Source organism: Limnoraphis robusta BA-68 BA1 (genome assembly GCF_034932365.1).
Taxonomy (GTDB): Bacteria; Cyanobacteriota; Cyanobacteriia; order Cyanobacteriales; family Microcoleaceae; genus Capilliphycus; species Capilliphycus robustus.
In genome coordinates this window covers 1-57,671 of record NZ_JAYGHR010000082.1, presented here as the reverse complement: position 1 = coordinate 57,671, position 57,671 = coordinate 1, and the positions used below count along the sequence as shown (strand labels likewise).

The following is a 57,671-nucleotide window of genomic DNA, read 5'->3' as shown; positions in this document are numbered from 1 at the left end:
TCAATATGATTTTATGGACGGAGTACGAGAATTGTTGCTGAATTCTACTCCTCAATCAGATTCTCTTACAGTTCTGGATGCCGTTTCTAAATATGTCGCCGCACGACTAGGAAAAACGTTGCAAGAATTTGCTGCTTTGCTAAAAAATCCTCAACAAGCTGATAACCAAGACGAACAAGAACAGATTCAACCTTTTGCAGAAGTAACGGCAAAAGTGTTAAAGCGTTTGGGTGGAGAATATGCTCGTTTTGCAGAAGATCTCGAACGGAAGTCAGAAGCAGGTCTTGTAGAATACGCCTTACTTATCGGAATTGACTTTTATTTCCCGCACCGTTTACCTGATGGGGGATCTTACAAAAATTTGAGAGGGTGTGTGCGGGATATTAACCAAGCTGAATCTTTTCTTCGGCAATTATCCACACCTCCGAAGCAAATTTTTAAACTTACGGCTTCTATTTCCGAAAATCCCGATCAACCCATTGAACCGCCCGAACAATTACCCACTTATGAAAATATTGTCGCAGCCTTCAAACAAATTAGAGACATTGCAGAACCAGGCGATCGCATTTATATTCATGTTTCCGGACATGGGGACCGTGCTAAAACCATTTACCCGGAAATCAAGGGAGAATCTGGAATTGATTCAGGTATCGTTCCGACTGATGTTGTTAGCGCAAACGGACGCTATTTACGAGACTTAGAACTCGCTTCTTTATTGCGGGAAATGGTCGATAAAAAGTTAATGGTAACAGGGGTTTTAGACTGCGTTAATTCAGGTGGTATAATCCATGATGGGATCTTTGGAACAGAAATATTACCGAAAGAAGGTTGTGTATTATTGACCGCTTGCCGTCCAATTGAACAGGCTTATGAAGGAGTTTTTGATGGACAACGGATGGGTGCTTTCACATACTACCTACTGCAAACGTTGGCGAAAACCCCCTTGAAATCGATGAAATACCAAATGTTGCATGATTGCGTCAAAGCGAAAGTTAGCAATCAATTTGAGAAGCAAATCCCGATGTTAAAAGGTGAAGGCGATCGCTTAATCTTTGGATGGAAATACATTCCAACTAAATACACTGCAACTGTGAGTAAAGTTGATTCGGATAAAAAACGAATTCAATTGAATATTGGTGAAGTTCAAGGTTTTATAAAAGGAGCAGAATTTATTCTTTATCCCTTTGGTACAACAACCTTTTCTGAAGAGGAACAGTTAGCTTTAGTACGACTGATTGAAGTAGGGGCAGGTGAATCTTGGGGACAAATTCAAACTATTTTTTCAGAAAAACCTGTTGAAGTAGGTGACTGGGGGATGTTAACTTTAGCTTCGCCCAATTTAGTTCGCAAAGTTTACCTACTTGAAGATGATACTATAACAACCGAAGTTAATCAACAGATCGCTTTACAAAAAATCAAAGATTTAACTTTTAGAAAAACTTGGATCGAGTTTACTGATGAATTTGAGCAAGCAGATTATTTTGTACGAGTCATCATTTTAGATGAAGAAAAAGCCATACAATATCAAGTAAAAATGAATGAGGTAGTTTATGAAATTTGCGATAAAACTCAAACTCCCATCATTCTGCAACCCGTGTTAAGAGTAAATGAACCTCAGTCAGCATCTCGTCTTATTCAACGTCTGATTCATATAACTAAATATCAAATCGTTCAAACACTAGACAATAATAATCCAATGTCTCGTTTGGCGGATAAAATTGCAGTTCGGCTGACAACAGAACTCAACCCGAATCAAAATTTAAACCCGGCCGAAAATCCTGCTGAAGTAACAATCAATCAAGATGAAACCTATTGGCTAGAAATTCAAAATCACAGTAAAACGGCTTTAAATATTGCCGTGTTTAATTTACAACCTAACTGGGCAATTCGTCCGGTATTAAAGGACACAATGGGACTGGAGATTATAACTCTTGATGCCCAACAAAAAGGAACAATTCGCTTACCCTATATTGAAAAGAGTGAAAATTCAAAGAATATCTTTAAAGTGATTGCTTACGTTGGTGATATTAACTTTCGATTGTATGAATTACCGCCTCTCGATCAAGACAAACAAGCAACACAGGATATTCCTATCAATCCCTTAGAAGAATATCCTACAACTGAAGACCAAAGCCCCGAGCAAAAGAGTAGTGGTGATATAAAACGTGAAGTTTTTGCAAGTGATCAATGGACAACTGTTCAATTTACAGTTTTGCATCGTTAGAGGGGTAGAGGCAGATTTTAGCTTGGAAATTCAATTGCTAGCTCAAATAGCAACATCTTCCAGATTCTAAGAATTTTAAGAAGAACTGCTACAGATTTATTCAATGCGATCGCCAACTCAATACTCCTCAATCTTCGAGACTTTTTAAAGTTGTGAGACCATAATATTAACTGAATTTACTTCCAGTTCCTCAGCAAAAAATCATGCTTCGGGGTTGAGAAAATCGGGAAGTCGGGGTCTTGATTCAATACACCCTGCGTAGTTTTCATAAAGTGTTCTGATACCATTTCTAAAAAGTTATGCAACAGTAGCCAGGGCTTCTAAAATGTAATCCCATCCAGTTAAAGATGCTATAATTTCTGGAGAGAAGCCTTCAATTACAGAACGAACTTTATCTTTAAGTTGTTCTAGATCTTGATAAATTTCCCATCTGAGATGCTGTTTAAAATAATGCCATACTCGTTCAATTGGATTCAACTCATGGCTGTAAGGCGGTTGAAAAATAAGTAAAATATTATCAGGTATTTTCAGCTTACTGCCTGCGTGAAAAAGACCATTATCTAGTTGTATAATGTTCTGATAGCTCGGATAGGATTGAGATAAGTGGTCTAAAAATATTTGAAAACAATCTCCATCTAAATGTGAGAACTCCAGGAAGAAACTTTCTCCGCTTTTCGGAGCGATCGCGACCTATATATAATAAGATTTAAAATTCCATTGTACGAAACCTTTAGGTTTGACTCCTAAAGCTGTAATTACTTTACTTTCACGAGTTTTTAAGCAGAGTCTAGTTTCATCTTGACTCGGTTCGCGAGTCATCCGCAAGCACCGCCAATTCATCGGCCGTGAACGGATGAAACCAATATTTTATCCCGTTTTCTGCTGGATTTTTTGTTGTAGACTCCAGCATCGAAAAACATCTTTGGGCAAACCCTATTTAATCCAAACACCAATAGGGCAAAAACCGGACATCGAACGCAGTTGTAGGGATGCCGAATCGTTCATCTATTCCAACACCAAAGGTAGACCGATATTTGGAGGAAAAAACAGCCCGCACTGCGAAACTTGCCCCGAGTATGTTGAACTCCGACCTAGCGATCATCGCCAAACAACTCAATAACTTTGCCTCACAGTTTGACGCTGAATCAGTTGAGCAACGGCAAAAAACTGTTAATGAGATTGAATTCTGACAAGTTCGGACTACTAACAATTACAGTTCGGGGAGGAAACTTATTTCATAGTTTTCAAGAATTTAATATAGAAGACGGACGGGGGGCTTATTTTTCCAACCCCGATAATATTGTTAATATAACGTTTCGTTACATAGTGATAATATTTCCCGCCGACCTACTTAAATCATACAAACTGCACGGTTTCTATCTTATTCGTTATAAAACTTCTATCGACAATTCTCTATATTGACGAAGTAATCAATTTAGGGTGAGAATAGGTTAAGTTCCAAGAAAATTAATTCGGGGGTCGCAACACTTCCCAAACCCGACACATTAAACAAATGAATTGGAGAGGATAACCAATGACACTCTTTACTCACCGAATTCAACAATATGATGCGGAGATTGCCTCGCAAACCGGAAGATTAACGCATTGCAATCCGAGCAGGCTTTCGCTAAGATAAAACGAGAATAATGCGGCAGTGGCCAAACAGCACTAACTCCATAAACGAGCGCGACACTTGGCTTTTAGTTCTCTCCCCAGTTAATCGTGATACCGCACTCAAAATTAAGGAATTGGCGCTCGAAGAATCCTCACCCAGAGCGATTGGCTCCGCCACTGCGCTCCGCGCAATCGCAATAGAACCTCAGCCTCAACTGGAAACCAAAGCGATCGCAACCGCACCCCAACCTCAATCGGAACTCGAAGGAAACACAGCAGAACCCCAACCTCAACCGGATTCCGTTGCGATCGCAATAGAACCTCAGCCTCAATCTAAACCGGAAGCGATCGCAACGGAACCTCAATCGGAATCCTCCAAAGCGATCGCAACCTCACCCCAACCCCAATCGGAACCCAGAGCGATCGCAATAGAACCCCAATCTCAACCGGAACTCGAAGAAAACACAACAGAACCTCAGCCTCAACTCGAACTAGAAGTGATCGCAACCGAATCCGACGCAAACACAGAAGAACTCAGCGATCCATAGTCAGATTCGCGCTCGATGCGAGTCCGTAACCGATGAACCCGCTGCGCGAACCCATTAATCAGTATTGCTCTCGGTGCGGTGACTGGTTAATTATCGGTAGATTTAGGAGACTACCCGACCCTAAAAGTTATCCTGAATCTTCCAAGTCAAATTGAAAAAAGATTCAAGGCTTTTATTTAATACTTTTTTGGGCTTTATATTCAGCAGTCTTTGATATTTGACTCACCGCCGAGTCTTCAGGAGATTCAAGAAACTTACAATCGGGCGATGACAGACTTTCCTGTTTAATAGTTTGTTGAACATACAGAAGTAGGCTTGCTGATGGGGGAGGTTCATGGGTTAATTTGACCTGTTCTGCTGTCCATTAATTTAAAACACAGAGGACAGCGATCGCGTTTCCCATTTTTTAGAGTTTTATAGGTAACGGTACCAGAACCGCTACACATTGGAGATTAGTCAGAATAGAATAAAACCTAGAGTTCCACACATTAAACTTTTGAAAAAAATAATTATGGCAATGCTGCAATAAATAGAGGGTGATGCAGAAACAGCTTGAAAATTATTGAAGCAGATTATCTATGATTTTAATAATGATTCATTAGTCATGCGATCGCTACGGGAAAAGATTGATTCTCTATTCTTCCCCGGAACTGGAAGAACAGGATCATGTAGAAATAGCGGTGGTGAGCGAAGCTGAAGAAACAACGGAACAGAGTGATTAGTTTATCGAAAAAATCAAACGCTACCTAAACAGCAACCCAACATAGATTATAAGGGCGTTTCGTTTTTAAGCATGACGGAACCTAACCCAGAGTCTTAACCATCTTGGCTGTTGCTAGAACTGACAAGAAATAGCTAACGTGATAGCGATCGCTCAATAAAAAGTGATTTGACTTGAACTTTGCTGTCTAGTTTCATCAATCTTCACAACCCCCAAGATTTTCTGTTAATTTGACCTTTCAATTTACTTTTGAAACCGACAGATAAATTGTGTTGAGAATCAACTTGTAAGTTGACTCATCAGTAAATTTACGGAGACGGCGATGCTCTCTGTATTCAGTAAATTTACGGTGATTTTTAAAATTTCATAAAATCCGTAAATATACGGTACTCTTTTCGGAAAATACCTGATTTAATAGAAGCAAGGAATAACTAAAACTTCAGAAAGATTTACCAATAATTATGTTAGAAGACTTAGTTATTTCCTCTAGGTCTTCTAACGTTTTAGGGGTGGTCAGCAACAGGGTTCTACTACAACTCAGCTAAAAGCTGTGCTAACTTTTTATGGGTTTACTTAAAAATTTAATCGGTTTTTCTTCTAGCAAACGTCAACCTGCTTCCGGTTTCCAGTCTCAATCCAAAAAACCTCCATCTCAAGAAACCTTTATCCTAGAATCGATACTGACTCCAAGTGGTTTAGTCGATGGAGGAGATGACAGTCCAGACCCCATTATTATTGAGAGTGAATTACTGGATGAAATAGAAAGCGAACTTGACTCGGAGGTTGAAACCGCATCGGAAGAAGATTTAACCCCCGTCGAAGTTTCCAACCTTGACGAAGTTGATGAAGTTGAAATTCCTTTTATTACCGACCTAGAAGAATTAGACGTTGAAGACAATTCTGAGACTTCCGAGAAAGATTTAGCAGAATCTAATGAAGAAATTACATCCGAAGCCGAATCTTCATCGGAACTTACCGAAAATTCCGACGCTGAAATAACAGAGTCAAGTTTCGACAGCGATTCCGAAATCAATCAAGATTTAGAAGTAGACTCAGAATCTTCATCAGAAGTTGAAGAGAGTTCAACCGAAAATATTACTCAAACGGTATCCTCCTCAGAAAGTTCTTCAAATTCTTCAACTTCAGAAGAATCCGTTGCAACCGCGTCCTCCTCAGAAGAAATGTCTGAAGATTCAACCTTAGAAGAATCTCCAACAGAAGAAATTTCCGACGAGTTAACTTTACACGAAGAATCTGAGACAGAAGATACCGAAACCACTGCTGAAACCTCGGTAGACGAATCAATAGAAGAAACCGAATCATCGACTGATTCTGAAACTGAAGACTCTAACAACACCGATACAGTAAACGAAAACGAAAGCGAAAACGAAACCGATAGCAACGCCGAAATTATCGAAGAAATTGTTAATTCTCCCATTGACTTTAACTTTGACTCCGGTATCTTTACCGTCGGAGAAACCGGGGAAATCGGAATTGATTATTTGTTTGATGGTGGAGGATTTGGTCGGGGTGAACTCGCCATCTTCAGTTTGGAAGGAATGGAGGAATTAGACCTAACTTTAGAAGAGTTTATCAAAGAAGCAGCAAACCGTGCGTTGAGTGATTCTGAACTCGGTCATGTTGTGATTTCCGATGGAAACGAAGGCGCAAAATTTAGCGGAGGATTGGAAGAAACCGATTTTAACCGGGGAGAATATTTAGGGGTAAAAACCTTTAATATGCGTCCGGGGGATAAATTTGCGGTGATGTTGGTTCCCAATGGAAAAGTACAGCAAGTCTTCGATAATCCCAGTGTAGAAGGAACCATTCGACCTTTATTTTCATTGTCAACCGCCAATCCTGAAGATGGTTTTCAACTCGGACAAATTGCGGATGTTACAGGAGATGGAAATACCTTTGTATTTGAAGATTTGCGAGTAGATAATAAAAGTGATCACGATTACAATGATATCATCTTTCAGGTGCGAGGAGCAAGCGGAGAAGCCGTTCATTTAGATGAAGTTATCAATCCGAATAAAGATTGGCGTTCTTCCGATATGGGTCAAGCATTAATTGAATATGCTCAACCTTATATTACACCGGAAGAACCGATTGTTGAAATTGAAAATAATCTATCAGATCTCTTAACTGAGTTTGAAGATTTACTGGATCAGGAAGAATCTGAAACCGAAACTGAAAGCGATGAGGAGGTATCTAATTCTGAAGTTGCAGATACCGAAGTTATTGATGAAACCGTCGAATTTTCTGAGGATGAAGAATCTCAAAATGAATCTACAGAATTAGTAGAATCTACAGAATCCGAGATTGAAGAATCCGAAATTATTGAAATTGAAGAGAACTCAGAAACTTCTGATTCCTCAACAACAGAAGTTATTGAAATTGAAGATAATCTAGAGACTTCTATCGGAGAATCAACCGAACCGGAGTCCGAACAAATTGAAGTAGATGAGAGTTTACAATCGTCTATTATTGAGGAAACTGAAGAATCTGAAGTTGTTGAAATTGAAAATAACTTAGAAACTCCTGTTGTTGAGGAATCATTATCGGAGTTAGAAGAAACCGAAGTTGAGGAAAACTTATCTACTGCTGTTGTAGAGGAAACAGAAAAATCTGAACTTGTTGAAATCGAAGATAGTGGAAATACTCCTATCGTTCAACAAACTGAAGAATCAGAAGTTACCGAAATAGAAAACAATTTAGAGACTTCTATTGTAGAGGAAACTGAAGAATCATTTGTTATCGAAACCGAGGAGAATTCTGAAAGTTCTACTTCCAAAACCGAACTAATAGTTATCGAGGATAGTTCAAAAAATCTAACTGTTGAGGAAACGGATGAGTCGGAAGTTGTTGAAATTGCAGAGAATTCTGAAACTTCTGTTGTAGGGGAAACTGAAGAATTAGAAGTTGTTGAAATTGTAGACAATTCTGAAACCTCTGTTGTTGAGGAGAACTTATCTACTCCTATTGTAGAGGAAGCTGAAGAATCGGTAGTTATCGAAGCTGAGGAAGATTCAGAAAGTTCTACCTCCCAAACTGAACCAACAGTTATCAAGGAGAATTCAGAAAATTCAACTGTTGTAGGGGAAGCTGAAGAATCCGAAGTTGTTGAAATTGTAGACAATTCTGAAACCTCTGTTGTAGAGGAAGTTGAAAACAATTTAGAAATTACCCTCGCCGAAGAATCCGAACAGGAATTAGAAGAAACTGAACTTCAAGAGATTTCAGAAACTTCTTTTGTTCAAGCAATTGAACAGTTAGAAAATGTTGAAATTGAGAAAAATTTAGATAATTCAGGTATTGAGGAAACCGAAGAAACGGAATTAATTGATGTCGATAATAGTTCGGAAAGTTCAGTTTTACCCGTTGATACAACTGAATTTGAAGACGTTGAAAATATTTTATCGGAAGCTCCCCCAACCCCCACAGTTGAATCTCCAACGGTTAATCTGGTTAATCGATTAGAAAAACTGACCTACAATTTACAGAATCAGACCCTTTCGCAAACCCCGGTAAATAGCAATTTAATTCAACAATTAGAACAATTAACCAATCGCTTAATAACCCAAGCCGAAACCAATCCTAACTTTGCTGTCAGTGCCAACACATTACAGTTAATTGAACGACTGGAAACTCAATTAATTACAAAACCCGTTCTTCCCACACCCGTTGAACCCCCTGTACAATTTGAATTTGCTACAGAAAAGCAACCCTTAGTGGGAATAATTGACACGGGTTTTAGCGGGGATAATCCTGATATTGACTATACTCGAATTACCTGGGGAAGCGATAAAGTTGATGGCGATGCTGACCCCACTTTAGCGGCCGGAGAAGGTAACGAACATGGAACTCATGTATTAGGAATTATTGCCGCCCAACAAAATAACGGGATTGGTATTGATGGGATTAATGATAACGCTCTGATTTTGGCGGGACGAGCTATTGGTTCAGGAAAATGGGCTGAATCTTTAGTGGAATTTGTCGATGCGGCTAAAGCATCAGGACAACCGAATGCTGTGGTTAATTTAAGTTTAGATTTAACCCAAATTAATCCCGATGGAAGTGTAACCACTCGTGATGAATTAACTCCGCAAGAACGAGCGGCGATCGCCTATGCTCAAAAACACAATATTATTGTTGTGGTTTCCGCAGGAGATAACCCCGGCACGATGTCAGCTTTGGGTCAATTATCCAAAGAATTTGATAACCTGATTACCGTTGGAGCAGCCGAACGAGTTAATAATGCTGTCGCTGTACCAAAAGCCTACGCCCCTGCGAGTTATTCTGGAAGTGGAGACGCCTTAGATATTGTAGCTGATGGTAATAGTGGCTCAATATCCAGTACAACCGTTGCCACCGCTAAGGTAACGGGTACTATTTCTCAAGTTTGGGCAGCCAATCCCGATCTCAACTATACCCAAGTCATTGATATTATCAAACGTACTGCCACCGATCTCGCCCAACCCAATTGGGACAGTAAGACAGGTGCAGGGTTGCTCAATATCGCTGCGGCTATTACCCTAGCTAAAGCCACTGAACCCCAACTCTACACGGTAAAACCGGGTCAACGCACCATCACCGATAACTTTATTTCTCAAAATCCCACCAATAAACCCCTACCAGGAGATCCCACCCATCCGGCTGCTACTCCTCCCGGAGTCCCTCAAACGGCGGTAGACACAGGCGGAAACAGTGTGGCTGAGGCGGTGCAACTGTTGCCTTCAGGGACTCAGGACATTATCGATCAAGTCAGTCCTATTGATCCCACCGATACCTATCGCCTAGATAGTCGCTATTTACAAGGAACAGAATTTTCCGTATTGTCCGGTGAGTTATCCGTCAGCTATCTCACCCCTTCTGGAGAAGTTTTGGCAACCCAAGTCCTTGGCAAAGGTAGCCATCAGTTGCAATTACCTGCCAATGCAACCGATGAAATCATTCTCAAAATTGACCGACGCAATGAGAGTCCCGCTACCTATATGCTGTATGGGTTTGAAAGTACCGCAACGGAACCCTTTAATATTGGTTTGGAGTTTGATAGTCCCTTGACAACTTCCCAACAACAAATCATGGAAGCAGTAGCTAAAAGCGTTGCATCCTTGATTGGAAAAGGGTTGCCCTCGGCGGTGGTGGATGGAAAGGTGATTGATGACATCAATATCAAGATTTCTACTGCCAATATTGACGGTGCGAGCGGCACCCAAGCGCGGACTAAAATTGATTTCATGCGCTACGGAACTATGTTGCCCGCTCAATCTTTAGTGCAGTTTGATGCAGCGGATATTGCCGAGTTAGAACGTTCTGGGCAGTTGTTCAGTGTGGTGCAGCACGAGTTTTTACACGCTTTGGGCTTTGGGAATCTTTGGGAAGCTAAGGGTTTGGTGGATTATGCGGGTACGCCGCTGGCTCAGTATAACGGTGGCAAGGCGGTTGATGCGTTCAAAGATTTGGGCGGTTTGACTGATGCTATTTCTCTGGAAACTGAGGGTAAAGGTTCGGCTGGTTTCCATTGGAATGAGGCGCTGTTCCAAGATGAGGTGATGACGGCTGATTTAAACTTCAGCGGCAAGGCTGGGAATGGGCCGATTAGCGCTGTCACTATTGCATCTCTGGCTGATTTGGGTTACGAGGTGAATTTGAATGCGGCAACTCCTGATTTTGGGTTGTTTGGCGGAGGGCGGTTTAATGCAGAAGATTTAACGCCTGAGCAGATTGAGGCTTTCCGGCAATTGGCAGAGATTTTTGGCGATGGGAATGAGCCTTCTGAACCTGCTATTTTGCAAGAGGTTGACCCAACTAAAGTAGCGCCGGAGATTTGGGCGCACGCGGAACGGGCACCAAACGGTCAATATTACGATTGGGAGGATTATCTAATTGTTTGGGGTGATACTCTCAGCGAGCTTGCCGAATGGAGAATGGGCAGTGGCTCTGCTAATAATTACTGGTGGATTGCTAACCACAATGGCATTCCCAATCCAGATTATATTCAAGCCGGAAAAGTAATTAAACTTCCAGTTCACCGCCCTAATTACGAGCAACAGCAAGAAGCAGAACGGCAGCGTCGCGAACAAGAATTACGGGAGCGGCAGGAACAAGAAGCACGGGATCGCCAGCAACAAGAAGACCGACTCAGGAACGATCAGGCTGAACAAGAACGACTGCGGCAAGATGAGCAACGCCGTCGGCAAGAAGCAGAAGCCAATCAACGGGCGCTAGAGGAACAGGCTCGGAGACTAGCAGCGGAACAAGAACGCCGCCGTCGGGAACGGGAAGAGTACGAACGGGAGCAGGCGCGGTTGGCGGAACTGCGGCGGCAAGCGGAAATTGCGCGGCAACAAGGTAAGGGAGGATTGGATTGGTATCTTGCCAAGCCTATGCCTGAGTTTGGGCCTGTCGATCCGTTTGAGACATCTTTGACGGGTGAAACTGTTGGAAATTTGGTGCCGGATGATTACTATCGGTTTACTCTGTCTCGCGGTGGTCGGATTACGGCTGAACTGAGAAAGCTTTTGGCTGATGCAGATTTGGTTCTGTACGATGTGCGGAATGAACCTATTGCCTATTCGATGCGGGAGGGAATTACCGATGAGCAAATTATTGCTGATTTGATTCCCGGTACTTATATGCTGCGAGTCAATAGTCCCAAAGGTGTGACGACTGACTACGAGCTAGTTGTTAAGTTCCAGCACAAGCTGTCTCAGATGGAAATTGGGCCTCCTCCGGGTTGGAAAGTTGGTGGTACTTCCAATGGTGGCGGTAGCGGCGGTGGTAATACTTCTCCGGGTGTGGCGTTCGCTGACCCGCGAATTAAACAGATATATAACACTGCTCTGAATCAATTTGAGAGTGCTGAACGAGGAAAAGCTAATGCTCAAATTCGGGATTTAGAAGCTGAGAAACGGCAGTATCAGCAGGAGCTAAACGATCTGCTTGCTCGGATGAATGCTGAGCAACGGAACAAGGTTTATACTGCCCTAGATGGAGTCCGAAATGATGCCTTCCGCTGGCTGGATTCACCGGGTGAAACTAACGTTTTTGATAACTTAGTCAATGGAATTTTCGATCAAATTCCGTCTTGGGTGTACAACGTATGGGGCATTGGAGATGCTCTTCGTATTGCCAAGGATACCGCAAAAGGAGCATTTAATGGTGCGCTGAGTTTGATCAAAGGCAAAGTTAACTCAGCTCGTAATGAAATTAAGAATGCAGTTTCTTGGTTTGTTGAAGCTCTGAAGAATGCCTACAGAACTGGAGGCGAAATCAATAGTGCAATTGAAGGGTTAGCACGGGAATTAAAAGGTAAAATAGACGCTCAAGTCGCAAATATCAATAATGGGATTGATTGGTTAAAGACTGAAGCGATTAAAAACCTTGGCGGTCTTCGCAATGTTGGTATTGGGGGTTGGAATTTCTACGACAATCTAGTTGTTCCCCAAGCCGATAACTTAGCAAACTTGGTTAAGAATGGTGTGGGTGCGATCGCTAATTACTTTAAGGGAACAGTTGATTATGTCAAGCCTCGCGCTCAGAAAACTGTGGCTGATATCGTGTCTGCTCTTTTGGGAGATCAAACAGGTAATCTTTACAACAAGATTAATGGAATTGACCAGCAAATTGCAGCAACTACGAGGGCTGTAGAGGAGAGAATTGTTCAAAAAGCTGTTGAGCTTAAAGTTGATGTTGACAATTGGCTTAACAAACTAGCAAATGACGGCAAGAAGCTTTTAGATACAATTCTCTCTCTGATCAATTCCCCAGGAGGTCAGGTTGGCATAGAAGTTATTAAAGTCGTTCTGGGAATGACTCCTGTTGGGCCAGTTATTGATGCCATAGACACGCTGGCGGCCCTTTGGAAAATTGTCATTGATGGGAAACGGGACCCAGAAACTTATATAGAGTTACTTGGCTCTTTAGCAGGTTGGTTCCCAGGTGTTGGTGATGCTATCAAAGGTGTTGCCAAGATAGCACTTAAGGGGCCGATCGGGGCTCTACTCAAGCAGTTAGGGCCAGAAGTTACCAAACAAATTGCTAAAGTATTCAAGGAAGCCAAGTGGAAAGAAATCCTGCTTGATGTTGTTGAGGGTATTGGTGAAATCTGGGGTAAGTTCGACAGTACAATGGACGAAGCTGCTGGATGGATTCTCGATCTAATGCCTGGAGTCAGACCTGCTTTAGCTGGTGTCGGTGATTTAATCAGAAAGTTCAGTGATGACGCGACCAATGCTGGAGATTCTTTGGATGATATCAGCAAACAGATTGCCAAGAAAATTGATGATACTTCTGAGCAAATTGCGAAAGAAGATAAGAAAGAAGAAGACCCGCCTCTGATGCTTCCTGGGCCTGTCAGGAAGGTTCCACAAGGCTTAACACAAGCACAATATAGCTCCATATCGGCTAAACTTCGGCAGAAAGCAAGTTATCTAAGTGATGATATCCGAATTCATGGAAGTCGTGCTGCTGGTACCGCGACTCCAGACTCAGATATTGATATTGCTGTACGGATGTCACCTGAGCAATACAATCAATTTGTTGAAGAGCGATTTAAGACTCCTAATCCCGGTTCTGCAAACGAAAAAAGCAAGGAGTATGCCTTCACAAAAGGAAAAATTGCTGCTGGGAAAGCAGGTCTTCGACAGTTACGAAATGAACTGGAACAAGAACTAGGCATGAAAGTCGATCTTTCTGTGATTAAAATAGGTGGTAATTTTGATGATGGACCTTGGATTGCTCTTGAATAAAGTCATTCCAATCTTTATCATTAGTTTCTGAAAATGCAAGCTGTCTTAAGTGTTTGACATTCAAAACAGCTTGCAAAAAATCAAGACATAAAAATTTGGAGATCAAACCAAAATGAATACTTGTGAAAGCCTCTATTGCCAGATTTTTCTAAACACTGAGTTGAAGAAAAGTGACATTATAAAGGGATTGGAAAACCTATTAAACACAAAGTCAATCGGAAATGTTATTGCTTTAGAAAGCGTAGAAATTGAGCTAAGAGACAATGAAAGATTTGAGCAAAAATTATGTAAGGAAGCTACCAATCGATTTTTATACTTTCCTTACTATATCGAAGTCGATCCTTTTCCTGAACAAACTCAAGAAAATCAGATTAACTTAGTATCTAAAATCCTTGAATACTCTTGGTCATCTGGATTTGAAGTCGTTGCATCATGTAATTATGAAGAACTGTTGCCCAATTCTGGTGGGTATAAGAAGCAAAAACTTACATAACGCGATTGCCTCTTATTGAAGTTCTTTGTCAGTCGATAGTTATCGAACAATTAGCCAAACAATCCTTAGCACTGATTTCGTAATCAGTTAAGAAACTAAGGCATCAAATACCATCCCTAGTTAAAGAGTGAAATGATGATGACATTATCCCAAAAATCGGCTAAAACTTGGTTGAGCATTCCCGAATATCCTTTAGAAGCTATTCCTTCCTCAGCTTATATTCGTTGCTCCCTGACAACGACTGTTAAAAATATCCTAGAAAAATGCCACAATTCGGTTAGCACAGAAAGTGCAAATAATCAAGAAACTTTACCTGATATTGAACTCTTTTTTAACTCAATTCAAACCAGCAAGCAAGTTTACAAAGCCTCCCTTTCCCGTCAACTAGCCGCCGACTTACCCCCGGACATTGAACAAACCTCCCTCAAAGACGAACCCAAAGACTGGTTTATCAAAACCGCCGACTTTGGCGACGACTGCGATCGCGTTCTCCAACACCGCGACGGCGAATACACCCAACTTCTAGAAGACATCGCCCGCTACCATCAAATATTCCAACAAGGCTATGACAAAATCATCCTCATCCGTCCCACTACTTACACCGGTTACGACATCCAACTCACCGCAGCCATGCAATGCTTGGGCTACACCAAAGAGCAATTTCAATTCATCATCGTTCAACCCCTCAAACTCTACGCCTTCCATAAACCCACCCAGCAAATCCATCCCATCTCTGACCTTCCCCCCAAGGAATTGATCAAAGCTATCGGAATGGATGCCTTACGTTGGCACAGTTTCAGCACTCCTCTGACGAAAGTTGCCCCGATTAATCTGAGTACCGTGGGTCAACTCCAGTCCAACGATACTTTTGCTCTTGTCCAGTTCATCTATCAGCGTTGCTTGACTCTAGTCCGACAGGGTAAAGATGAAGGAATCAATCCAAGTATGAATTGGGACGACCTGAAAAATTTAACTTGGGAATCAACCCATGCTGTCAAATTACTGGACTTAGTAGAAGCTACGCCTCAAATCTTGACAGAAAGTAGTCGCGAACTAGCTCCCCATCTGATTTGTTCTCATCTGGAAAACTTCAGTCAACTCTGTCAACCCTGGCTTGAAGGTTTGAGTTTGACTCCTCAGAATTTTCAACTCCTGTCCACAATTGAACAGACCATGTTGGAGTTATTGAAAATATTGGGCATCCAAAGATAAACGCTGAAAATAAACGTAGGGGCGTATTGCTTAGGCCAAGATTACATATTTTTTTCCCAAAGCTATAAACCCTAAAACCTCCGTATTTTTACGGAAACCGAAAATTATTGAGTTGAAAAAATCGTTAATATTACGGATTGATTAATCCCTAGACTTCCGAATAAAATAAACATAAGGCATCTACTCATCAACCATGAAATCAAACAGCCAAAGGGTTCAGTCCGATGATTCTGACTGGATATTACCTGACTTAACGCCTTATTGGAAATTGACCCAACCGAAAGCCTCTCTCTCGGTTCTACTCAAATCTAAATCTTATTCTATTTCTCATCAATTTACCCCCGAAGAAGGTTTTGTACTGCGGTATTTTACCGGAAACTTTACAATTGCACAGGTTCAAAAAGCTTGTCAAAATCAAATTACTCATCTCCCTGAAGATTTTGTCTTCAATCTTTTACAAAAACTCATTGAACAGCAAATCTTAGCTTGGGAAAATGAGGAAGAATATCCCAATAACTCAACTTTAAAAAAGGAGGTAAATGAAAAAGAATATCCCCCCCAACCCCCCTTAAAAAAGGGGGAGAATGAAGAAAAAATCTTACTCAAACTCAAAGACTGCGTTCACTGGATAGAACATCCTGAAGGATATTGGATACTTCGCAACCCTGAAGATGTTAAATTTCTGCAAGTTGGACAACAAGATAAAACCATTATAGACCAACTCAAATATCAATCCCTTTCTGTTGTCGCTGCGAAATTTTGTGTTTCTCAAACTCACATTAAACTCCTACTGCAAAAACTCACGGTAACTGCAATGTTGGAGGGAACTACACCCCCAAAACCTCCCAAACGCAAGTTCAACCCCATGCAGTTATTATTCTTTCGTATTCCCCTGTTTAACCCCGACAAATGGTTAAGCCAACATATCGATAAACTGCGATGGATATGGACTCAACCTGTTGGGTTTCTACTCACAATATTTATCATAACTTCCGCCACTATTGGCTATTCTCAAAAAAATGAAATTCTCTACACGGGACAACAACTGTTAAGTAATGCGGGGGGTTCCCTATTGGTTCCTTTTGGACTGTTAGCAATGGGAGTTGTTACCCTTCACGAACTTGGACACGCTTTCACCCTCAAACAATATGGCGGTATTGTACCCGAAATTGGGTTGTTAATTATGATGTTCATGCCTGCCGCTTATACTAATACCACAGATAGTTACTGTTTAGTCAAACGCCGTCAACGGGTTTTGGTAATAGCAGCCGGGGTCTTAGTACAGTTTACCATTGCAGCGATCGCATTGTTGTTGTGGAATTGGTCAAACCCCAGCAGTTGGCTACATTTAACCAGTTATCTGTTAATGACAGCAGCTTTATTTACCGTCGCTTTAAACCTCAACCCTTTAGCGCGTTTTGATGGCTATTATCTGGCTTCTGCAATAACCGGAATTAATAACCTTAGAAGTCGCTCTTTCAAATTATACCAAAACTTATTCACCGGAAAAGCCAATCTAGAAAATCAACAGGATACACTCATTTTAGCCTGTTATGCACCCTTGAGTTTAGCTTACATTTACTTTGTTTTTGGCTTTTTATTTTTGAGAATTACCGATTGGTCATTGACCCATATTCCCACCCTCAGTTTAATTTTACTACTGATTTGGGTAATTTACGCTATTTTACCCTCACCCCAATCTTAATTGTTGTTTATTGGTTAAACTTCCATGAATTCTACCCCGAAAAACTCCTCCCAACCCCGTTTAAAAGTTGTTCCCCCAACGGTTCCCGAACAACCCAAACCCCAAGATAAACCCGTTCAACCTCCCGTTGAACAAACCCCACAGCCCTCTACCTTTCCCAGCCAATGGATCACTTGGGGAGTAGTTTTATTAGGACTCGGTGGAATTGGGATGATTCCTGTTAATCATTCAATTAGTGGTTCTACTATAATTACATCAACTGTTGGAGAACGTCAATCTGTTACCATGCCAGAAGCGGGAACATTAACTCTGTATGTTCGTTCTAACCAAACGGTTAAACCGGGAGATCTTTTAGCCACTGTTTCCAGTTCCAGTTTAGAGAATCAAAAAGCAGCAACCGAACAAAAAATCAGTGAAGCAAAAACGGCAGTTAATGGAGCAGAACAGAAGTTAATTATAGCACAAACTCGCTTAGAAGTTTCCCAAACCTTAGAAGGAATTGCTGTGGAACAAAGAAACCGTAAACAGGAGGAAGTCAATCAAGCTAAACTTTCATCAGGAGTTGCAAGAATTCGAGCCATTCAACAGGAACAAGCGGGAATAGAAAGCGAAATTAAAGGAATAGAAAACGAAATTAAAGGACTGGAAAATGAAAAAGCGGGTTTAGAAAATGAAAGGGTAGGAATTGAAAAGAGTATTGAAAGATTGAAACAGCAGTTAGAAATTGCTGAGTTGGCTTTAGAAAAGCGAGAAGGGTTAGTCTTAGATGGAATTATGGGAGCAGCTTCTCAAGATTTAATTAATTGGCAAATTAAAGTTTCCGAATTAACGAACCAAATTGAACAGCAAGAAAATTCTCTGGAAACTCATCAACAGAAAATTGCTCAAAAACAGAATCAAATTTGGAAAACAGAACAGTTAATTAATCAACGTCAACAACAAATCGGTGCAAAAACAGAGGGAGTGAATGAAATAATTGAAGGGTTAGAGAAACAGTTAGAAGAAGCGGTGAGTTTAGTGGAACAAAAAATAGTTGAACGAATATCGACTCAACGGGAAGTAGAAGCGGTGTTAACAGAAATTGCAGATAAAATATATTTATTATCTCAACAGGAAGGGGAGTTGAAGCGTTTGGAAGGACAGGAGGGAAAATTAAGAATTGAATCAACTGTATTGGGAACCATTACAACTCCTGATTTAGATTTAATCCAGAACCGAACTTTAGAAGCTGGAAAAGAAGTTTTAACTATTGTTAATTTATCTCGTTTAACAGGATTGGTGGAAATTCAACAGGAGGAAATTGATTTAATTCATCAAAATTTACCCGTTATTTTTAAACCTCGCCAAGCAACAGTTCATCAATATCAAGCTAAAATTGAGGATATTCAACCTGTGATTCAGTCAGATCCATCTGGACAAAATTCGGTACTGCAAATCAGAATTACGATTGATAATGATGATCAACAATTGCAACCGGGGTTAGAAGGCGTTGCTCATATTAAAACTCCTTCCTTACGAGTTTATCAGAAAGTATCACGGGAATTTCTGAAGTTATTTCCCTGGTGGAAACTGTAAGATTATGTTGTCAAATTATCGGGTATTATTCTCGCCCGACTTGCTTTGCTTGAATCAAGGTAATAATCGGTTTTCATAAAATCGGCGGTAAGTTCAGAGATGAATCTAGAACAACTTTGATTTATTTGCGAGAGGAAAAATCAATGATACACGATACGGATGTACTGAAATTTGAGAATAAAAACTATTCAGACATTGATTTTGCGTAGAATACTTCTCAACTTCCCCATTGAACCGCCATTGTTAATATCTCCTCAAACAAAGGATCGCCAAAACTCATTAACCGTAATGAGGGAGTTTCATCGAATTGTTGAACGTCAAACGTCACCCGATAAAGTTTATTTTTATAAGAAAGGGTTCTTCGGTACTTATTATGCCGAATTATTACCTAGATGCCAAAATAATAAAGCTCTTTTCTTGAAATTATCAAAATTTATAAACCCAAACCCACAACGTTTTAAAACTTTCAATCGATTGTTAATCCCTTCGACAACAGCATTGGTAGTTTTTTGCTCAAAATAACCGATAACTTCGACAAACCATTTTTTGAGAGTGCGGACAAATTTTGGAAAAAATGCCTGAGCCTTGAGCATCCATTCTGTTAGCTTAAGAGTTCCCTCACCTAAATTATTACTCCGGTCAAAGAGCGCTGTAAACTCTTCTTTAAGCTCGTGCATTACTGCCAGCATTGCCGAAGCTTTCTTGAGAGTATCGAGTTTTTCTTTTTGTTCTTCTTTCAAATTCTCTTTTCTTTTTAATAAAATGTACTTACTGCCTTTCAAATTGGTAAATAGTTTTTCCCTTGCTTTGGCTTTCAGAGACTCAGCAATTTTTTTTTTCTCAATTCTTCCTGAATTCAATTCTTGATGTAATAGCTTAGTTACATGAAACCTATCCACAGTGATTACAGCTTGTGGACAAAGCTTTTCTATAATGGTTTTATACATCTTATACATATCCATACTTACTTCTTCTATTTGCTTGAGAATATCTTCTCCCCAAGATGTTAAATATTTTTCCAAGGTTTGAGCTTTTCTTTCTTTAATTAATCCAATTAATTTCCCTGTATCTAAATCAACTAACACTATAATAAACCTGCCTTGTCCCTTGACTAAGGTAATCTCGTCTATGCCTAGCCTCTTCAAAGTCTTCACATTAATTGGGAAAATCTCTTGACTCACTTGATTAATCATTGATTCTACTTCTTCTTCGGTCAAGTTATGCTTCTGAGCTACACTCAGTAAATTACTATTAACAACTTCTTCTGTAACTAATCGGGCGTATCTTTTCGTATACTTTTGTCTTTTCTTGACAAAACTTAATTCTTCGCTGAAGGGTTTTGAACAATATCTACACTTAAATTGCCGTCGATTAACTCTTAAAAAGACTTCGGTTTCTCCCCAGGATAAATCTTTAACTAGATGCCAATGGTTTTGCGGTGCGACCCCCTAAAGGGTTCGTTAGTTGCTTCAAGTCGGGGAACCCGCCCAACGCACTAACTCACCGCGCCACCTGCGGGCGCATGGGAACGCGCACCAAGACGGTGTAGACGATCGCTAACTTTCTGGCAACCTGGACAGCAAGCTATTTTAGAGCTTGCTTCCACCTCTAAAATCAGAGTTTTTTCAATTTCTTTCTTGGATTTGACTATTACTCCGGGCAATTTGAGGATTTTAGTAAGCTCTCGTTTCATACTTACTTATTTGAAAAGTTTGCTAATAGTTTAGCATAACAAGTACCGAAGAACCGATTTTGCTACTGGATTGTACGAACGCTAATAATAAAAAGTTCCATAGTCAGTAAATATCTTACAAAAAACTAGAATATCTCAACATCCTAGTGTGGTACTCGACGTAAATATAAAGTCGGTTTCACAAAGTGCAGCTTTGCAAATCTTTGTAAAATTTTCCCGTGTTTTTGCTCGTATTGATAAGTGATACAAATCGTAACTTTGCCGAAAAGATATTAATTTACGTCTTGTCCCAAAAATTGATAACCACCTTCCAGGAAATCTCTAGATTCCTGGAGATGTTTGAGTAGCAAGCGTGCAATCAACCCCGCGCTAAGGACTGTACCAATTAAACCCTCTGAAAATTGGGAGGCTCAAACCCCTGAAATTTCGGTCGCGCCTGCAACAGCCAGAAAATCCGGTCTTGACTGCGGATCATTTTCATCAATCGACATGAGATTAATTTAACGTTCTGAATAAATCAAATCCCAAGCAGCGACGGTTTTTTCCCCAATTAAACTATTGACAGTTTCTCCACCTTCTAAAATTAATCGAATATCAACATTGCGATTAGGTGAATCCACTAAAGCTTGAGCGAGTTGATCTGTGACGGCAAAGGTATTATTATTACCCTCAAGTTCAAAAACTTGTTCTTCAACTTTAACCCAAAACGTCTTGATCATAGCAGCGGGTTCACATGGCCCTGTAATTAAAACTCGAACAAACTCAGGTGTCCACAAAGTTATCACTTGTCGGGTTCCCTGAGTTCCAAAAACACTAACTTTCCAATAGTTTCGATCAAATACTGCCGGATAACTCCCTTCGTAAGGATCAACCACTTGAACCGCCTCAGACCACGGGACATCATCTGGATCTCGTTCTAATCCAGGAGAGTTGAACTTTGGGAGTTGAGTGGTTTGTTGTTGTGCAACGCTCATATTCTGACTAGAGGGTAAAGCCCAGGCGAGGATGATTCCCATCGTAAGAGCGGATATTCTGTAGACGAAATTCATAATTTAATTACCCAACTTAATAACCTAGAACGGAACTGAACTAAAGTTTATAAAAATAGAGTGGATTGGTTAGAGAGTTATTCCGAGTGAATGGAACATCTAACTTCTCTATCAGTTAAAGATGTCAATTTTACGAGTTTTGAAAAAAATTTTTTGTTGACCTTGCAGCAGTTAGAAAACCATAGACCGCTACAACCCTTAACAGATAAAGATTTCAGCTTCCAAGCGCAGAACAGCAAAGGAAAATGGAGTCCAGGGGAGTTTAACCCCTAACCTTGCGCGTGCAAGGCGGATGCTCTATCCAGCCTGCCATTCAGGTTGAGGTAGAGGGTAAGTGTGATAAAATTGATGCGCGATCGCGGCGCAATTTATACTGTGGATGTGAGGACGTGATTCCGAACTTTGATGAGAATGGAAATCTACCCCCTGGAGTGCATTTTTGTGAGTGGGAGGAGTTTGTAGAGCGATTTGGAACCAATGATCTGAGGTTGCGTTTAATGAGCGGACTGCGAAAGGCAATGGAACAACTTAAAATTGCAGGTTGCCGAACAATTTACCAAAAATTGCCGCACACGCCCCTACCTTCAGGTATGGGGATATAAGGCTCTTTCTAATGCTATAATAACTCTACTGGCAGGGTATTCAACCAGTTGAAAAACCCAGCATCTAATCGATGCAATTAACCTTGAAAACTTAAGGTATGGGGTTCTTGCAAGAAATGCTTTGGCCATATAAAACCTTAAAGCACCAAGTACAGAGAACAAAGCATTTTTTTCTCAAGTACGGTAGGGCATACCGAAACTATCTCTGAAATGGGATGAACGACTGGGGAGACTCACCCCTCTGGAGTAGGTTAGGAAACTAGCTTGCTGTAAGGGTTGTCAATGAATCAGTAATCCAAAGCCGTGAGGCTTGGAGAATCCCCTTTCTTTAGAAATGGGGAGTATGTCAAAACTGACAAGTATCGAGGCGTTCAAACACCTCAAAAACCACCACCCTAGACAAAGAAATACACCACCAAACCACCCACCAAGCAAAGCCAACCGGGAGATGACCTTGAGGCGATCGCAGATCAAAAACGAGGTCATCATAATCTAACCAGTCTCCATCTTTTCGCCAACCCAAACAATCCCCAAAATTAGTTTCAGATGCCAAATCTTGCTGCTTATTGATACTTTCCCAAATGCGCTTTTGTACAGAAAAGCCAAAATGTCCGCGACTGTATTCGAGCCAGAGTTGGTTAATCGTAGAAAGATCAGTACAAGGAAAATCACGAATCGAATAAACGTCAAGATAACCTTCCTGTTCCCGATGAGCAGCGAGTAACATCAATCGAGTTGTTTCCTCATCCGCTTCTCGCCACTGTCGGGCTTCTAAAAGACGAGCAAGAGAGGTGTAATTAATTCCCCGCTCCGAGTTCATCTCTAATAGATTCACGGATTGAATCTGCTGATTTGGGGGAGAAGAAATCAGGATCAAACCCTGATCTGTAGAAGCAGTATTCTGAGTAACTTGAGCCTGTGTTTTTTCTAAGAGTTGTAGCTTTTGCCACATCTTTTTAGCCCAAGCAACTTGCTGGCTTTGTCGCTCAATAAAAGCAGGTGGACAAGCTGTTAAATCCCAACCACACACCGGACAAAATGAAAGAGTTTCCGGTTGATATCCATTTTGACAAACCGGACAAGGATACATCAGATCACAGGGAGTGGGAGCTAGATCAGCGTCACCATCGGGAATCCGAGAAATTTCGTTAGACAACGCCTCGACCTCGCAAAACAGTTGAAGAGTAATCGCTCTTCTATTCTAAATCCCTCGACAGAGCAAACAGTAGTAGTAGGGCAGGTTCTTTACACTCACCAGCGATCAGTTACTCGACTGATCCGGTGTTCCCTGTTCCCTGGTGACTGTTGTATCCATCAGAATCGGCTAATATTCAGGAAACAGAGGGAACAGTTTAACAACTGACCACTAACGAGTGACAAAATAGTTCATCTAAACTTTAGAATTGAAGTGCTTCTCTCTATCGACCTCCTATGCAACCTGCCATCCCACTTGGAACAGTTCTGCAAAATCGCTACCGCTTACTCGATATTTTGGGTCAGGGGGGGTTCGGTCGTACCTATCTCGCAGAAGACCAAGGACGCTTTAACGAACGCTGTGCGCTTAAAGAATTCATTCCCCCAACCACAGAAACCTACGCCTTTGAGAAGTCAAAAGAACTCTTTCGGCGAGAAGCACAGGTTCTCTACCAAATTAAACATCCCCAAATCCCTCAATTTTGTGCAGTCTTCGAGGAAAATCAACGCCTGTTCCTCGTCCAAGACTATGTAGAAGGAAAAACCTATCACACCCTACTCAACGAGCGGAAAAACGCACCTCCAGGCTTTCCAACGACCTTCTCAGAAGTCGAAGTCTTGCAGTTTTTGCGGCAAATCTTACCCATCCTGGATTATATTCACAGCTTAGGGATCATTCATCGAGATATTTCACCCGATAATATTATTTTGCGACAGCGTGACCAAATCCCGGTTTTAATCGATTTCGGGGTCGTCAACGCCTTAGCGACTCAAATTCATTCCGCCCAAGGAACTCTACCGCCTGTCACCCGAGTCGGGAAACTGGGTTATGCTCCCCTCGAACAGTTGCAAACCGGAAAAGTGTCCCCCAGTAGCGATCTCTATGCTTTGGGTGTGACAACCATTGTTCTACTCACGGGTCACGAACCCCATCATCTGCTCGATCAAACTACACTCACTTGGAATTGGCAACAAGCGGTGGTGGTGCGTCCAGCCTTTGCTCAAATTATCAATCGAATGTTGAGTCGTCAACCGGGCGATCGCTATCAGTCGGCTGCGGAACTTGAACGGGCTTTACAAAATCTCGATCCCCCGACTCCTAAAACGGCAGGAACACCCGGAACACCCGCTCCTAATCTATCTGAAATGAAGACGGTGGCGGTGGGACATCTGGCGTCTCTTTCCACTCCGGCGAGTCCTAACGCCAACTCTAATAATAATAATAGTAATAATAGTCCAACCATTCCCACCACTGCGCCTAAATCGTTGTGGGAAAATCCTTGGGTGATTGTCACTACGGGGATGGTGGTTGCACTCCTGACGGGATGGGGATCGGTGGCGTTAATTCGAGGTTTATTAACCGATGATCAGGGCAAATCCGAGCAAACTCCTGAAGTCGTCATTAGTCCCAATCCGACTCTTTCACCCAGACCGACTCGACCAGGATCAACTGTGATTCCCCCTCGAGAACCAATCAGACCCACACCAACTCCTGAAGCAACACCCTCACCCCAACCCACTCCTACAACTGATTCTTCGGGTCGCCGCCTAGATGTTTATCCTGGCGAACCTGTAGTCATCGAAGGGTTATTACAAGGCGGGACAAGGACGAGTTATGTTGTGTCTGCCGAAGCCCAAGAACAACTTTATGTGGTTGTTTCGGGAGATGGGGTGTTATTGAATGTGTATGATCCCGATGAAAATCCGGTTGATTCGGGATCGCAAGAGGTCTCCTCATGGCAGGGAACGGTACCTGTGAGCGGAGATTATACAATTGAGTTACAAACTGTACCCGGACTTGCAGAAACCAGCTACAACTTAGAAGTTCATCTGGTTAATACTCTCCCTCCCCTTCTTCCTGAACCCGAACCGGAACCGACGTTTGAACCGATACCCGAACCGGAACCGACGTTTGAACCGATACCCGAACCGGAACCGACGTTTGAACCGATACCCGAACCGGAACCGACGTTTGAACCGACTCCCCAACCGGAACCGACGTTTAAACCCAATCCCGAACCGAAACCCACCCCGGAACCGACACCCACTCCTGAACCGGAACCTCTACCGGAACCGGAACCTCTACCGGAACCGGAACCTCTACCGGAACCGAAGCCGGAAGAACCTCCTAAATCTTCCCAGGAACCCAAAATCCAACTGGTTCCTAAACCCGAACCCCCAGACGAACAGCAGTCCGAACTTGAACCGACTTTATCTCCTAAACCAACGGTTAAAGAACCGACTTTTTTTCCAGAAATTGAGGAAGAAGCCGGAGAGGAGAATATGAACGATTCAAATACAGGTTAAAAAAAATTTCCTCAACTTCAAAACTTTCAAATCTCAAGTTTTTTGATTAATTAGCCCTCAAACCCATCATTATGATCAACTCTCTTCTGATTTCTGGAACCGATACCGATGCGGGAAAAACGGTATTGACAACCGCTTTAATTGCTTACTGGAAAAAATATTGTTCATCTCACCGTTTAGGGGTAATGAAGCCTTTACAATCGGGTGTAGGCGATCGCGAATTGTATTCTCAACTTTTTTCCCTCGAACAATCACTGGAAGAAATCACACCTCTTTATTTTCAAGCCCCTTTAGCCCCTCCCATTGCGGCGGAACAAGAAGGGCGAAAAGTTGAACTCGAAAAGGTTTGGGCGGCGTTTTGTAATCTTCAACAACAGCGAGATTTTGTGATTATTGAAGGTGTGGGAGGTTTAGGTTCTCCGATTACTTATGAATTGATTGTGGCAGATTTAGCCCGAGATTGGCGTTTACCGACGGTTTTAGTCGTTCCCGTGAGATTAGGGGCGATCGCTCAAGCCGTTTCTAATGTTGCTTTAGCTAGAAGAATGGGGGTTAATATTAGAGGTATTATCCTCAATTGTGGGCAACCTTGTCAAGAACAAGATATTGAAAATTGGAGTCCCATTCATTTGATTGAATCGTTAACTCAAATTCCCGTTTTAGGAATTTTACCTTATCTCGAAAACCCGCGAGATATCAATCAACTCGCTCAAGTTGCGAGTCATCTAAAACTTGAACAAATATTACCGATTTTAACTTTAAAACCCTCTGTCGCTCTTTCTTGAAATTATAACTCCTTTGGCGTTAAGTTATTAAAACTTTTGCCACTCCCACAAAATTAATGGGTTTGACACACCCGACGGTTTGGGGTCTGTCAAAGATCGTAATATAATATGATATCCGGTTGATTAATTCTGTTATGGGGTGGGGCGGGTTTATCTCAATCTCGAAGTAGTAGTAAAGATATTGGCAGAACCCGCCCCTACGGTCATTTATTTTTTGGCTGGGGAATGAGTCATCCCTTTCCTCAGAAACAAAAATTGCATAATTTTCGGTAAAATTACTGATATTACATCGATCACCAGTCTGCAAGTGAAGCTTCCTCTGAGATAGCATGAGTGAGGGTTTGATGAGCGATCGCTTGAATGGTGGACAGAGGAACTTCACAGAAATACTGGCGGCGAAATCTTTCTTCTTGAATAGCCGCAAAAAATTTATCAATAAAATCTGAGAATTTTGCTAATTTTTCCGCTTCAGTTGTTTCTTGATTTTCGGCTTGACTCATATAAAATTCGCGATTATGATGTTCGATTTTAAATCCTAATTGTCTTAAACTCTCAAAACCCCACATCAACGTTGGATCACCAATGGTTAACATTTTATGCAATTTTTTTCGGGTGACTGATTCTCCGGTTCGACTTAAATATTTGGCAATTCCGATCAGTTTTTCCCAAATTTCTAGCGGTGAAATAGCAGGTTCAGTCTGATAAGCCAGAATTAACTGATGTTCGGGATGAATTAAACGCCTAAACCACACCCGCAAATCATCCCAACTCGTCGGACAATCTTCTATGATTAAAGGCTTTCTATCCTCAAAAACTTCCGCTTCCCAGAGATTTTGATTGCCATTTCGCCAGTCAATAATATAATCAATTCTCCGAGAAACAGGCTTTAAATTTGCATTTTCAACGGGACGAACCTCTAATAAACGCACCTCATAACGTTTTTTAAACATATTATAATCGAGTTCAACCACCGCATCACATCGCCCTGGGGGAACTTCGTCTTTGTAGTGACCCCACCAAACACCGGGAAATCCTATTTCTACAGATTCATCCCACAGTTCAAAGGTGGTTTTAATATAAGAAATCTTCTGACCTTTAAAATCTTTTTCATTTTGATGCCAGGGATTGTTAAACCAACAATTTTCTATTAAAATATGAGGAACAGGATTTCCCATCCCACAAGGTTCTAACAGTTTCAACTCTTGAAATAAATCGACTCCCAATTCCGACACTGTACAAACTAAATCGATTTGGATAATTGGTTCTAATCCCCCACCGGGAATCTGTTCAATTTGTTCTCGCAGTTGACGGTTAATCGCCTCTGTAAACATCGGAATATTTTCCACAGGTATACTTAACCCAGCCGCAAACGGATGACCGCCAAACCGATGTAATAAATGCGCCTGACCTCGGACTAATTCATACAAATCTATTTGATTAACGGATCGCGCCGAACCTCTGGCTAAGGGTTGATTGTTGTCTTCTTTTCCTTCAATATCCGTACTTAATAAAATAGTCGGTCGTCCATATTCTTGCGCCACTTGACCCGCGACTAACCCCAAAACTCCAATCGGCCATTGAGGATCAGTTAACACAATCACACAAGTGGTTGATAAGTCTAATTGACTGAGTTTTTTCGTTACATCTTTTGTCACTTCTCGTTGCAGTGACTTGCGGCGAGTATTGGCTAATTCAGTTTCTAAAGCCAATTGATCACAGCGTTTTTCATCTCGACTGGTGAGTAATTCCACACAAAAACTCGCGTCTCCTTGAATGCGACTCACCGCGTTAATTCGAGGGCCTAAACCAAAGGAAATATCCGTCGGACGATCGCCTGTCCGTTTACACAAATTCAATAATTTTGCCACACCCGGACGAGTCGAAGTTGTTTGTTGTTGTTTGAGTTTTTCGATTCCCCGTTGGGCGAGATAACGACAATCTCCGGTAAGCTGAACTAAATCCGCAATTAACCCAATTGCCACTAAATCTAACAAATCTTCTAGGGGACGTTCGGGAATATCTGGTAAAGTTTTGTAGAGGGCTTCGACTAATTTATAAGCCACCGCTACCCCAGAGAGATGATACATCGGATGCTGCGGGGGCAAATTGCGGGGATTAATAATCGAAACAACAGGCGGACGTGTCGGCGGCAAGGTATGATGATCGGTGACAATCACATCAATTCCTAACTGTTTGGCGTATTTAATTTCAGTAATATTGGTACTGCCTGTATCGCAAGTCACAATCACTTTTACACCCCGTTGGGCTAATGTTTCAATCCCCGAAATATTCAGGCCGTGAGAGTCTGTTAAACGATTGGGAATGTAGTAACATAAATAGGCTGATGCGTCTTCTGTTGTTTCTGCTATACTTCCAATTTGGTTGAAAAACTGACCTAATCCATCCCATAATACAGATGTTGCAGTAATTCCATCGGCGTCAAAATCTCCCCAAATCGCGATCGCTTCATCGCAGTTGCGGGCAATCACTAATCGATTTACTGCCCATTTCATCTCTAATCCAAACTCAAAAGGATTTGCAGGTTTGTAGAGGTTTGCATCGAGAAATACTGCTAATTGTTCGGGGGTTTGAATACCACGAGACAGGAGTAACTGGGCGGCAAAACGTCCATCAACCTGGGGGGCATGATGACGAATTGCAGGAATTATCCAGTCGGGAATCTCAACAGTCGGCTGAATTTGCCACATTTGAATTTAAGATTTTGGAGAGAAAATATCTTTGAGATTTAGATGGGAATTTCTTCTATTTTAGCGAGATTTGGCAGTTTGTTAACGTTGAATTCCCAAAAATGATCATCCGTTTCCTGAATTCGCTGACAACGCAAGGCAAAAGAACAAGATTTACACTCTCCTTTTGAAAGGTTAACTTGAGGAAAGGGTTCTGCTTGTTCGTAGCGTTGGAGATTATAATCAAGTTGGGTGATCAGTTGGCTGAGATCCTGTTGGGTTTGTTGATGCTGTTGACTATTGTAGGATAATTTGATAAATTCCGGTTCGGAATTTTCGTTTCCTTTGACAAACCAATAGGTCATCGAAACTTGTTCGGGTAAATAATCGCTCGTTTCCACTAAAAGATAGGGATAAAGCCTCGTTTGCCAATTTTTGATCAGATGACCATAATTTTGAGGACGAGGATAGGTTTTCCAATCAATAATTTGAGCGGTTTTATTGTCGGCGATTAATAGATCATAAACCCCGATCAGCAGATGATCTTGAAAGTTGAGAATGCGTTGATGTTCCGCTTCTCGAAAAGTTTGAACGTCAGGATTAAAATTAAAATTAGAATTAAAAATCTCAGGGGCGGCTTGAATTAATGCAGTTAAATTGTCACCGAGTGAGGGATCTTCAGCTACTAAACTTTCTATGGGTAAGCCTAATTCTCGCTGCTGCATTAACAGGTGAAAGCGGTTTCCCCATGCAAGTCTTTCTTCTTGTTCGGGGGAAAGCGGGGAAATCAGTTGCTCTAAGTAGGTGTATTGAAACCGACGCGGACAAGTGGATAATGTATTGAGTTGTTGCTGCGAGAGTTTCATGTTCCATCCTAAATTTTAGCGATTTTAATCTGAATCTTATTTGTCCCTTGTGTTAATTGTAATCTGGCAGGTGTCATTTGTGAAGCGATCGCCAAATTGAAGTTAATTTTTTTCAGCAAAAACTTACAGCTAGTGACGACATCATTCTATTAGACTCTGTTTGAACTAGAATTTATTCGTCACTCAATGATATTTTTATCGTCGTAGTTAATTGTGACCATAGGGATCACGACAGCCCGTATACACCACTTGCAGTTCTTCTCCCGCTTCATCCGCTAAACGTTGCTCTCGTTGAAGAATCTGTCTAGTAAAGCGTCTAGCACCTGCAAGTGTTGTTGCTCCTGCGCTATCGAGTACCCAAGCATTATCACCATTTTTGTACTTAAAATAACAGACGATATCTTGTTGGGTGACTCGAACAGCTTGGGCGGGTAAACTTAGGTTCAATCCCACAAAAGCCAATGTAATACAACCGATTAACTTTCTCATGGTGTTTTTCCTCAAAGGATTAACTTCTTTTAATTACATCATCATACATTAACCTTAAGTTAACCTGAGAATTGACTTAATTTTTTTGAGAGATTTAAGTTTTTATTTCTTTTGATAAAAAGTAGTGATAATGACTTATTTCTTTGGATGGATTTAATTAACATTACGTTATTCATTCGAGACGGGGCAATCAAGAACTTGAATCAAAATTAAACGAAAGAGCCAAAAAATACGACTCAGTATATGTTTATACGAACGATCAGCAAACTCGACTGCTAGTATAGAAACAATCCAGCAATACCGAGCGTAATATTCCACGTAGCTCACCCCCAAGGTGGGCTTTTAATCTGACTGGGGAACTTGTCTGATAAAATAAACTTGGTAAAATTCGGACTCAAGCTTGAGTTTTCTTGAATAGGTCTCCTAAAATGAAATCAGATACTCCAAGTACCCAAGGCGCAGATGCAGTCGATCAAGCGATCGCAGAGGGAATTGATTTAGACGGAACTCCCATTCCTCAAGATAAATTAGATCTCTACAATAAAGTGATGGCTTTAGAAGCTGGACGACAGCGCAGTGGTGTATCGAATTCAATGCGATCGCGTATTGTCCGCATCGGTGCGAAACATATTCCCCAAGAAGAACTCAATCAAATGTTAGCTGATGCGAAGTTTGAACCGCTCAAACCCAAAGAAATCGCGTTTTATTATGGTGGGAAATAGCAACAGAAACAGTCTGAAATAATTGAGGGCGCAAACTAAAGCGCCCAAAAAATTCTCAATCTCACCGAGTTGAAATTTAATCTGCGGAAGTCTTACAAGGCGTTTCAGCGTGAGAACGGGGACAAGTTTCTAAGTCTTCAGCAATAGAACTGGTAGGATTTAAACCAATCCAAGCTGCAATACTATCTTGATCAAAACCGACTCGATAAATCTCTCCCACTTGAATTAAAGGACGACGAATTAACAGAGGATCGGCTATCATTAAATTTAAGGCGGTTTCTGCATCTACTTGACCTGGATCAACTTCACCGGATTTAATCCGAGGTGCGCTGCGATTAAACCAGTCTGTTACAGGTAAGTCGCCGAAAAAAGGACGTAATTTTTCGGGAGTCCAAGACTCAGTTAATAGGCTGCGAGCATCTAAATTGTGGCCGGCGGCTTGTAGCAAGGCTTTTTGCTTCGTATTATTTTTACATCCCGGTTTTTCATAGAAGACAACATTAGCCATAATTCCAACTCCTGGCATTTATTTGTACTCTACAATTTGTTCTTTCCCTCAACTATCAAATTCGATACAGATTCAGCTTTATCCCAACATCGGCTCTGAAAATAACTAACTTTGGATGTTGACAAATTGCAGAATCTATGTATATTAATTCCTGAGCAAAGGAAATTTGATTTTCAAAATATTTTTGCAGCAACAGTAGGTAAAGCGGAGGGAAAAGAGATTTCGCTTAGATCCCATTCACTGGAGTTGAACGATTAGCCTCAAGTGCTAGAAGTGACTTCCCGAGTAGATTTTAGGATGTTTTAATATCGGATCTACAAACGGCATTGGATGTGATTTGATAATGTTATCTTATGAAATTGAGCAAAAGACTAACTTTATGTATTGTCGATGGATGTTGCTCTTGTCATATTGGTAGGGTGACTGGTTTTGTTGAGGTGAACTGGCTAAGGTGATAATTTTCACGCCGCCAGTTCCATTTCTGAAAATCATCAGCTTAACTTTTAAAACCCTACACAATCTACTGGTGAGAAAAGCTCGAACTTAGAGTTCATAACCTCCATTAACACTTGAGATTTTGAGCATCAATCCATCTTCAGCAATAAAACTTAAGGACTGAGAAAAGCGTCAACTGCTCTATTTCCAAGGAATCCTAATAGATCAAAGACTTTGATCAAGCTGGAAAACATGGATGAAAATACCTAATTCTTTCTATTAAATGCTATAGGATCTCCCAATCACCGATAATAAAAGTGCAGTAACAACAAAACCCTGTTCAACAAAATTGCGATCTATAACGATCACCTGAGTCGTCCCGTATAAGATTGAGTATATTCAGATTATGGTAGCCAAAAATTAAAATATCTAGAGGATGCGGCTATACTGGGTGAATAAGAAAACCATAGAGTTTATTCTGGGGAATGGGTGTTAAGGAAATTGTAGAACTAGCCGATACCTTGGTAAGTATTCGGACAGGGAGTTCTTTGAGCTATATCCACAAAACTATCCTAACGGAATCGTTGCAGGATATCAAAAAGACCTACGATCAAATAGCGGTGGAAAATGGTTATTCTCCAAGCTACCTCAAAAATGGAGCCGCTCCCAAGTTATGGCATCTGCTGTCAGAAGTTATCGGTGAAAAGGTCAATAAAATCAACTGTCGCCTTTTACTCGAAAAACAACTGCTCAATTCAGGAAGTATTAATGGGAAAAAGTTTGTAGAAATCTCGGATGCGCTAAAAGTAGAATCTCCCGAAGGACAAGTTCCCCTCGCTTCTGAATTTTACATCGAGCGATCGCCAATTGAATCTAGCTGTTATCAAGAAATTCACAAGCCTCGCTCCCTAACCGTCATCAAAGCACCTCGCAAAATGGGTAAAACCTCGCTAATGGTGAGAATGCTTGCTAAAGCAAGAGGAGAAGGATGTAAAACTGTACAGCTCAGTCTAAACCAAGCAGAAAGCAAAGTCTTCACCTCAACCGAAAAGTTTTTGCGCTGGTTGTGCGCTAACACCGCCCGACAACTAGAATTAGATCCACAACTTGATGAATATTGGGATGAAGACATGGGAGCATTAGTCAGTTGTACCCTCTATTTTCAGGGTTATTTGCTCCAAAAAATCAACAGTCCGATCATCCTGGCTATCGATGAAGTCAATCAACTTTTTGATTATCCCTCACTCACCCGAGATGTATTTGCGCTATTGCGCTCATGGCATGAAGAAACCCGAGATATTAATGAGTGGCAAAAACTGCGTTTACTTCTGATAAACTCAAGAGAAGTCTATATTCCTCTCGAACTGAATAAATCTCCCTTTAACATCGGTTACTACTCCGTTGAGTTACCGCCTTTTAACAGCGAACAAGTGCTAGATCTGGCTCTGCGTCATCGACTCCATCTATCGGCTTCAGTTTTGTCGCAATTGATGGATCTGCTGGGGGGATTTCCTTATCTCGTCAGACTGGCTTTCTATCAAAGTGTCCGTTGTCAAATCGATGTCCAAACATTACTAGAAACGGCAACCCATGATACAGGAATTTATCACCATCATCTGCATAGTCAAGCCTGGTGTATTCAACAACATCCTGATTTAGCGATCGCCTATCAAAAAGTTCTCACCGCCCAAACTCCCATTCAACTCGATCAAGTACAAGCCTTTAAACTGAAGAGTATGGGGCTAGTTCATCTAGATGGTGATCAAGCAACCGTTAGCTGTGAACTCTATCGACAGTATTTTAAATCCTTATCAGCAGGATCTTGGCGTTGATTTTAATATTAACCAACAGCTTTGCATAAGTTCCCCACCGCCAGAGATAAGAACAGATAGAAGTTTATGGCGGTTGGAAACGCTTACTAAGATGTTTGACTCTCAAACAGATTTTTCAGGATTGTATCTCTATGACATCACGGGCGCTGAGAACCTTGATGGCTTTGTTTCCTCAATGTCTCAATTCCCCACTCTAGAAAGCCTTGAACCTGTTATTATTCCTGAGTTTTTGGGCGATCATCGCTCCGACTACCCACAAACTCACCCCAGCGTTGATTTACTCACAGGTGAACAATTATCATCGATCAGTTCCAGCCTGAGCAATGAACTTATATTTCCCGACACGCCACTAATTTCTAATGATAGTTTAATAACGGCTCAAGATTTGGGTGTATTAGAAGGAACTCAAATCATTAATGATTCAGTCGGAACGTTTGATCTAGATGACTATTATCGCCTTCAACTCAACAGTCCTAAAGATCTGACGCTTTCTTTGGATGGTTTAATCGCTGATGCTGATTTAAAACTGATTGCCGATTACAACAGTAATGGTATTGTTGATTATGGTGAGGTGATTAACTCTTTTATTCAAAGCGGTAGCCTCCCCGAGAATATTTCAGCAAATTTACCGCCCGGAACCTACTATGTTAACGTTCAACAATACAGTGGTGATACGCCCTATACTCTGACTCTCTCTACAACTGAGCCAGTCCCCGGTTTTAATTCAGTCGATGGCTATGGTTTAGTTAATGCTGCTGCTGCGGTTAGTCGGGGAATTGGTTCTCCTGTTCCCTTTGCAGATGTTCTCGATACGAATTATCCTTGGGAACTCAACGCCACTAACGTTCCTGAAGTTTGGACTCAAGGTTTTACAGGTGAAGGCGTTGTTGTAGCGGTGCTTGATACAGGCGTTGACTACACTCACCCCGATCTTGATAGTAGAATCTGGCAAAATATTGATGAAATTCCGGGTAATGGTCTTGATGATGATCGCAATGGTTATACAGATGATATCATCGGTTGGGATTTTTTGAACAATAATGGCTTTCCGATGGACTTTGATGGTCACGGGACTCATGTCGCTGGAATTGTTGCTGCTGAAGCCAATGAATTTGGCATGACTGGAGTTGCTCCGAATGCTCAAATTATGCCGATACGAGTAACAATGACTGTTGATCAGCTTGGAATTGATAGTATTGCCTCTGGGATTTACTATGCGGTGAATAACGGTGCAGACGTGATTAATATGAGTCTGGGTTATTATGATTATTACAATGACTTGACACCACTCCAACAAGCCGTTCAGTTTGCAACAGAGAATGGAGTTGTTGTGGTATCATCGGCTGGAAACGATTATTGGTTTTCCCCTAAATACCCGGCAGGGTACGCAACAGACTGGGGAATTGCAGTAGGCGCTTCTAATATTAACAATCAGTTTGCAGATTTCTCTAATCAGGCAGGGTGGATACCGCTCGATTACGTTGTGGCTCCTGGTGTAGAGGTCTATTCTACGATACCTTACAACAGTTATAGCCTGGCAGATGGAACTTCGATGGCTGCACCTCATGTGGCGGGTGTAGCGGCGTTGATGCTGAGTGCGAACCCCAATTTAACGGTTGGGGAAGTCGAGCAAATATTGACACAGACGGCGAATCCTGATGTTTTGATTGCCTAAATCCGATCAGCTTGTTAAACTCTGAGGCAGAGTGCATAGGCTGAGTGTGCCTAGAAATAGGTATTAGTAGAGGGGAATACCCCAGTACAACACTCACAAAGCAAAGCAGATGAAATAATTGATCAAGGAATGAGTCTGTTGATCGTTCACTATCGCCAACTAAAACTTGAATCTCAATGGCTACTGCGTCAAAATACTGGAAATTAGTCAAACTCGAAAGTTCGGGACAGAGAAAAATCTCTGAAATCCCCTCGGCTAAGTCATTTTTTCAGTCAGTATTTCCAGAGTGGGCGACTCGCACAGACATCTCAGATGTTGAAATTCAGCAAAAATTGACTCAATGGTATCGGGAACCCGAAACGCTTCCTCATCCCAATTTGAATTCAATCAATGCTCAACTCTGTCTTTTGTGTTATATTTCTTGGCAAATCGAGCAAGTCTGCTTGAACCTCGAAGCCAAATATAGGGATGAATACGGCGTTAGTTGTAGTGATTTGCTGCCTTTGGTTCTCGATGAAGCCGGAGAAATAAACCGCAAAAACACAGCTTATCAGTCCTTAGCCCGACAAATTCTCGAAAGTTTTGACCCCCAACAAAGTAGTTTAGCCACCTGGACCAATCGACGAGTTAAATTCCATCCAGAATTGAACGCATTTTTGCTGGAACGGGGAATTTATATGATCAGTAATTGGGCGATTTTGAACGATACTCGACCCAAACAACTTGAACGAATTTTGTCTGAGGTTTATCAATTGACTCCTTTAGAAGTTCAACGCAGTAGTCACATTTTATCAAGTTATCACAGTGTCTATCGCAGTCAACGGCTTCAACAACGCCAAACTGGATTTAAAAGGCTATGTCAACCTCCAACTTCTGAACAATATGAACAAATGGCTGACTTCCTAAAAACTCAATTGAATCTCTCGATTTCCGCGAAGATTGTCGCTCAAAGCCTCCAAGAAATTGCAACTCAATTAAGAGATTATCGGATTTATGTTCGAGGGGGTCAATTCCCGATTAAGCCGATAGAACTTGATGAAAAGATAGATCAATTGATTGACATAAAGCCGACCGAAAAAGATGACAATCAAGAGGAGTTTTTAGAGCAGTACCGTCAGCAGTTGATGTCCTGTTTAGATGCAACAATTGTACAGGTGACTGAGCAAAGATGCAAGCAATTTAAGCGGAAAAGTCAGGAAAAGTCAGAACAATTTTTAAAAGCGTTGAGTCTATTTCATTGTCGAGGAGAGTCGATGGGAGAAATTGCCAAAAAACTCGGACTGAAAGCCCAATATCAGGTCACTCGTTTGTTAAACTTAAAGGAGTTTAGAGCCGATGTTAGACAACAATTATTAATTCAGTTACGCGATCGCATTCTTGAGTTTGCTAAAAACTATACTGATACTCAACGTTTGAAAAATCTAGATAAAAAAGTTGAAGAAGCACTCGATGAACAGATTAATCAGATTATTCAAGAAGCCGAATCAGAATCTCATAATTCTCAAGATAATTCCACAAAAAGTCTGTTTTCTCAGCGACTTTGTAAGCAGCTCGATTGTCAGTTTAACTGTTAAAGGAATTCACCTTATAACTCTATGCTATTTAATTGTATTACAATAACACTGGGCGGTACATCAGATCAACTCAAACAGTTAATTCAAGTAATCAGGAGAAACCAAAATGAATAACTCATCTCTACTATCAGAACTAGAATTCGGCTTTGAAACCTTCTCTCCCGAATCGGTTACATTATCAAACGATCAAATCAATCAAGCGATCAACCTCAGTAATGCTATTCAGAATGAATCTCGAAAATGGTTTACTTATTTAAACGCTTTGGCTTTGTTTGGGTTTGAGAATTGGTTAGAAGAACGAGGCGAAGATTTTACAGTTAATCGAGAAAAATGTTCGGTTTTTAATCCTGAAATTAGTAATAGCATTGAAGCGGTTTGTCATTTAAAAGTTAATCAATTTAAGGTGTGTCTGATTACAGTCGGTAGCTTGTTTGATGAAGTCGTTACTGTTCCTCAAGCTGTTTTAGACTTACCTGAGTATGCGGCTCAATTTTATGTATTAGTCGAAGTTCAAGAAGAACTGGAAACGGTTAGTATTTCTGGCTTTATTTCCTATCCCGATTTAATCGCAGCCAAAGCTAACGTTAATTTACAACCTGATTTAGACTGGACATATCAAATTCCCCTGCAATGGTTTGAACAAGAAACCGATCAGTTACTCCTCTATTTCCGTTGTTTAGAACCCGCAGCCATTGCGTTACCTAAAGCGGTTAATCGTCAGAATTCACTCTCCGCTCAAAAAGCAGAATTACAAGCTATTTTACCCCAACTTCAAGCAGAAAACGGACAGTCAACCTCTCAACTTTGGAATCTATTAACCTGGGAACAAGGAATAGCAATACTCACCAATCCTCAGCTTTTACGATGGGTTTATCAAGTTCAAAATTTAACGAATTTAGAAGCTGAAACAAGTTCATCAGAATTGGTTAAAACGCAAAATAATTACCTCTCTGATCTCCTGACATTATTAACTGAACCCGCCATGAATCTGGGGCGTTGGTTACGAGATGAGTTAGATCATTTTGCCAGTGAATTATCCTGGGTTCTTGTTCCTGAATTATCACCAGCCACCGCCATGCGGAGTTTGAGATTTGCTTCCGAAGAATTTGAAGAGATTGTGCAGGAACTTCAAAAACAAGACATAGAAATTCCGACTCAAGCGAAAGGTGCTTATCGGGATTTACAACTAGCAGAAACAGCTTTGCGGTTGTATGCTTTAACTTGGGAATTAGACTCTAATACGGTTCGAGAATGGAAATTATTGCTGATTTTAGGAACACCTTCTCGGATGAGTTTACCCAATCAAGTTCAGTTACGAGTCAGTGATGAGACGCAGATTTTAGTGGAACAAAACTTAAATCCAGACGATGATTATCCCTATATTTTCACGGCGGTTATTGGAAGTTTAGAGGAAAAATTCATCGTTACCGTTAGCCTCGGTTCAGAAATTCAAGAAACCTTACCCCCATTTGGGTTTAATCCTGAATAATCATCAAAAAACGGGTTCCGTCTGCATAAGAGGTTCAACTTGGGAGATATATACAAGTAGAAGGCTAATAGTCCCATTTTGAGACTGTGCCTTCTCAACTCTACCCCAGGTGTGCATAATGAACGCTTGTCTTTCGGAACCTAACTTTCCACCTTCATTCAACTTAAAACCTGAAACACCCGAAAATCAGAACCTCGAAATTCTTGATCCCATTCGTCAGATATTAAAGACGAAACGGGGTGAAAATAGTAGCCTTCCAAAAGCAAACTTACAGCAAGCTGATCTCGCTGGAGCCAATTTAGCGGGAGCAGATTTAGAAGAAGCAAATCTTCAAGGAGCCAACCTCGTTAATGCCAATTTTAGAAATGCTAACCTCAAAAAAGCAAACCTAAAAAATGCTAATTTAAGTGGAAGTGATTTGCGAGGAGCCGATTTAAGTTTCGCAATACTCACCGGGAGTAACTTAACTCAAGCGAACTTAGAAAATGCGGATCTAAAATCTACAAATCTGGGATGTTTTTCTTCTCAACTCACTCAACTTGATCAGGCTAATTTGAAAAATGCTAACTTGGCTCAAGCCAATTTGCAAGGCGTTTCTTTAAAAGCGGCTAATCTTGATGGAGCGAACCTCAAGGAAGCTAATTTTAATCCCTATTTAGATAAAGAAAATCCATCAAAATCGAGAATTGTTAGTGATTTAACCGATGCAAGTTTAAAAAATGCAAATCTCCGAAAAGCCGAACTTAATTCTGCTATTCTAGAGAATACAAGCTGTGAAAATGCTGATTTTCAATACGCTCAACTTCAGCAAGCTATTCTCCGTAAAGCCAACTTGACGAATACTAACTTGAGCCAAGCTAATCTAAATTCTGCTAATTTAAACCAAGCCAATCTTCGAGGGGCTAATTTGAGAGTCAGCAACTTAGAGAAAGCCTGTTTGGTAGAAGCAACTCTGATCAATGCTAAGTTAGAATTCGCTTGTTTAACTTATCTTGATATGAGTGGAGCAAACTTTAAAGGGGCAAATTGGAGTCGTGCTGAATTACATAACAATATCATGCAAAATGTCACCCTACCTGATGGTACAACCTATCAGTCTACGGATTAGAAAAAATCATTTAAAAAATTAATGAATCGTCAAGAAATCGAAAAGAGAACCATTTTAATCGCCTTAACAGGTTCACGGGGTTATGGTTTAGAAACGGCTACCTCTGATTATGACTACCGAGGGATTTTCATTGCGACAAAACCCTATTATTTGGGGTTAAGTCAAATCGAACAACAAGATAAAGGGTGGGATAAAACCCCCTCTGAAAAGTTTCCTTATCTCTCTAAGGATACCTGTATTTATGAATTGAGAAAGTTCTTGAATTTAGCCATTGATAATAATCCCAATATCTTAGAATTGCTGTGGTTTAAAGATTATATTCATCTCACAGAAGTCGGAAAAATATTGCAGCAACATCGACAAACTTTCCTCTCAAAACGAATTAAACAAACCTATTCCGGTTATGGTTACGCTCAAATCAAAAAGCTAGAATCTCATCGCCGTTGGTTGCTGAACCCCCCGCAACATCAACCGACTGCGGCTGAATTTGGACTCGGAGAAACACCGCCTCTAAATATCAGTCAGATGAATAGTTTTTTAGAATACTTGTATCTATTGGTACGCGATCGCATCGAATATCTAGAACCCGCCAAAGAGTTGTATAATCTGTTAACATCAGAAATCGATTACAAGGGAATTTTCAAACAACATTCCCTCCCTGATGAGACATTAGAAACAACTCAGAAACTCACCAACTGTTCATCAGACTTTATTCAACTCTTGCAAAAAAGTCAACAGTATCAACGAGCGATTCTAGAATTCAAAAACTACCAAAGTTGGAAACAAAATCGCAATCCAGAACGTGCTAAAATGGAAGCAAAAGTCGGGTATGATTGTAAATTTGCCATGCAAGCCATTCGGCTATTAAAAACCGGAATAGAGGTTTTAAAGACTCAGATTTTAGTTGTTGATCGTCGAGAAGCTGGAGATGCAGAGGAATTATTAGCCATCAAAAAAGGTGTATATTCCTACGATGAAGTGATGGAAATAGCAAAACAACTCTATCAACAACTCGATCAAGCCGAAGCCGTTTCAACCCTTCCCAAATCCGTTGATGAAGCAGTTGTTAATCAACTCTGTATGGATTTGGTTTCACAACAGGGTTTTTGATTTTGTAAGGGTGTTGCGGTTTGTATCCTATTTTCTATTTTCTCCAAAAACCCAAAGAACTTCTTAAGCCATTGGAAATTGAGGCTAAATGCGTCAATAATAACAAAGTTGGTTAATCACAAATTTCTATGACTCATCCCCGCGAAATTTATGACCTGCTACTGGATAAAAGCCTCAGCAATAGTCCCATTCAAGAAATTATCATTGGTTTAACCTGGACGCTTTGTGAAGCCGAAGGAATGGGGTTATGTATGAGTCCAGGAATACCCATTCGTACTTTACCTTGGTCGGGAACTTTGGTCAACAAACCCGCCTCGGAATTAACCTCGTGGGTGAAGTCATGGGAGAGTTATCAAGCCACAGTCGGAATGGCTGTAATTAACGCAATTATTAACTCCAATTCTCCCCTGTCAAAAACGGCTGAATTACTGTCTCCAACTGGCCCGTCAAACTTAGCAGTCTTTGAATATTTTTTACCGCAAATTCGCGGAAAACGAGTGTCAATTGTTGGGCGTTATCCTGAACTTTCTCGCTATGAAAAAGAGATGAATTTAGTTGTGATTGAGAGACAACCCGCTTCGGGAGATTTACCAGACCCCGCTTGTGAATTTATTTTACCCGAGTCGGAATGGGTGTTTCTAACAGCGACTTCTATTGTGAATAAAACCTTTCCTCGCTTGGCAGAATTATCAAAAGATGCGACCTTAGTATTAATGGGGCCGACTTTACCTTGGTTATCAGAATTAGCAGAAATGGGTGTTAATTACTTGGCGGGAGTGCGTGTAATTAACCCCCAAGCGTTGCGTCAAACCGTTGCAGAAGGCGGCGGAACCCGCATTTTTGAGACGGGAGTACAATATTGTATTCAGCAAATTTAAGGCAAATGAGCAATTAAACTGCTAGAAATTAAACCTAATCCGGTAATGTTAAAATATCTACACCGGATTCAGTCACAGCAACAGTGTGTTCAAACTGGGCGGAAAGTTTACCATCGATGGTAATTGCAGTCCAACCATCTTCGAGAACTTTTGCTTCCCAAGTTCCTTCATTAATCATCGGTTCAATCGTAAAAACCATCCCCGGACGCAATTTTTTTCCTTTTCCGGCGGTTCCATAATGGGGAACTTGAGGTGCGGTATGAAACGTGGTATTTATACCATGACCAACAAAATCTCGTACAACAGAAAATCCGTGAGATTCTGCATATTCTTGAATCGCGGCGCCAATATCTCCAATTTTTGCACCCGGTTTAACCGCCGCAATTCCCCGCATCATCGACTCATAAGTAACTTCAACTAATTTTTTCGCAACCGGGGAAGGCGTACCGACAAAAAATGTTTTAGAAGTATCACCGTGATAACCATCCACAACCGGAGTGACATCAATATTAATAATATCTCCCTCTTGAAGAATTTGTTTGGCGTTGGGAATACCATGACAAATGACATGATTAACGCTCGTACAAATCGATTTGGGGAAGCCATGATATCCTAAAGGAGCGCTGCGAGCATCGTGAGCCTTTGTCCAACGTTCGGCTTCATCGTTGAGTTCCAGTGTACTCACTCCTGGTTGAACCATCGGTTCAAGATGATTCAATAATTGAGCCGCTAAACGTCCCGCTTGACGCATTTTTTCGATTTCACGACTCGACAACAGAACAATTGTTTCGCTTCCCATTTGCGCTAAATTGATGAAGAATTTGTCTTATTACCTTTCCAGCGTAACTCTTCTACGGTATCATAACCAACTGAATGGGTAAATTTTTACTCTATCTCAGATTTTAATCAGAGCTTGAAAGTGGCGATCGCTAAACATCCCCATCCCGCAATAAATGCCACACCCCCAAGCGGCGTAATTGCGCCGAGCCATTTAATCCCCGTTAAGCTTAAAGCATACAGACTCCCCGAAAAAATGGCGACCCCGACAATAAAAGCAGTCCCGGCGATAGTGATTAACGGTTGAGGAGATTGAGAATTTCTGAGTAACACTCCGAGTAATAATAAAGCCAGGGCATGATACATTTGATAACGAGCAGCCGTTTCAAAGATTTCAATCCCTCGTTCGCTGATTTTTCCACTCAAAGCATGAGCGCCAAAAGCACCCGCCATCACCGAAAAACCGCCTAAAATTGCTGCAATTGTTAAAAAGATTCTATCCATGAGATTTCCTGTTATTGATTTTAGCTACAATTTAACCTAAGTCTGTTAATAAATCGCTCAAATCTGAATAATCATAGGGAGGACGTTTCCGAATTGCTAAAATAACAATCTGTTGAAACTCATCATCTATCGCATATATAATCCGCCAGGAGTCAACACGAATTCGTCTGGGTTCCCAACTGTCCTCGGTTTCAAAGTCAAGCTGAATGCTATTATATGGACGAGGATCTTGGGCGAGAGCATCAATAATATTTTTAATGCGTTGACGAATGACACCAGGTAATTTTTTTCCCTGATTATGAGCAGATGCAGATAGCTGAATCTGATACATTACTTAATCTTTATCCCATTGGGATTTCACCGATTCCCAATCCAGCCATCCCGCTTTTTGGGGGTTTCCTCCTGCTTCTTTTAGCTGGCGCATCGCTTCTTTAAAAATCGCTTCATCTTCTCGATCTTCAATCCAATTCAGCAATGTTTCCCAATCGGAAATACTTAATTGTGCGGCTGTTTTCTGACCTTGAGCATCAACAACAAACCGAACAGATTTCAAAACATTGATTATTGATTCTACAGTCATAACTCAATGATTATTTTAAATCCTTACCTTTTAATATACAATAGTTTTGCTAAAACGGGATCGGCAATTACGGAAAAAGAGTTACCGGTTTCAGCCAATTAAATAGTTCTGAAAGTTTTAAGTTAAAATCTGAGATGAATTCAGGAGTTGGAAGAACTTGTTCGGGTGTTTGTAAAACCATCGGTTGTTCACCCATAGGATAAACAAATACAGACTTTTCAGCCGGATCAATTAACCAACCCATCAGACAACCTGCATCCAGACAATGTAAAATATTACTGATGACTTTTGTTTGGTTTTGATCGGGAGAAAGAATTTCAATTGTCCAGTCAGGATGAGTCGGAAAACTATTCGCAATATCACCATTTTCATCTAAAGGAATGCGACTCCAAGTAAACACAGCAACATCAGGAACAATTGAACGTCCACCAAAGGTACATCCTAATTCCGGTAATGCTAAGGCTATCTGTTGCTTTTCTGCACTTTCATTAATCACTGTCACCAATTCTCCCTGAATTGCGCTATGTTTTCCTTGAGCCATAGGTTTTTGAATGATTTTACCGTTAATATATTCGCTTGCTGGCTTTGTTTCTGGGAGTTTGAGAAACCCCTCAAGAGTCAGAGATTGTGTTGGAGTTTGTAGCATAATTTAAGATAGAAATACGAGGAAAACAGTTATTTTAACTCAAAATAGTAGATCGTTTCTCCCTCTGGCGTTTTCTCCCAAGTCCCCTGAAGTTCTATCGCTTTACTCAGAATAAACTTCTCAGCTTCTTGGGGAGATAAATGAGTAAACCTTACAAGATCACTGGGCGTTATTTTGCCCTGATTTTGTATCAGTAAATGAAAGAAGATAGAATGAATCCGACGGGAGCGATTTTCTATCTTCTGACGAGATTGATAAGAACTATCCCACAACAGCCAACCGCCAATTCCTAACGCGGGTAAACCCAAAATTAACCCACCGATTGCGATGCTGATTTTGCTATGAACCGAAGCATCCGGGTTAATCAGTCCAGTTGCAATGGTCAGCAAACAAAACAGCCCAATAGGAATCAATAAACTTGCAGTGATCAACTTAATCAACTGCATGACTTTCCCCTAATATGATGTTAGCAATCAGCTTGCAATTAAACATCGCTCAACAGTATAGCTTAGGTGTTTATTGCCGATAGCGGTTGACTGAAAATCCTTGAATTTTAACGCCGAACCGCCTCTAACAAACGAGAGAAATAAAAGCGAGTGCTAGTCATTTCTTGACGAGCTACGCTGAAGCCATTATTTTCAAAAATTTTAACAATATCTGCCTCTCGATGTTGATAAGCACGAGTCGTTTTACTTGGCCCTGGGAAAAATTCACCGATTTTTTTGAGGATAGTCAAAGCGAAGGTTTTCGGTGCAAAACTCAAAATCAAACGAGACTCCGCGAGCGACGCCAAATGAGCAATCATATCCGCCATTTTATCATCAGGATAGTGAATCAACACATCCAGACAAATCACAGTATGATATCGACCCTCTAAAGCTTCTAAATCCTGAGTGCTAAACTTGACATTGCTAGCGCGATCACCTAAAGTTGCCGTAGCTCGTTCTCGAGCTTCCGAAACCATTTTTTCAGAGATATCGCTAGCAGTGACAATCGCACCCGCCTCAGCCAGAGGAATGCTCAAACTCCCCACACCACACCCCGCATCGCAAATCGACAGACCCGAGAGATTGTCATCTGCTTTCAGCCAGTTTAGCACGCGATCGATGGTTTGTTGATGTCCATTACGGATATCGAGTTGAACCTTGTTCACTTCCCCATCGCCGTAGATTCGTCTCCAGCGATCAAAGCCTGTAGAGTTAAAATATTCTCGAACAACCGTCTTATCGTCTGCAACGCTCATAAATTTGGTTTGCTGTTAATTAGAGTCCAACTGTTAAACCTATCATTATCCGGTACGATGAGACTAAATTTTCAGCGATGAATTTTGGGTAGCTTTAACTTTATAGGATAATTTGGAGTAATGATTAAGGTTGAGTTCCTATTCATCAGTATTGCTATATTGCTGTTAGCAAGCATCTTAGCCAGCAAAGCCGCCAATAAACTCGGTGTTCCAGCATTGCTTTTATTTTTGTTGTTGGGAATGATTGCAGGTTCGGAAGGACTCGGAGGGATTCAATTTGAAAATCCTCTGATCGCCAAATTAATCGGAGACTTTGCACTCACTTTGATTTTATTTGCAGGGGGACTCGATACCAACTGGAAAAGCATTCAACCCGTTCTCATCAAAGGCTTAACCCTTTCTACTCTTGGGGTGGCTATCACCATGTTGCTTTTAGGTTCCTTTGCTTGGTTTATTTTGGGTTCCTTTTCTAGCTTTAATATAGGCTCACAGGGAATTACTTGGACAGAAGGGTTGTTACTCGGTGCGATTATTTCTTCTACAGATGCGGCGGCTGTTTTTTCTGTGTTGCGTTCGAGTAATTTAGGTCTCAAAGGTGATTTGCAACCTCTACTCGAACTTGAATCTGGAAGTAATGATCCAATAGCCGTTTTATTAACCACTGAGTTCGTCAGACTTCTCAGTACATCTGAAGGCTCCTTGATCAGTTTAGGACTCTCATTATTTTGGCAAATTTTGGCAGGAATTGCATTCGGATATGGAATGGGAAAACTTGTTCTTTTAGGGATGAATCGGATTAATTTGGTTTCCCCCGGACTCTATCCCCTTGCTATTTTAGCCTGGACTCTACTCACCTTTGGCGTCACTACAGTTTTAGGAGCAAATGGCTTTTTAGCCGTTTATATTGCGGGTATCGTCATAGGAAATCACCCGCGTCTCATCCATAGCAACAGTTTATTCAGTTTTTACGATAGTTTGTCATGGCTGATGCAAATTACCATGTTTTTGACATTGGGATTACTGGTTTTTCCCTCTCAATTGTTATCGATTGCTGGAGTTGCTATCGTCATCAGTTTATTTTTGATGTTTGTTGCTCGTCCGGTTAGTGTCTTCATTTGTTTGGCTTTTAGTCAAGTGAGTTTTTCGGAGAAATTGTTTATTTCTTGGGTCGGACTTCGAGGTTCTGTACCAATTGTTTTAGCAACTTTTCCACTCATGGTAGGTCTTTCAGAAGCCGATAAACTTTTTAATATCGTGTTTTTTATTGTTCTGACTTCTGCCCTCATTCAAGGCTTATCTTTAGCTCCAGTGGCTCGAAGACTGGGTTTAGTTGAATCTCCTTCGATTTAATGATCGATGACACTTTAAAATAGGATTTAAGTCAATGTTAAATGCTCATTTTTTGATCAGTCTTTTGATTACCTCTGCTACCGTGATTTCTCTAACCAGTTGTACTCGTCATACTGTCAGTCAGTCTTCCACAAATTCAACAGCAAACCCGCAAGAAACCTATCTGCAAGTGAATCCAGTTTCAACGACGGAAACCGTTAATCTCGAAACCCTAAAAATTATCGCCGGACAAACGATTTATGTTCCCGTTTACTCTCACATTTATTACATGAATACTCGCCGAGTTTACAACTTAGCAACAACCTTGAGTGTTAGAAATACTGACCTTGATCATTCTATTATCATTAAAACCGTAAATTATTATAATACTGAAGGAAAATTAGTTCAATCTTATTTAGATCAAGCCATTCGACTCTCTCCTCTCGCTAGCACCGATTTTTTTGTCGAGCAAAGCAACTCCACCGGAGGAGCTGGAGCTAACTTTATCGTTGAATGGATAGCCGAAAAAAACGTCTCAGAACCGATGATTGAAGCGGTATCAATTGGAACATCAGGAACCCAAGGGATTGCATTTACCAGTCCTAGTCGAGTCATTAAAACAACACCAAAATAATCGGCATTCCCTCAGATTTTGTTAATCTTAACCCTCCCGGAAAAACAGGATCAAGCTGAGACTCAACTTGTGATATTTACAACTAGCCAGAGAAATAGGGACTCGGGAATCAGGGGGGAGAGAAAGCCAAGCAAACATAAATACTAGCCCAGTGATTCCCTGTTAGGGAAAGCATCATCATCATCATGTTAGCTTTGTATAATAAAAATGTTAAAATTTAACCGTAGCTCAGTAAAAATATCAATGGGTAGCACAGTCAAAGTTGATTGATCTCAGTAAAATTGAGGTAAACTTAAATCGTGATTGATCACAACCCGTGATTTCTCGCATTAGCTGACAATCAAGTTGAGAGCAAAAAGCACTTTGACAGACTCCAAGCGATCATCAAGGGATAACGTCAATGCTCCAGACAAGCCCGTATATTTTCTGGGTAGGAATCAATCTCTGTTCAACCTGTATCAATCTGAGTTGGCGGTTCTCATTTGAGGAGTTGTGTTCTCAGTCTTGATGTGATTGCATCTACCCTAACTTTAATATGAAAAATACGAACTCCACTGAAAAAACAGAAACAATATTTGGGCAGATATTTAGACCTGTTCCCGTTTTGGTTTCAGGTATTTTTTTGGGATCAATTGCAACAGTTTATGGAACGCTTACCCACGTTAATCTATTCAACTATTTAGGTTCAAACAACAAAGATATTGTTGAATTTTATCAGGAATTATTGGGATTTTCGGATGATTATTTTAATAATAAACATCAATTCAAAGGTTATGTAGAAGAACTTAATATTACAGTAAACCCTGACAACTTTAAGCTCTATGCTTTGCAAAATTCGCTCTGTGAGAACGCAATACTAGAAGGCGACCAACTCCTGATTACCGCAGCACCAGAAGAAAAAGCAGGAGATAAAGATGACCGCTTTGAAATCGTTAAAAAACAAATTGATAAAATTATTAATGATGGGGTGGGAAACCTAGAACTTGTGAATATTAACAATGAACCCGCCTCAATTGAAATCAATCTTTTAACACCAGAAAGAACCTGTATTCGTAAGCCAAAAGAGATTAAAGATTTAGAAAAAATGCTGCAAGAAAGAAAATGGAAAGAAGCCGATCTCAAGACCTATGATGTCATGCTAAAAGTCACCAATCGCAAAGCAGAAGGATACTTAGACAGTGAATCCATCCAAAACTTCCCCTGTTCCTATTTAGAAACCCTTGATCAACTCTGGACTCGATACTCTGGGGGACAATTTGGTTTGACTGTTCAGAAAGAAATTTATAAAGAAACCGGAAACAAGTTAACAGAAGATCATCTTAGAAAATACGATCCCGATGCCTATATTCATTTTAATGATTTAGTGCGATGGATCGAAACCGGAAACAATGGAAAAGAAAGCTGGAAACCTTATGATCAACTCACCTTTTCTCTGGATGCTCCCAAAGGTCATCTTCCTCGCTTAGAAAGACTCGAAGCAGGAATGGAAAAACAACCCAGTTATCAACTCATCTCCCCCAATTCCTTACCCCTGACCTCTCAGGAAATACAAGCCCGAAACTTTCTGTTTTCACGGGTAGAAATCTGTGAACTCTAATTCTATCTAATTCTAACTAGCCCAGAATTTAAAACTTCGTTACAATCAGGGAGAAACAGTCCATTGTCAACTTTGGTGGCCTGAAGATGAACTGCGTTAGAACCTCTCAAAACGATCCCATTACGGTGGATTTCTTACCCGCCGACCAAGTTCCATTTCCAGGAAAAGTCGGCTTGACATTTGCACCCGGAAAACAGCATCAAGGAATGCACTTTATGTGGAATCGGAATTTGTATCAAGATCTCGATCGCTTGCGACATGACTATCAAACTGATGTGTTAGTCTCTCTAATCGAATCCCACGAGTTTGAAGCGGTACAAATTCCCAATCTGATCTCCGAAGCCCAAGCTAGAGGGATACAAACCCGGTGGTTTCCGATTAAAGATATGAGTGTTCCCACTTCTATGGATGAACTGATTCTTTTAGTTCAACAAATATTGCTGAATGCTAAACAGGATAAAACCGTTGTTATTCATTGTATGGGAGGGTTAGGACGTAGCGGACTTGTCGCCGCTTGCTGTTTAGTTGCGGTGGGCTATTCCCCCGAAAAAGCGATCGCGATCGTCAGAGAAACTCGACAGTACACCATTGAAACCCAAGAGCAAGAAGATTATATCTCAGAATTTTCTCAGGCTTGGAAAACTCACCTGCCAATTTTGTCTGGAAATTATCACTCCAATTAAATTTAACCATCTAGGGGTGGATTATTCCACCCTCAAAATCTTCAGCTTCTTGAAAAAATTATTGCTCGATCTAATTCGATTAGATTGCCAAACAAACGACAAAACGGTGAAGATGAAAATTATGATTAATCTCCTATAGGATTGCAATGAAAATCGAAAATTTGCTCCTACAAGATTGAGGGAAACATCCGACTCGCTCAACCCCATCAGCCCCAAACCCTCATCGGAACATCGTTTAATTTTCTCCCGAAAGCAAAAGGTTAGAGTCGTTGATCGACCTGAATTTGCTAAAACGAGCTACTTTCGATAAAGTGTAACCAGGGCATCGGAAAATATTTCACTCTTGATATCGGTGAGGAAACCCCGACAGCGATCGCTCTATCCCTCAACCCGACAATTGGACTCAACCGAGTCAATTTCTGAAGATCCGGAAAGCTTTAAGGAAAGTTTTAGACTCATTTTGTAAAAATGTTAACATTAGGACATTTCCAATTGAGCAAAAGTCTAGCTACACTAATAGTAGTACAGGAGCATGACATCGATAACGAGTCAGATCCAACTCGGATTATTCCGCTAGAACGAGTATAAAGATTGTCTACATTCCCGATAAAGCAGGAGAAAATTTGAATGGTGGACGAGTCAGGAGTATCCAAAAGCCTGGGAACTCATCGAATTCTTACTCATTTTTGAGTGAGCATCTAAGATTGAGCAAGCAACAGTTGCTGATCCCCTCTGTGATACATCCATTGATGGTTCACTGCGAATAACCTGCCGACTCCCACTGTTAAATGGTCAAACAGGCGGAGATCATCTCTAAAATTACGATATAAACGGGGAGAAAATCCCCAATCTCCCATTTTCATCCCAGTGTAGGGAATCAAGCCAGAGGAAGACTAGATGAACGACAACGCAGGAAGCTTTTCTTCATTTTGCAATCGCCTCCTAAGTGGGGCAATCCGTAGTAAAGCTCAACGCCTGATGGTAATTGCAGCCATTTCGACCATAGCGGTTCCGGGATTGAGCAATGCAGTCCATGCGAGCCTGAAAAACAGCCCCAAAGCAGTTCTAGATGAAGCATGGCAAATTGTCTATCGAGAGTATGTCGATCCCAACTTCAACCGCAAAAACTGGAAAGCCATTCGACAAGAGCTATTAAGCAAAGAATATTCATCCCGTGAAGAAGCTTATCGCGCCTTACGTCAAGCTCTTGAACTGCTTAATGATCCCTACACCCGTTTCATGGACCCGAAACAGTATGAGCGGTTGACCAGTCAAACCGCAGGAGAACTGTCTGGTGTGGGAATGCAGCTTTCACTCGATGAGAAAACGAAAAGCATCGTTGTTGTTTCTCCCATTAAAAATTCTCCCGCCCAAGCTGCCGGAATTCAAGCCGGAGATCAAATTCTAGAGATTGATGGCATCTCAACCCAAGGGATGAGCGTTGATAATGCCGCCGAAAAAATTCGGGGTAATGTCGGAACTCAAGTTGAAGTGCGAATTAAACGCGCAGGCCAAGAAGAGTTCAATGTCACCCTCACTCGCGCTCGCATTGAACTCGAAGCCGTCTACTATCGCCTCAATACCGAAGGAGAGCGAAAAGTTGGATATATTCAGTTGCGCGAGTTCAACTCCCACGCCGCCGAACAGATGAAAGAAGCGATGGAAGAGTTGGTCGAAAAACAAGCAGAAGCCTTCGTCCTCGATTTACGCGGGAATCCCGGAGGTTTGCTCCGCAGTAGTATTGAAATTGCCCGAATGTGGATGGATGATGGCATGATTGTCAGCACCGTTGATCGCGATGGCGAAACCCAAGAAATCCGAGCCAACCGCACCGCAATCACCACTTTACCCACTGTTGTTCTCGTTGATGGAAACTCCGCCAGTGCCAGCGAAATCCTCGCCGGAGCCATGAAAGACAATCACCGAGCCGTGATTATGGGCGATCAAACCTTTGGAAAAGCTTTAGTACAATCGGTGTTTTCCTTATCTGATGGTTCCGGTTTAGCGGTAACAATTGCCCATTACTACACGCCCAATGGCACCGACATTAGCAAAAAAGGAGTCACACCCGACGTTAAACTAGAGCTGACCGACGATCAGAAAAAGCAACTCGCTAGCGATCCTCAATTAATTGGGACTCAAGGAGATCCTTACTATGCTCGCGCCATCAACATTCTAGCGACTGAAGCCGCTTCACGACCTCTGGCGATTAGTGAACGCGAGAATCCTAAATAAAAGCTTTTGTGGGCAAATTTAGGCATCGCAATTTGCCCTAGCTCTGCTGTCCGTCGGGAGATGAATTGCCACAGAGGAAAATAGCGGCTAATCTTGAGGGTGATGTTGTGTGAATCAATGTGTTTTATGTCAAATTCATTGCCTCCAAATTCATCCTCACCCCAAGCTTCATCTCGCAATAACGATGAGTGGATTGCCGTTTTAATCGCACTTTTAGCGATGGGCGGTATATTATTTTGGGTGTTGGGTAAAGACGCTAAAGCCTACAGGCAAAAGTTCACTTCACCTGCTATTCTGCCCACTCCTCAATCGAGTGTCTCAGACCAATTTAATTTATCCCAAGTTTTAGAAAACTCTCTCTTGCAGCATCGGCAACAACAAGCAAGTCCACAGCGAGTCTCTGTACCTGCTACCTCTTCGGGAAATGTATTTCAATCCTTCTCGCCTGCTCCGACTCCTGAAAGCCCTTCTCGCTCAACAGATGTCAGTCCGGCTTGGTGGATGATTACTCCCTTTTTCTTCACACCGCCTGATGCGTCTGAGTCTCAGGAAAATCCGGGTTCACAGACGACTATTGTACCCATTCCCACTCAAGAGTCAACGACGACTCAACCGCAAACAGCAGCTAGTCCTCAAAGCCAACAACAAGCCGCTCAACCGCAAACAGCAGCTAGTCCTCAAAGCCAACAACAAGCCGCTCAACCGCAAACAGCAGCTAGTCCTCAAAGCCAACAACAAGCCGCTCAACCGCAAACACAAGCTAGTCCTCAAAGCCAACAACAAGCCGCTCAACCTGATATAAAAGCTAGCCCTCAAAGCAAAGCTGAAATTCCTACACCAGTACCATTCTTCGTGCTTTCTGATGTACCGTCGGAGTTCTGGGCTAAAGAGTTTATTGAGTATACGACTGAAAATCAGATTATCGTTCCCTACAATGATGGTACGTTTCAACCTGATAAACCGATCACTCGGGCAGAACTCGCCGCTCAACTCGAAAATGCCTTTATTCCTCAAAAAGATCAATCCGCTCAACTCAATTATAAAGATGTAAAGCCAGACAACTGGGCGCAACAGGCGATTGTTGATGTCACTCAAACGGGCTTTATGAGGGGTTATCCCGGTGAGATCTTTCTTCCCAATGAAGTCGTACCTCGCGTTCAGGTTTTAGTCGCTTTAGTCAGTGGGTTGGATCTCAAACCCCCGAGAAATCCTGAAGAAACTTTAAAAGTTTACCAGGATGCCGATCAAATTCCCAAATGGGCGGTTGAGAAAATCGCCGCCGCCACAGAAGCGGGATTAGTCGTTAATCATCCCGAACAAAATACTCTCAATCCCAATCAACCTGCAACTCGGGCGGAAGTCTCAGCTATGATTTATCAAGCTTTAGTTGAATCCGGCAAAGCTGAACCGATTTCATCCGATTATATTGTCAAGCCGAATAACTGAGGGAGTCTACAATTTTTAACCCTTTATTTGACAACTTGAAACTTTCCCTGATTTCACGTTATTGAACGGAATTGTAGGGAAGTTTTTTTTGATTGAATAGCCCTAAAATATCTATGCACTCTCAACCGCGATATCCATTCCTAAAATTAATATTCACTGTGTTTTGGAGTTTAACCTCTATCGTTCAACCTGTGCGATCGCAAACAGAAAACCTTGTGATCAGTAAAACTCCTAAACCCTGTTTCTGGGAGATGGAAGTCTTACCCTCGCCGCCCTTATCTCAAACTGAACCCAGTATCCCCAGTTTATGGTTAGCACAAGAACTCTATGGATATTCTACTTTACCGACTCCAACTCAGCAGGTGGAATCAGACATAAATATTCAACTTAACGCTGAACAACTTTCCGATGAAACAGAACAATATCCCATTCTAGAAACTTGGTTTGTTGAACCCAAAATTACACAGCTTCAGCCGGATTTGTATGTTAATAATTTAGTCACTCTTGTTGTCAATCGGATTAACTGGAATCGAGAAAAATACATGGGACAATATGTATTTGTCAGTCGATTTGCCTCCGTAACAAGACGCTATGGTTATAATTTGCGGGTTTGTAATCGTCAGGGGGATTTACTGGCTTTCTATATTTGTAATTTTGATCAAATTCCCTTAAGTTGTCAGGTACAAATCCTATCAGAAGGATTGCAATTTCGAGAATTTAGAAATTTTAATCCCCAGTAACTCGGTCAGCCTATTTTTAGTCTACCCTCTTGACTTTTTCGGAGCCTGTGGTATTATTTTTAGTATAATCGGATATTTGCGAAAAAAATATTTTTTTAAACATCCAATTGTTTAAGGTACTCTTTAAAGTATACCAGGAGTCGCCCCTGTCTGTCAACTCCCTTCCCAAAAAAATCCCCTGCTTTTGTTAACAGGGGAAAGTCAATTCTACAGAGTCAAATGCCCCACCCACAAGGGGATGTGGCTTACAACTAGACCACTTCGGATCTGTCGCATACGGGTAATTGACCGTAAGAAAGTCTCTCCGTCTGACTAGCAGTAGAGAGAAGAAGTTTCTGTTCTTCCCACTCCTGGGGCATCCCGAACACTCATCGGGGCTGGTCTTTGACCACTTCTATCGTCACGGACAAACCACTTTTTCCTATTCTCCAACATACCAAGTTGCAGTCAAGAAATGTCTAGTCTGGTGATAGGTATTCGTATTGTACCAGAGACTCTCGCTCGCTTACATCCCCGCCCACTCTTGGGACGGGGTTTTACGCTCGATCAATAAACAAAAGATGCGGAGAGATTACTTAGCGACCTTTAAAACCGCAGAATCTTGATTGTATTCTTCCAGTTGAATGGGAACAGGTTTAACATTCCAGATCTGTTCACAATACTCTTTGATCGTGCGATCGCTAGAAAACTTACCCATACGAACGGCATTCAAAATTGCCATTCGAGTCCAAGCATCACGATCCTGGAATACTTTGCTGACTCGTTCTTGACAATCAATGTAAGACTGATAATCAGCAAACAGCATATAAGGATCATGGTGCATGAAAGAATCAGTCATGGGTTTAAACAATTCCTTATCCCCATGAGAGAAAAATCCCGAAGTTAGGCGATCCATCACCGCTTTTAACTCAGCATTCTTGCTGTAGTATTCCGAGGGATTATAACCCGCAGCTTTAACTTTGTAGACTTCATCAGCCGTTAAACCAAACAAGAAGAAATTCTCTTCTCCAGCTTCTTCACGGATTTCAATATTTGCACCATCAAGGGTACCAATCGTCATCGCGCCATTCATAGCAAACTTCATGTTACCCGTACCAGAAGCTTCTTTACCCGCCGTTGAAATTTGTTCGGACAAATCCGCAGCCGGATAGATTTTCTGACCCAGAGAAGCATTAAAATTCGCTAAGAAAACCACCTTCAACCGTCCGCGAACATCCGGATCATTGTTAACAACTTCAGCGACGGCATTGATGAGTTTAATCATCAGTTTCGCCATGAAATATCCCGGTGCCGCCTTCCCTCCAAAAATGAAAGTCCGGGGAGTCACCTCAATGTTGGGATTTTGCTTAATCCGGTTGTACAGCGTGATAATGTGCAGTACACACAAATGCTGGCGTTTGTATTCGTGAATCCGCTTCACCTGCACATCAAACATGGAATTGGGATCAACCGCAATGCCATTGTGTTTCCAGATGTAATCAGCGAGTTTCTGTTTGTTTTCTAACTTAATCTGATGCCATTGTTCACGGAATCCGGCATCTTCAATGTAAGCTTCAATCTTGCGAAGTTGATCGAGATCCTTGAGCCAACCCTTACCGATTTTAGAGGTATAAAGCTCAGACAGTTTAGGATTGCTCAATAACACCCAGCGACGAGGAGTAACACCGTTTGTTTTATTGAAGAACTTCTCAGGCCAAATCTTGTAGAAATCTCGCAGCGTATCTTGTTTTAACAGTTCTGTGTGCAGCGCCGCCACACCATTAATCGCGTGAGATCCCACACAGGCTAAATTTGCCATGCGGACATATTGTTCTGGCCCTTCTTGAATGAGTGATAAACGGGCTAACATCCCTTGATCATCAGGATACCAGAGCTTAACATCTTCGAGAAAACGACGATTAATTTCGTAAATGATTTCCAGATGGCGAGGCAGGAGATAGCCAAACAACGTCACAGACCATTTTTCTAGCGCCTCTGGCATTAGAGTATGGTTCGTGTAGGCAAAAGTGGTTTGGGTAACCCGCCAAGCATCATCCCAGTCAAAGCCATGTTCATCGAGCAACAGTCGCATCATTTCAGCGATCGCCACCGCCGGATGAGTATCATTAAGCTGAATCGCCGTTGTTTCATAGAGATTGTGCAGACTCTTGTGACGCATCAGGTGAATGCGAATAATATCCTGTAACGTACAAGACACAAAGAAAAATTGCTGCTCGAGTCTCAGTTGCTTCCCTTGAGGCGTGTTGTCGTTGGGGTAGAGAACCTTAGAAATGGTTTCCGATCGCATTTTTTCCGCAACCGCCCCATCATAGTTCCCTGCGTTAAAGGCATCAAAGTTGAAATCATCACTCGCTTCTGCCCGCCACAACCGCAAGGGGTTAACGGTATTGGTGTCATATCCGGGAACAGGCGTATCGTAGGGAATACCAATGGCAGTCGTTGAGGGAATCCAACGCACCCGATACTGACCCTTATCATCATGGTACATTTCCGTATGACCGCCAAATTTCACCTCGACGGCCTGATCCGGACGGGCAATTTCCCAAGGGTTGCCAAAACGCAGCCATTTATCAGGAATTTCAGCTTGCCAACCATCCTGAATCATTTGGTGAAAAATCCCAAACTCATAGCGTAAGCCACAACCAACAGCCGGAATTTCTAAGGTAGCCAAAGAGTCGAGGAAACAAGCGGCTAAACGTCCTAAGCCTCCATTCCCTAAACCGGGGTCAGGTTCTCGTTCTAACAGTTCGTCTAAGTTTAAGCCAGACTCTTCAACCGCCTGACGGATTTTCTCATAGACGTGTAGGTTGATCAGACTGTTGCCAAGATGACGCCCCATCAAAAACTCAGCCGAGAGATAGTAGACAACCTTAACGTTGTTTTCTACATAGGTTTTAAAGGTTTTCAGCCAACGGTTGAGTAAGCGATCGCGCAATGTGTAGGCGAGCGCCATGTAAAAGTCATCGGGGGTGGCAAAGGACTCATACTTCCCTTGCAAATAGAAAAGATTATCCGCAAAGGCCCGCTTGAGCGTGTCCACACTCATTCCAGTGCGGTCGTCCTCAATTTGAATCGGACATTCATTTACGGTTGGGAGGGATTGAGTCATAGATTCTCCTTTCAATCGGCCTGTTGGGTTCGGACAATGTTTCGGTTGCAGAAATCATATCAGGCTGAGTTGAGCTATCTCTGTAGCAATCGCTTCCAGCCTTTGACACTCCCACGTCGTAAACGGCGGGGATTCTTCATTCTACGACTCGACTTGCTGAGACAGGATTGCTCCTATCACAGTAGAGGTAAAATCTCCTGAAGCGTTTTGATCTAAGATCCAAGTTCCGCTATGCCCTAGCGTACTCAAAGCTGAATTCAGAATATTAATTGCGGCATTATGATCCCTGTCTAACTC

Annotated in this window: 42 protein-coding genes and 1 pseudogene (1 of these 43 running past the window's edge); 26 read left to right on the top strand and 17 right to left on the bottom strand. The window is 41.5% G+C overall.

Features of this window, described 5'->3' with window-relative positions; all coding sequences use genetic code 11:
• Positions 1–2,224, top strand: the 3' portion of a protein-coding gene (locus tag VB836_RS24235) for an SAV_2336 N-terminal domain-related protein (RefSeq protein ID WP_323223311.1). The gene continues 1,373 nt to the left of window position 1, outside the view; 2,224 of the gene's 3,597 nt are visible here — the last part of the coding sequence; the start codon falls outside the window, past its left edge; it ends in the stop codon at positions 2,222–2,224.
• Positions 2,225–2,521: 297 nt separating this feature from the next.
• Here the strand turns inward: VB836_RS24235 and VB836_RS24230 are convergent, their stop codons facing one another.
• Positions 2,522–2,908 (bottom strand): transposase, encoded by a 387-nt coding sequence (locus tag VB836_RS24230; protein ID WP_323223336.1) that lies wholly within the window; start codon positions 2,906–2,908, stop codon positions 2,522–2,524.
• 305 nt (positions 2,909–3,213) lie between these two features.
• Here VB836_RS24230 and VB836_RS24225 point away from each other — a divergent pair, with 305 nt between their 5' ends.
• The 7 genes from VB836_RS24225 (at position 3,214) to VB836_RS24195 (ending at position 18,848) form a co-directional block, all read left to right on the top strand.
• Complete coding sequence (locus VB836_RS24225) at positions 3,214–3,414, top strand: hypothetical protein (RefSeq protein ID WP_323223309.1); 201 nt, start codon at positions 3,214–3,216, stop codon at positions 3,412–3,414.
• 456 nt (positions 3,415–3,870) lie between these two features.
• Entirely contained in the window at positions 3,871–4,386 is a 516-nt protein-coding gene (locus tag VB836_RS24220; RefSeq protein ID WP_046277385.1) for a hypothetical protein, read from the top strand.
• Positions 4,387–5,670: 1,284 nt separating this feature from the next.
• Positions 5,671–13,863, top strand: coding sequence for a S8 family serine peptidase (locus VB836_RS24215; RefSeq protein WP_323223306.1), 8,193 nt, complete (start codon positions 5,671–5,673; stop codon positions 13,861–13,863).
• Positions 13,864–13,975: 112 nt separating this feature from the next.
• Complete coding sequence (locus tag VB836_RS24210) at positions 13,976–14,356, top strand: hypothetical protein (RefSeq protein ID WP_323223304.1); 381 nt, start codon at positions 13,976–13,978, stop codon at positions 14,354–14,356.
• Between the two features lie 132 nt (positions 14,357–14,488).
• Entirely contained in the window at positions 14,489–15,568 is a 1,080-nt protein-coding gene (locus tag VB836_RS24205; RefSeq protein ID WP_323223302.1) for a DALR anticodon-binding domain-containing protein, read from the top strand.
• A gap of 193 nt (positions 15,569–15,761) precedes the next feature.
• Positions 15,762–17,273, top strand: a complete 1,512-nt coding sequence (locus tag VB836_RS24200; protein WP_323223300.1) for a hypothetical protein — start codon at positions 15,762–15,764, stop codon at positions 17,271–17,273.
• Between the two features lie 24 nt (positions 17,274–17,297).
• Positions 17,298–18,848, top strand: coding sequence for an efflux RND transporter periplasmic adaptor subunit (locus VB836_RS24195; protein WP_323223298.1), 1,551 nt, complete (start codon positions 17,298–17,300; stop codon positions 18,846–18,848).
• 371 nt (positions 18,849–19,219) lie between these two features.
• On the opposite strand, the pseudogene VB836_RS24190 reads toward VB836_RS24195, so the two are convergent.
• The 3 genes and pseudogenes from VB836_RS24190 to VB836_RS24180 form a co-directional block, all read right to left on the bottom strand.
• Positions 19,220–20,272: pseudogene (locus tag VB836_RS24190) on the bottom strand (ISL3 family transposase); the annotation flags it as partial.
• 71 nt (positions 20,273–20,343) lie between these two features.
• Entirely contained in the window at positions 20,344–20,541 is a 198-nt protein-coding gene (locus VB836_RS24185) for a hypothetical protein (protein ID WP_046277379.1), read from the bottom strand.
• A gap of 500 nt (positions 20,542–21,041) precedes the next feature.
• Positions 21,042–21,590 (bottom strand): hypothetical protein, encoded by a 549-nt coding sequence (locus VB836_RS24180; protein WP_323223296.1) that lies wholly within the window; start codon positions 21,588–21,590, stop codon positions 21,042–21,044.
• A gap of 281 nt (positions 21,591–21,871) precedes the next feature.
• Between VB836_RS24180 and VB836_RS24175 the strand changes: the two genes are divergently transcribed.
• Positions 21,872–22,192, top strand: a complete 321-nt coding sequence (locus tag VB836_RS24175) for a DUF6932 family protein (protein ID WP_407659747.1) — start codon at positions 21,872–21,874, stop codon at positions 22,190–22,192.
• A 346-nt stretch (positions 22,193–22,538) separates the two neighbouring features.
• On the opposite strand, the gene VB836_RS24170 is transcribed toward VB836_RS24175, so the two are convergent.
• A complete protein-coding gene (locus tag VB836_RS24170) occupies positions 22,539–23,348 on the bottom strand; it encodes a GUN4 domain-containing protein (RefSeq protein WP_323223294.1) in 810 nt (269 codons plus the stop codon).
• A 275-nt stretch (positions 23,349–23,623) separates the two neighbouring features.
• Between VB836_RS24170 and VB836_RS24165 the strand changes: the two genes are divergently transcribed.
• Together VB836_RS24165 and bioD are read left to right on the top strand one after the other, a co-directional pair.
• Positions 23,624–25,693, top strand: coding sequence for a serine/threonine-protein kinase (locus VB836_RS24165; protein ID WP_323223292.1), 2,070 nt, complete (start codon positions 23,624–23,626; stop codon positions 25,691–25,693).
• Positions 25,694–25,764: 71 nt separating this feature from the next.
• Positions 25,765–26,478, top strand: coding sequence for a dethiobiotin synthase (gene bioD / locus VB836_RS24160; RefSeq protein WP_323223290.1), 714 nt, complete (start codon positions 25,765–25,767; stop codon positions 26,476–26,478).
• A gap of 293 nt (positions 26,479–26,771) precedes the next feature.
• Here bioD and recJ read toward each other — a convergent pair whose 3' ends face one another.
• The 3 genes from recJ to VB836_RS24145 all read right to left on the bottom strand — a co-directional run bounded on the left by recJ (position 26,772) and on the right by VB836_RS24145 (position 30,520).
• Positions 26,772–29,186, bottom strand: coding sequence for a single-stranded-DNA-specific exonuclease RecJ (gene recJ, locus VB836_RS24155; protein ID WP_323223288.1), 2,415 nt, complete (start codon positions 29,184–29,186; stop codon positions 26,772–26,774).
• A 38-nt stretch (positions 29,187–29,224) separates the two neighbouring features.
• Positions 29,225–30,031, bottom strand: a complete 807-nt coding sequence (locus VB836_RS24150; RefSeq protein ID WP_323223287.1) for a PD-(D/E)XK nuclease family protein — start codon at positions 30,029–30,031, stop codon at positions 29,225–29,227.
• A 207-nt stretch (positions 30,032–30,238) separates the two neighbouring features.
• On the bottom strand, positions 30,239–30,520 hold the full coding sequence (locus tag VB836_RS24145; RefSeq protein ID WP_046280218.1) for a hypothetical protein: 282 nt from the start codon (positions 30,518–30,520) through the stop codon (positions 30,239–30,241).
• A gap of 428 nt (positions 30,521–30,948) precedes the next feature.
• On the opposite strand from VB836_RS24145, the gene VB836_RS24140 reads away from it, so the two are divergent.
• Complete coding sequence (locus VB836_RS24140) at positions 30,949–31,242, top strand: small RNA NsiR4-regulated ssr1528 family protein (RefSeq protein ID WP_046280219.1); 294 nt, start codon at positions 30,949–30,951, stop codon at positions 31,240–31,242.
• A gap of 76 nt (positions 31,243–31,318) precedes the next feature.
• Here the strand turns inward: VB836_RS24140 and VB836_RS24135 are convergent, their stop codons facing one another.
• Entirely contained in the window at positions 31,319–31,750 is a 432-nt protein-coding gene (locus tag VB836_RS24135) for an ArsC/Spx/MgsR family protein (RefSeq protein ID WP_323223284.1), read from the bottom strand.
• Positions 31,751–32,670: 920 nt separating this feature from the next.
• On the opposite strand from VB836_RS24135, the gene VB836_RS24130 reads away from it, so the two are divergent.
• The 7 genes from VB836_RS24130 to VB836_RS24100 all read left to right on the top strand — a co-directional run bounded on the left by VB836_RS24130 (position 32,671) and on the right by VB836_RS24100 (position 41,851).
• A complete protein-coding gene (locus VB836_RS24130; RefSeq protein ID WP_323223281.1) occupies positions 32,671–34,017 on the top strand; it encodes an AAA-like domain-containing protein in 1,347 nt (448 codons plus the stop codon).
• 91 nt (positions 34,018–34,108) lie between these two features.
• A complete protein-coding gene (locus VB836_RS24125) occupies positions 34,109–35,692 on the top strand; it encodes a S8 family serine peptidase (RefSeq protein WP_323223279.1) in 1,584 nt (527 codons plus the stop codon).
• A 176-nt stretch (positions 35,693–35,868) separates the two neighbouring features.
• Complete coding sequence (locus tag VB836_RS24120; RefSeq protein ID WP_323223277.1) at positions 35,869–37,266, top strand: hypothetical protein; 1,398 nt, start codon at positions 35,869–35,871, stop codon at positions 37,264–37,266.
• 106 nt (positions 37,267–37,372) lie between these two features.
• Positions 37,373–38,755, top strand: coding sequence for a DUF1822 family protein (locus VB836_RS24115; RefSeq protein ID WP_323223275.1), 1,383 nt, complete (start codon positions 37,373–37,375; stop codon positions 38,753–38,755).
• Positions 38,756–38,873: 118 nt separating this feature from the next.
• Complete coding sequence (locus tag VB836_RS24110) at positions 38,874–39,863, top strand: pentapeptide repeat-containing protein (protein WP_323223273.1); 990 nt, start codon at positions 38,874–38,876, stop codon at positions 39,861–39,863.
• A 21-nt stretch (positions 39,864–39,884) separates the two neighbouring features.
• On the top strand, positions 39,885–40,973 hold the full coding sequence (locus VB836_RS24105; RefSeq protein ID WP_323223271.1) for a nucleotidyltransferase domain-containing protein: 1,089 nt from the start codon (positions 39,885–39,887) through the stop codon (positions 40,971–40,973).
• Positions 40,974–41,101: 128 nt separating this feature from the next.
• Entirely contained in the window at positions 41,102–41,851 is a 750-nt protein-coding gene (locus VB836_RS24100) for a DUF364 domain-containing protein (protein ID WP_323223269.1), read from the top strand.
• Between the two features lie 34 nt (positions 41,852–41,885).
• Here the strand turns inward: VB836_RS24100 and map are convergent, their stop codons facing one another.
• From map to bchM, 7 genes are all read right to left on the bottom strand, one after another.
• Positions 41,886–42,650, bottom strand: a complete 765-nt coding sequence (map, locus tag VB836_RS24095; protein ID WP_323223267.1) for a type I methionyl aminopeptidase — start codon at positions 42,648–42,650, stop codon at positions 41,886–41,888.
• A gap of 107 nt (positions 42,651–42,757) precedes the next feature.
• On the bottom strand, positions 42,758–43,132 hold the full coding sequence (locus VB836_RS24090; protein WP_046280454.1) for a DUF423 domain-containing protein: 375 nt from the start codon (positions 43,130–43,132) through the stop codon (positions 42,758–42,760).
• Positions 43,133–43,163: 31 nt separating this feature from the next.
• Positions 43,164–43,463 carry a type II toxin-antitoxin system RelE family toxin gene (locus VB836_RS24085; RefSeq protein WP_323223265.1) on the bottom strand — a complete coding sequence of 100 codons (300 nt, stop codon included), beginning with the start codon at positions 43,461–43,463 and terminating at the stop codon, positions 43,164–43,166.
• A 3-nt stretch (positions 43,464–43,466) separates the two neighbouring features.
• Positions 43,467–43,712: a hypothetical protein gene (locus VB836_RS24080; protein ID WP_323223263.1), complete on the bottom strand. Its 246-nt coding sequence runs from the start codon at positions 43,710–43,712 to the stop codon at positions 43,467–43,469.
• A 67-nt stretch (positions 43,713–43,779) separates the two neighbouring features.
• Positions 43,780–44,358, bottom strand: a complete 579-nt coding sequence (locus VB836_RS24075; RefSeq protein ID WP_323223261.1) for a Uma2 family endonuclease — start codon at positions 44,356–44,358, stop codon at positions 43,780–43,782.
• 29 nt (positions 44,359–44,387) lie between these two features.
• Positions 44,388–44,804, bottom strand: a complete 417-nt coding sequence (locus tag VB836_RS24070) for a hypothetical protein (RefSeq protein WP_323223260.1) — start codon at positions 44,802–44,804, stop codon at positions 44,388–44,390.
• 107 nt (positions 44,805–44,911) lie between these two features.
• Positions 44,912–45,601 (bottom strand): magnesium protoporphyrin IX methyltransferase, encoded by a 690-nt coding sequence (gene bchM / locus VB836_RS24065; protein ID WP_046281129.1) that lies wholly within the window; start codon positions 45,599–45,601, stop codon positions 44,912–44,914.
• A 120-nt stretch (positions 45,602–45,721) separates the two neighbouring features.
• Here bchM and VB836_RS24060 point away from each other — a divergent pair, with 120 nt between their 5' ends.
• The 7 genes from VB836_RS24060 to VB836_RS24030 all read left to right on the top strand — a co-directional run bounded on the left by VB836_RS24060 (position 45,722) and on the right by VB836_RS24030 (position 54,265).
• Positions 45,722–46,951, top strand: a complete 1,230-nt coding sequence (locus VB836_RS24060; RefSeq protein WP_046281128.1) for a potassium/proton antiporter — start codon at positions 45,722–45,724, stop codon at positions 46,949–46,951.
• A gap of 34 nt (positions 46,952–46,985) precedes the next feature.
• A complete protein-coding gene (locus tag VB836_RS24055) occupies positions 46,986–47,564 on the top strand; it encodes a DUF3124 domain-containing protein (RefSeq protein WP_046281127.1) in 579 nt (192 codons plus the stop codon).
• Between the two features lie 535 nt (positions 47,565–48,099).
• Positions 48,100–49,161 (top strand): GUN4 domain-containing protein, encoded by a 1,062-nt coding sequence (locus VB836_RS24050; RefSeq protein WP_323223257.1) that lies wholly within the window; start codon positions 48,100–48,102, stop codon positions 49,159–49,161.
• A gap of 86 nt (positions 49,162–49,247) precedes the next feature.
• Positions 49,248–49,844 carry a cyclin-dependent kinase inhibitor 3 family protein gene (locus VB836_RS24045; protein WP_323223255.1) on the top strand — a complete coding sequence of 199 codons (597 nt, stop codon included), beginning with the start codon at positions 49,248–49,250 and terminating at the stop codon, positions 49,842–49,844.
• 897 nt (positions 49,845–50,741) lie between these two features.
• Positions 50,742–52,079 carry a carboxyl-terminal processing protease CtpB gene (ctpB, locus tag VB836_RS24040; protein WP_407659746.1) on the top strand — a complete coding sequence of 446 codons (1,338 nt, stop codon included), beginning with the start codon at positions 50,742–50,744 and terminating at the stop codon, positions 52,077–52,079.
• Positions 52,080–52,205: 126 nt separating this feature from the next.
• Positions 52,206–53,525, top strand: coding sequence for an S-layer homology domain-containing protein (locus VB836_RS24035; RefSeq protein WP_323223253.1), 1,320 nt, complete (start codon positions 52,206–52,208; stop codon positions 53,523–53,525).
• 113 nt (positions 53,526–53,638) lie between these two features.
• On the top strand, positions 53,639–54,265 hold the full coding sequence (locus VB836_RS24030; RefSeq protein ID WP_323223251.1) for a hypothetical protein: 627 nt from the start codon (positions 53,639–53,641) through the stop codon (positions 54,263–54,265).
• 571 nt (positions 54,266–54,836) lie between these two features.
• On the opposite strand, the gene VB836_RS24025 is transcribed toward VB836_RS24030, so the two are convergent.
• Positions 54,837–57,374, bottom strand: coding sequence for a glycogen/starch/alpha-glucan phosphorylase (locus VB836_RS24025; protein ID WP_323223249.1), 2,538 nt, complete (start codon positions 57,372–57,374; stop codon positions 54,837–54,839).
• Positions 57,375–57,671 lie beyond the last annotated feature (297 nt).

Bases quoted from the DNA above. Each gene is read 5' to 3' on its own strand.
- VB836_RS24225 (WP_323223309.1), top strand. From the start codon at position 3,214: ATGCCGAATCGTTCATCTATTCCAACACCAAAGGTAGACCGATATTTG.
- VB836_RS24220 (WP_046277385.1), top strand. From the start codon at position 3,871: ATGCGGCAGTGGCCAAACAGCACTAACTCCATAAACGAGCGCGACACT.
- VB836_RS24215 (WP_323223306.1), top strand. From the start codon at position 5,671: ATGGGTTTACTTAAAAATTTAATCGGTTTTTCTTCTAGCAAACGTCAA.
- VB836_RS24210 (WP_323223304.1), top strand. From the start codon at position 13,976: ATGAATACTTGTGAAAGCCTCTATTGCCAGATTTTTCTAAACACTGAG.
- VB836_RS24205 (WP_323223302.1), top strand. From the start codon at position 14,489: ATGATGATGACATTATCCCAAAAATCGGCTAAAACTTGGTTGAGCATT.
- VB836_RS24200 (WP_323223300.1), top strand. From the start codon at position 15,762: ATGAAATCAAACAGCCAAAGGGTTCAGTCCGATGATTCTGACTGGATA.
- VB836_RS24195 (WP_323223298.1), top strand. From the start codon at position 17,298: ATGAATTCTACCCCGAAAAACTCCTCCCAACCCCGTTTAAAAGTTGTT.
- VB836_RS24185 (WP_046277379.1), bottom strand. From the start codon at position 20,541: ATGAAACGAGAGCTTACTAAAATCCTCAAATTGCCCGGAGTAATAGTC.
- VB836_RS24180 (WP_323223296.1), bottom strand. From the start codon at position 21,590: ATGAATTTCGTCTACAGAATATCCGCTCTTACGATGGGAATCATCCTC.
- VB836_RS24165 (WP_323223292.1), top strand. From the start codon at position 23,624: ATGCAACCTGCCATCCCACTTGGAACAGTTCTGCAAAATCGCTACCGC.
- bioD (WP_323223290.1), top strand. From the start codon at position 25,765: ATGATCAACTCTCTTCTGATTTCTGGAACCGATACCGATGCGGGAAAA.
- recJ (WP_323223288.1), bottom strand. From the start codon at position 29,186: ATGTGGCAAATTCAGCCGACTGTTGAGATTCCCGACTGGATAATTCCT.
- VB836_RS24150 (WP_323223287.1), bottom strand. From the start codon at position 30,031: ATGAAACTCTCGCAGCAACAACTCAATACATTATCCACTTGTCCGCGT.
- VB836_RS24145 (WP_046280218.1), bottom strand. From the start codon at position 30,520: ATGAGAAAGTTAATCGGTTGTATTACATTGGCTTTTGTGGGATTGAAC.
- VB836_RS24140 (WP_046280219.1), top strand. From the start codon at position 30,949: ATGAAATCAGATACTCCAAGTACCCAAGGCGCAGATGCAGTCGATCAA.
- VB836_RS24135 (WP_323223284.1), bottom strand. From the start codon at position 31,750: ATGGCTAATGTTGTCTTCTATGAAAAACCGGGATGTAAAAATAATACG.
- VB836_RS24130 (WP_323223281.1), top strand. From the start codon at position 32,671: ATGGGTGTTAAGGAAATTGTAGAACTAGCCGATACCTTGGTAAGTATT.
- VB836_RS24125 (WP_323223279.1), top strand. From the start codon at position 34,109: ATGTTTGACTCTCAAACAGATTTTTCAGGATTGTATCTCTATGACATC.
- VB836_RS24120 (WP_323223277.1), top strand. From the start codon at position 35,869: ATGGCTACTGCGTCAAAATACTGGAAATTAGTCAAACTCGAAAGTTCG.
- VB836_RS24115 (WP_323223275.1), top strand. From the start codon at position 37,373: ATGAATAACTCATCTCTACTATCAGAACTAGAATTCGGCTTTGAAACC.
- VB836_RS24110 (WP_323223273.1), top strand. From the start codon at position 38,874: ATGAACGCTTGTCTTTCGGAACCTAACTTTCCACCTTCATTCAACTTA.
- VB836_RS24105 (WP_323223271.1), top strand. From the start codon at position 39,885: ATGAATCGTCAAGAAATCGAAAAGAGAACCATTTTAATCGCCTTAACA.
- VB836_RS24100 (WP_323223269.1), top strand. From the start codon at position 41,102: ATGACTCATCCCCGCGAAATTTATGACCTGCTACTGGATAAAAGCCTC.
- map (WP_323223267.1), bottom strand. From the start codon at position 42,650: ATGGGAAGCGAAACAATTGTTCTGTTGTCGAGTCGTGAAATCGAAAAA.
- VB836_RS24090 (WP_046280454.1), bottom strand. From the start codon at position 43,132: ATGGATAGAATCTTTTTAACAATTGCAGCAATTTTAGGCGGTTTTTCG.
- VB836_RS24085 (WP_323223265.1), bottom strand. From the start codon at position 43,463: ATGTATCAGATTCAGCTATCTGCATCTGCTCATAATCAGGGAAAAAAA.
- VB836_RS24080 (WP_323223263.1), bottom strand. From the start codon at position 43,712: ATGACTGTAGAATCAATAATCAATGTTTTGAAATCTGTTCGGTTTGTT.
- VB836_RS24075 (WP_323223261.1), bottom strand. From the start codon at position 44,358: ATGCTACAAACTCCAACACAATCTCTGACTCTTGAGGGGTTTCTCAAA.
- VB836_RS24070 (WP_323223260.1), bottom strand. From the start codon at position 44,804: ATGCAGTTGATTAAGTTGATCACTGCAAGTTTATTGATTCCTATTGGG.
- bchM (WP_046281129.1), bottom strand. From the start codon at position 45,601: ATGAGCGTTGCAGACGATAAGACGGTTGTTCGAGAATATTTTAACTCT.
- VB836_RS24060 (WP_046281128.1), top strand. From the start codon at position 45,722: ATGATTAAGGTTGAGTTCCTATTCATCAGTATTGCTATATTGCTGTTA.
- VB836_RS24055 (WP_046281127.1), top strand. From the start codon at position 46,986: ATGTTAAATGCTCATTTTTTGATCAGTCTTTTGATTACCTCTGCTACC.
- VB836_RS24050 (WP_323223257.1), top strand. From the start codon at position 48,100: ATGAAAAATACGAACTCCACTGAAAAAACAGAAACAATATTTGGGCAG.
- VB836_RS24045 (WP_323223255.1), top strand. From the start codon at position 49,248: ATGAACTGCGTTAGAACCTCTCAAAACGATCCCATTACGGTGGATTTC.
- ctpB (WP_407659746.1), top strand. From the start codon at position 50,742: ATGAACGACAACGCAGGAAGCTTTTCTTCATTTTGCAATCGCCTCCTA.
- VB836_RS24035 (WP_323223253.1), top strand. From the start codon at position 52,206: ATGTCAAATTCATTGCCTCCAAATTCATCCTCACCCCAAGCTTCATCT.
- VB836_RS24030 (WP_323223251.1), top strand. From the start codon at position 53,639: ATGCACTCTCAACCGCGATATCCATTCCTAAAATTAATATTCACTGTG.
- VB836_RS24025 (WP_323223249.1), bottom strand. From the start codon at position 57,374: ATGACTCAATCCCTCCCAACCGTAAATGAATGTCCGATTCAAATTGAG.